At 49.9% G+C, this 57671-nt stretch carries 43 protein-coding genes (2 of these 43 cut by a window edge); 26 read left to right on the forward strand and 17 right to left on the reverse strand.

Going from position 1 to position 57671, the window contains the following annotated elements; genetic code table 11:
• A protein-coding gene (locus BM030_RS00245; RefSeq protein ID WP_170845578.1) for a UvrD-helicase domain-containing protein crosses the window boundary here: on the reverse strand, positions 1–2683 show its 5' portion. Its footprint begins 626 nt before the window's first position; only the first 2683 of its 3309 coding nucleotides appear in the window; the start codon lies at positions 2681–2683; the stop codon falls past the left edge of the window.
• A 200-nt stretch (positions 2684–2883) separates the two neighbouring features.
• Between BM030_RS00245 and BM030_RS00250 the strand changes: the two genes are divergently transcribed.
• The 7 genes from BM030_RS00250 to BM030_RS00280 all read left to right on the forward strand — a co-directional run bounded on the left by BM030_RS00250 (position 2884) and on the right by BM030_RS00280 (position 13524).
• Positions 2884–3441 (forward strand): RNA polymerase sigma-70 factor, encoded by a 558-nt coding sequence (locus BM030_RS00250; RefSeq protein ID WP_090969935.1) that lies wholly within the window; start codon positions 2884–2886, stop codon positions 3439–3441.
• A 59-nt stretch (positions 3442–3500) separates the two neighbouring features.
• Positions 3501–4655, forward strand: a complete 1155-nt coding sequence (locus BM030_RS00255) for a FecR domain-containing protein (protein ID WP_090969937.1) — start codon at positions 3501–3503, stop codon at positions 4653–4655.
• A gap of 189 nt (positions 4656–4844) precedes the next feature.
• A complete protein-coding gene (locus BM030_RS00260) occupies positions 4845–8381 on the forward strand; it encodes a SusC/RagA family TonB-linked outer membrane protein (protein WP_170845579.1) in 3537 nt (1178 codons plus the stop codon).
• Between the two features lie 13 nt (positions 8382–8394).
• Positions 8395–9810, forward strand: coding sequence for a RagB/SusD family nutrient uptake outer membrane protein (locus tag BM030_RS00265; protein WP_090969941.1), 1416 nt, complete (start codon positions 8395–8397; stop codon positions 9808–9810).
• Positions 9811–9858: 48 nt separating this feature from the next.
• Positions 9859–10710: a substrate import-associated zinc metallohydrolase lipoprotein gene (locus tag BM030_RS00270; protein WP_090969943.1), complete on the forward strand. Its 852-nt coding sequence runs from the start codon at positions 9859–9861 to the stop codon at positions 10708–10710.
• Positions 10711–10719: 9 nt separating this feature from the next.
• The gene (locus BM030_RS00275; RefSeq protein WP_090969946.1) at positions 10720–12159 is read left to right on the forward strand and encodes a hypothetical protein; all 1440 of its coding nucleotides are present in this window, start codon (positions 10720–10722) and stop codon (positions 12157–12159) included.
• 33 nt (positions 12160–12192) lie between these two features.
• Entirely contained in the window at positions 12193–13524 is a 1332-nt protein-coding gene (locus tag BM030_RS00280; RefSeq protein ID WP_090969948.1) for a DUF4302 domain-containing protein, read from the forward strand.
• A gap of 63 nt (positions 13525–13587) precedes the next feature.
• On the opposite strand, the gene BM030_RS19765 is transcribed toward BM030_RS00280, so the two are convergent.
• Complete coding sequence (locus tag BM030_RS19765) at positions 13588–13761, reverse strand: hypothetical protein (protein ID WP_170845580.1); 174 nt, start codon at positions 13759–13761, stop codon at positions 13588–13590.
• 297 nt (positions 13762–14058) lie between these two features.
• Here BM030_RS19765 and BM030_RS00285 point away from each other — a divergent pair, with 297 nt between their 5' ends.
• From BM030_RS00285 to BM030_RS00320, 8 genes are all read left to right on the forward strand, one after another.
• Positions 14059–15624 (forward strand): hypothetical protein, encoded by a 1566-nt coding sequence (locus BM030_RS00285; RefSeq protein ID WP_139215764.1) that lies wholly within the window; start codon positions 14059–14061, stop codon positions 15622–15624.
• A 6-nt stretch (positions 15625–15630) separates the two neighbouring features.
• A complete protein-coding gene (locus tag BM030_RS00290) occupies positions 15631–16545 on the forward strand; it encodes an alpha/beta fold hydrolase (RefSeq protein ID WP_170845581.1) in 915 nt (304 codons plus the stop codon).
• Between the two features lie 15 nt (positions 16546–16560).
• Complete coding sequence (locus BM030_RS00295; RefSeq protein WP_090969953.1) at positions 16561–17193, forward strand: RNA polymerase sigma factor; 633 nt, start codon at positions 16561–16563, stop codon at positions 17191–17193.
• A 47-nt stretch (positions 17194–17240) separates the two neighbouring features.
• Complete coding sequence (locus tag BM030_RS00300) at positions 17241–18242, forward strand: FecR family protein (RefSeq protein WP_170845582.1); 1002 nt, start codon at positions 17241–17243, stop codon at positions 18240–18242.
• Positions 18243–18249: 7 nt separating this feature from the next.
• Positions 18250–21900, forward strand: a complete 3651-nt coding sequence (locus BM030_RS00305; protein ID WP_090969958.1) for a SusC/RagA family TonB-linked outer membrane protein — start codon at positions 18250–18252, stop codon at positions 21898–21900.
• 8 nt (positions 21901–21908) lie between these two features.
• Positions 21909–23327 (forward strand): SusD/RagB family nutrient-binding outer membrane lipoprotein, encoded by a 1419-nt coding sequence (locus BM030_RS00310; RefSeq protein ID WP_170845583.1) that lies wholly within the window; start codon positions 21909–21911, stop codon positions 23325–23327.
• 25 nt (positions 23328–23352) lie between these two features.
• Complete coding sequence (locus tag BM030_RS00315; RefSeq protein WP_139215766.1) at positions 23353–24234, forward strand: hypothetical protein; 882 nt, start codon at positions 23353–23355, stop codon at positions 24232–24234.
• A gap of 280 nt (positions 24235–24514) precedes the next feature.
• Positions 24515–24979 carry a hypothetical protein gene (locus BM030_RS00320; RefSeq protein WP_090969964.1) on the forward strand — a complete coding sequence of 155 codons (465 nt, stop codon included), beginning with the start codon at positions 24515–24517 and terminating at the stop codon, positions 24977–24979.
• 98 nt (positions 24980–25077) lie between these two features.
• Here the strand turns inward: BM030_RS00320 and BM030_RS00325 are convergent, their stop codons facing one another.
• Positions 25078–25563, reverse strand: coding sequence for a methylated-DNA--[protein]-cysteine S-methyltransferase (locus tag BM030_RS00325; protein WP_090969966.1), 486 nt, complete (start codon positions 25561–25563; stop codon positions 25078–25080).
• A 28-nt stretch (positions 25564–25591) separates the two neighbouring features.
• Here BM030_RS00325 and BM030_RS00330 point away from each other — a divergent pair, with 28 nt between their 5' ends.
• Entirely contained in the window at positions 25592–26815 is a 1224-nt protein-coding gene (locus BM030_RS00330; RefSeq protein WP_244518572.1) for an MFS transporter, read from the forward strand.
• A gap of 50 nt (positions 26816–26865) precedes the next feature.
• Here BM030_RS00330 and lipA read toward each other — a convergent pair whose 3' ends face one another.
• From lipA to BM030_RS00360, 6 genes are all read right to left on the reverse strand, one after another.
• Positions 26866–27747, reverse strand: a complete 882-nt coding sequence (gene lipA, locus BM030_RS00335) for a lipoyl synthase (protein WP_090969968.1) — start codon at positions 27745–27747, stop codon at positions 26866–26868.
• 41 nt (positions 27748–27788) lie between these two features.
• Positions 27789–28646 carry a glycoside hydrolase family 16 protein gene (locus BM030_RS00340; protein ID WP_211657478.1) on the reverse strand — a complete coding sequence of 286 codons (858 nt, stop codon included), beginning with the start codon at positions 28644–28646 and terminating at the stop codon, positions 27789–27791.
• A gap of 38 nt (positions 28647–28684) precedes the next feature.
• Positions 28685–29614: a hypothetical protein gene (locus tag BM030_RS00345; RefSeq protein WP_139215767.1), complete on the reverse strand. Its 930-nt coding sequence runs from the start codon at positions 29612–29614 to the stop codon at positions 28685–28687.
• A 29-nt stretch (positions 29615–29643) separates the two neighbouring features.
• On the reverse strand, positions 29644–31167 hold the full coding sequence (locus BM030_RS00350) for a RagB/SusD family nutrient uptake outer membrane protein (RefSeq protein ID WP_090970874.1): 1524 nt from the start codon (positions 31165–31167) through the stop codon (positions 29644–29646).
• 13 nt (positions 31168–31180) lie between these two features.
• Positions 31181–34303, reverse strand: coding sequence for a SusC/RagA family TonB-linked outer membrane protein (locus BM030_RS00355; RefSeq protein WP_211657479.1), 3123 nt, complete (start codon positions 34301–34303; stop codon positions 31181–31183).
• A gap of 226 nt (positions 34304–34529) precedes the next feature.
• The gene (locus BM030_RS00360; protein ID WP_244518573.1) at positions 34530–37460 is read right to left on the reverse strand and encodes a helix-turn-helix and ligand-binding sensor domain-containing protein; all 2931 of its coding nucleotides are present in this window, start codon (positions 37458–37460) and stop codon (positions 34530–34532) included.
• Positions 37461–37547: 87 nt separating this feature from the next.
• On the opposite strand from BM030_RS00360, the gene BM030_RS00365 reads away from it, so the two are divergent.
• Positions 37548–39815, forward strand: a complete 2268-nt coding sequence (locus BM030_RS00365) for a glycoside hydrolase family 20 protein (protein WP_090969972.1) — start codon at positions 37548–37550, stop codon at positions 39813–39815.
• 17 nt (positions 39816–39832) lie between these two features.
• Here the strand turns inward: BM030_RS00365 and BM030_RS00370 are convergent, their stop codons facing one another.
• Both BM030_RS00370 and upp read right to left on the reverse strand, forming a co-directional pair.
• Entirely contained in the window at positions 39833–40306 is a 474-nt protein-coding gene (locus tag BM030_RS00370) for a ribonuclease H-like YkuK family protein (protein WP_090969975.1), read from the reverse strand.
• Between the two features lie 130 nt (positions 40307–40436).
• Positions 40437–41081, reverse strand: a complete 645-nt coding sequence (gene upp / locus BM030_RS00375; protein ID WP_090970882.1) for a uracil phosphoribosyltransferase — start codon at positions 41079–41081, stop codon at positions 40437–40439.
• 122 nt (positions 41082–41203) lie between these two features.
• Here upp and uvrB point away from each other — a divergent pair, with 122 nt between their 5' ends.
• From uvrB to BM030_RS00390, 3 genes are all read left to right on the forward strand, one after another.
• A complete protein-coding gene (gene uvrB / locus BM030_RS00380) occupies positions 41204–43255 on the forward strand; it encodes an excinuclease ABC subunit UvrB (protein WP_090969977.1) in 2052 nt (683 codons plus the stop codon).
• A 372-nt stretch (positions 43256–43627) separates the two neighbouring features.
• Entirely contained in the window at positions 43628–44506 is an 879-nt protein-coding gene (locus BM030_RS00385; RefSeq protein WP_139215768.1) for a WaaS/CpsH family glycosyltransferase, read from the forward strand.
• A 21-nt stretch (positions 44507–44527) separates the two neighbouring features.
• A complete protein-coding gene (locus tag BM030_RS00390) occupies positions 44528–46762 on the forward strand; it encodes a glycosyltransferase (RefSeq protein WP_090969981.1) in 2235 nt (744 codons plus the stop codon).
• Between the two features lie 8 nt (positions 46763–46770).
• On the opposite strand, the gene BM030_RS00395 is transcribed toward BM030_RS00390, so the two are convergent.
• Both BM030_RS00395 and BM030_RS00400 read right to left on the reverse strand, forming a co-directional pair.
• The gene (locus BM030_RS00395) at positions 46771–47604 is read right to left on the reverse strand and encodes a glycosyltransferase family 2 protein (protein WP_090969983.1); all 834 of its coding nucleotides are present in this window, start codon (positions 47602–47604) and stop codon (positions 46771–46773) included.
• 3 nt (positions 47605–47607) lie between these two features.
• Positions 47608–48621: a WaaS/CpsH family glycosyltransferase gene (locus BM030_RS00400; RefSeq protein ID WP_090969984.1), complete on the reverse strand. Its 1014-nt coding sequence runs from the start codon at positions 48619–48621 to the stop codon at positions 47608–47610.
• A 123-nt stretch (positions 48622–48744) separates the two neighbouring features.
• Between BM030_RS00400 and BM030_RS00405 the strand changes: the two genes are divergently transcribed.
• The gene (locus BM030_RS00405; RefSeq protein ID WP_090969986.1) at positions 48745–49677 is read left to right on the forward strand and encodes a glycosyltransferase; all 933 of its coding nucleotides are present in this window, start codon (positions 48745–48747) and stop codon (positions 49675–49677) included.
• A 1-nt stretch (position 49678) separates the two neighbouring features.
• Here BM030_RS00405 and BM030_RS00410 read toward each other — a convergent pair whose 3' ends face one another.
• From BM030_RS00410 to BM030_RS00420, 3 genes are all read right to left on the reverse strand, one after another.
• Entirely contained in the window at positions 49679–50671 is a 993-nt protein-coding gene (locus tag BM030_RS00410) for a Stealth CR1 domain-containing protein (RefSeq protein ID WP_090969988.1), read from the reverse strand.
• A gap of 1 nt (position 50672) precedes the next feature.
• A complete protein-coding gene (locus tag BM030_RS00415; protein WP_090969990.1) occupies positions 50673–51506 on the reverse strand; it encodes a glycosyltransferase family 2 protein in 834 nt (277 codons plus the stop codon).
• A 200-nt stretch (positions 51507–51706) separates the two neighbouring features.
• Positions 51707–52231 (reverse strand): hypothetical protein, encoded by a 525-nt coding sequence (locus BM030_RS00420; RefSeq protein WP_090969992.1) that lies wholly within the window; start codon positions 52229–52231, stop codon positions 51707–51709.
• Between the two features lie 364 nt (positions 52232–52595).
• Here BM030_RS00420 and BM030_RS00425 point away from each other — a divergent pair, with 364 nt between their 5' ends.
• Positions 52596–53705, forward strand: a complete 1110-nt coding sequence (locus tag BM030_RS00425) for a glycosyltransferase WbsX family protein (RefSeq protein WP_090970884.1) — start codon at positions 52596–52598, stop codon at positions 53703–53705.
• Positions 53702–54493 (forward strand): glycosyltransferase family 2 protein, encoded by a 792-nt coding sequence (locus tag BM030_RS00430; protein ID WP_090969994.1) that lies wholly within the window; start codon positions 53702–53704, stop codon positions 54491–54493. The genes BM030_RS00425 and BM030_RS00430 overlap by 4 nt, the downstream gene beginning before the upstream one ends.
• Here BM030_RS00430 and BM030_RS00435 read toward each other — a convergent pair.
• Positions 54483–55442, reverse strand: coding sequence for a glycosyltransferase family 2 protein (locus BM030_RS00435; protein WP_090969996.1), 960 nt, complete (start codon positions 55440–55442; stop codon positions 54483–54485). The two genes, BM030_RS00430 and BM030_RS00435, sit on opposite strands and share 11 nt — an antisense overlap.
• Before the next feature lie 188 nt (positions 55443–55630).
• Here BM030_RS00435 and BM030_RS00440 point away from each other — a divergent pair, with 188 nt between their 5' ends.
• The 3 genes in view from BM030_RS00440 to BM030_RS00450 are tightly spaced (at most 50 nt apart) and all read left to right on the forward strand, a layout consistent with a single transcriptional unit that may run on beyond the window.
• On the forward strand, positions 55631–56638 hold the full coding sequence (locus BM030_RS00440) for a glycosyltransferase family protein (protein WP_139215770.1): 1008 nt from the start codon (positions 55631–55633) through the stop codon (positions 56636–56638).
• Positions 56639–56688: 50 nt separating this feature from the next.
• Positions 56689–57192 (forward strand): SixA phosphatase family protein, encoded by a 504-nt coding sequence (locus tag BM030_RS00445; protein WP_090970000.1) that lies wholly within the window; start codon positions 56689–56691, stop codon positions 57190–57192.
• A gap of 20 nt (positions 57193–57212) precedes the next feature.
• Positions 57213–57671, forward strand: partial view of a thioredoxin domain-containing protein gene (locus BM030_RS00450; protein ID WP_090970002.1) — the 5' portion only. Its footprint extends 1560 nt past the window's final position; only the first 459 of its 2019 coding nucleotides appear in the window; it begins with the start codon at positions 57213–57215; the stop codon falls past the right edge of the window.

The following is a 57671-nucleotide window of genomic DNA, read 5'->3' on the forward strand; positions in this document are numbered from 1 at the left end:
ATACCTCAAGCAGCAGGTCACCGGCAAGCAGTGTATTGATTTCGCTATCGCCTTTCTTGCCGGGAGCGGTAACATAGAGGTGTTTGCGCGTGCGGGTAGTGGCCACGTAAAGTGTGTTGAGGGCATCCATGTAGTTGAAGAGCATCTCTTCGAAATATGCTTGGTATAGGCGCGACTTGCCAAGGTCGCTCTTGTACTTGACGGGGGTTTTGTGCAGCAACGCATAGGGCGTGTCTTCGGTACCTACCCAGAAATTGCCGTTGGTACGCCCGTCGATGGGCCAGCTGCAGAAGGGAATCATCACCACATCAAACGCCAGTCCCTTGGATTTATGGATGGTCAAGACCTCTACGGCGTCTGCCCCGCCCGCGGCAGGTAGTGCCCGGTCGATGCCATCCTCTTCCCAGTAAGTGAGGAATGCCGGTATTCCGCGCTCGCCAGTGGCCGTAAACGCGGCAATGAGGTCGCGGAAGGCAAAGAGGTAGGGAAGGCTTTCCTCGTTTTTCTGCAGCCCATATGCCACGATAAGCGACTCGATGAGTTCGGCCAGCGGCAACTGCGACCATGCCTCCCAATTGCTGCACAGCGGTTCGGGCAGCAGTCCCGCCAGTTCCGTGGGCTTGCAGGTGCTTATCCGCGCCCAGTCATCCGGCAATACTGCTTCGCCCGGGCGGAGCAGCTGACTGTACAGGTGCACACAGTTGGCCGTGTACAACGCCACGTCGGGCAGTTTACCTACCAACGCGCGCAGGGTGTCTACCAGCAGCCGGATGGCAGGGTGATTGGCCAGGGCCAGCGCATCGCCCGATATCACGTCAAATGTCAAGGACGCTTCCCGTTGTTTATCGAGCAGGTACTGGATGACTTCCCGGGCTTCGTTGTTGGTGCGTACGAGGATGCCGATTTGCCCCGGCCGGTAGGTGCCCGCGGACAGCCAGCCGATGAGCGTACCGGCCAACCGGGTGAGTGCTTCTTCCTTCACTGCGCTGGCGCGGTGGTTGTTGCTCGTTACATCGATGAATTCCACCTGTACGGTACCGCCTGGCTTCTTTGCGCTGGACGGTAGTTGCTGGTGGCTATCCCGGTAAGCCCGGATGATGGTATCGTGGTTGCCGGAGGGTTTCCACCAGCGTGCATATTGCTCTTCGCCCAGTTCGGTGAGGATACGGTCATTGAGGCGTTGCTGCAGCCACTGGGGGGCACGTTCGAAAATGCGGTTGTTGAAGGCCACAATGTTGGCATGGCTGCGGTAATTGACCTCCAGTGTTTCATTGCGGATGAGTGCAGCCGTATCCGTTACGTTGAATGCCGTGCCGATCTGCTGCTCCGCACGGTCCAGCAGGATGCGCCAGTCGCCATTGCGCCAGCGGTAGATACTTTGCTTGACATCCCCCACGATGAGGTGTTCGGCATGTCGGCCCGATGCATTTCCCATGGCGTTGATGAGCAGCGGGCGCAGGTTGTCCCATTGCTTGCGCGACGTGTCCTGAAATTCATCGAAGAGAAAATGGCGGAAGCGGTTGCCCGTCTTTTCCCAGATGAAGGTCGGGTCGCCCGACTCATTAACGCCGATGTTATTGAGCAGTATCTGCGCATCACTGATGAGCTGGGCGCCGTTATCCCGGCGCCATTCTGCGAGCAGGGTACTCATTTCTTTGAGGAGGCGCAGGTAATAGAGGTTCTCGTCGATGGCTTTGGCCAGGTAGTAATCCGGGCTTTGCTCCGTGTACAGGTTGTATAACTTTTCCAATACCGGGTTCAGCTCGTCGTACAGCGAAGCCATCTGCCCCGTCAACCCGCCTTTCTGCCATTCATCCGGGTTGTGGATGTATTTCTCCAGTTTTTTAACAGTATCGTGCGGGTTCTGCGCTGAGAGGCTGCCCAGCTTACCCAGGTGGTTGCGCGACTTCCCCGCCATATCCATCACATCCACACCCGAGGCGGCGAAGGTATCGGCGGCCATTTTGAGCAGCTGCTCAAAAGCATCCTCAAACTGCTTGATGGCCGCTTTGCAGTAGCTGTCCAAGCTGGCAAACAGCTCCTGTTCGGGGATGTCCGCTACCGCCTTGTCGAAGTCCTGGAAATCTTCCTTAAAGATTTCCGAAGCCAGATCGCTCAGCGCCCAGCGGTAGTTCCAGTTTTCATCCCGGTCTATCCGCACCTGTGCGTAGTCCATGATCCACTGCAGCAGGTCCGGGCGCTCGTCCAGCAGGCGGTTGAGGCGGAGCACGAGGTCGGCTTTGACCTTGCGGATGTTCATTTCCAGTTTATATCCCGCGTCGATACCCAGTTCGAACGTGAAGCCGCGGATAACCTTCTGCGTAAATCCATCGATGGTGCTCACGGCGAAGCGGCTGTAATCGTGCAGGATTTTGCGGTACACCGCCGCTGCACGTTGCTGCAACGTGGCCGCATCCCACTGCGGATAAGCTTCCAGCAGGATTTCGCGGTAGCCGGTGGCTTTATCCGTTTGCTTTCCGTCCCCGATGGCCAGTGCTTCCAGCACCTCAAGGATGCGGCCTTTCATTTCGGCTGTGGCCTTGTTGGTAAATGTGATGGCCAGTATCTCCCGATATTTGCTTTCGCCTGAAAACAGCAATGTGAGGTAATGCGCCGTAAGGCTGAAGGTCTTGCCGGACCCAGCGGAGGCTTTCAGTATTTTCAGTGGAGGTACGGTGGGCATTGTCCTGTATTTTTGGGATGAAGATAGGAAAATCAGAACCGGGAAACCAAGTACTACCATGAAATCTTTCCGCAAATTTGAACAATCACATTGGTAAAAATCAAAATCTAACTGTAGATTTGCGATAGATGTTATGAAAAGACACATCACATAAGCGTAGCCGCTCAACACTGACCATTACCATTGTCCATCCTCGAACTATGGCGGAAGATAATCAAGTGAACGTGAATACCCGGGTGCATTACCCGCGTGATAGCGATGAAATCAATGCATTCCGGGAAATGTATCTAAACTATTATAAGCGCCTTTTTGTAAGGGCATTTATGGTATTGAAAAATCGGGAGGTGGCTGAGGATGTCGTGCAAGACCTATTCTTGAAGTTATGGCAATCAAAAGGATATGACAAAGCCTTGCAACTGGATGCATATCTTTACCGAGCTGTGCAGAACGCATGCTTTGATTATATCAAAAGGAATAAACAGCTTGAATCGGTATTCTTCGAATCGTTTATTGATGACATGGCAGAAGCCCAACACCTGTTAGCGCAGGAAGATGTTGATGACAAGCTGAAGCAATTGCGGAACGCACTGGACGGACTCCCCGAACAATGCAAAAAAATATTTGATTTGGTATACCTGCAGCAGAAAAAATACCAAGAAGCGGCGGACATCACGGGAGTTAGCATTAATACGGTAAAAACCCAATTAAAACGCGGTTTAATAAAAATAAGAGAATATATGCAACAATTTAGGTGCTGATGTCACCCACTTTGGGCGGCAAATGCGTCTTATAATTTAATAGCGGGAAAACAAACCTTATGGCAAAACCTGTGGACGTAGAGCAGCTTATCGCAGATAAGCTAAGTGGTAACCTGTCAAGCAATGACGCAAAGATGCTGGATAGGTTAATCGCGTCAGATCCGGAAATACGTAATCGATGGGAGGAAGCATCGCAAACGCTATCGTTGTATCAGGCTGCTAATTTTGCAGATAACATACCGGTGGACCGGCGCTTTGACGACCTGTTGGTCCGTATGAAGAACACCGAGCCAGTAGGTGACGGCATGCAACGGCGACAGCCGATGCAATGGTTGGCGATTGCTGCCGCTGTACTGTTGCCGGTCATTGCCTTTTCGCTTTGGTTTGGCCTACGGACAGATCCAGACCTTCTTGTGAGGGATTCAACGACGCCGGATTCTGTCTATGTGACGTTCAACAACGGGCGCCACGTAGCACTGGACGACAGCCATCCCATTCAGGTGGGCGCGCTTACGCTCGCAGCCAGTGAGGGTAAACGTCATGCAGATGCTGCCCGGTTGGCCGTTGAGCCGGGCGATAGCAGGTTGACCGTGTGGGTACCTAAGGCGAAAACCTATCGGTTGGAGTTGCCGGACGGCTCACTTGTCCACCTTAATGCCGGCAGCCGACTGGAATTCCCGTCAGCATTCAGTGATAGCACACGGGTCGTCTTCTTGGAAGGGGAAGCGTTTTTTGATGTGCAGGAGGATGAAGACCGCCCGTTTTCGGTGGCTACTGGGGATATTACCGTGCAGGTGCTGGGCACGTCGTTTAACCTGCAGGCTTATGAAGCAGGTGCCGCTCAGGTAGCTTTGGTGAAAGGCAAGGTACGACTGGAGGTAGTCGCGAGCGGTGCACAAACCGAACTGTCACCCGGCATGGCGGCTCAGCTCCGTCCCGATGGCTCCCTCGAAAATACCCCATTCGACGCCGAGACGGTATTGGGTTGGCAGGAGGGCGTCTATTTTTTTCATAACGAGCCACTCGAACATATCATGACGATGGTCAACCGAGCTTCCGGTACCGAGTTTATCATCGCCAATCCCCAACTAACCAAACTGCGGTTCAGCGGTGCCTTTGAAACGGCCAAGCCTGTTTCCGTGTTGATGCACAACCTGGCCGGCAGTTCTACGCTGCGTTACCGCATTACAGGTAACAAGGTTGTGTTATTTTAGTTGTTAAAGACATGAAAAAGACCGTTAATAGTCGGTTGTAGCTTTTTTTTCAAAAAAAAGTGATTTCCTTGTCGCCCTTTTTTAGAAAAGGGAAGTCTATTTTATTGAACTAACAATTATTTCTTGTCCATGGGTTTAAAATTAATTACCAAATGCTTGGTGTGGCTGTTATTTTTTTGTTTTTATGCGATGGCCAGCGTAAGTGCAGGACAGCAGCGGCAATTTTCGATGACGGCCAAGCAAATTTCATTAAAAGCATTGTTTAATGAAATTAAAAAGCAAACGAATTTGGTCGTATTTTACAATAACGACCTGCTCGATGATGAGGAAAAAGTCGATGTTGCTTTCACGAGGGCTCCGCTTAAAGACGTGATGCAGACGGTGCTTCGCGGAAAGGCATTGTCCTTCCGATTCACCGACAGCTACATTATCCTGGCTCGGTCGGTCGCCGATTCCACGCGTACACCGCCAGTAAGTAACGGTACCCTGAGCCAGCAAGACAGTATCGTAACCTTATCCGGCAAAGTGGTCGAGGGTGAGGCTGAAAACCCGCTGGCGGGTGTGACCATCCAATTCGCAGACGGCACAGGCACTACCATCTCCGATGAAGAGGGACGTTTCCGCATCACAGGTAAGAAAGGTACCCGCATGACGTTCCAATACGTGGGATACGCTCCCTTGGAGCTTCGGCTGGGCGTGGATAACCTTTCCCCCGTGCGCCTGACACCCAGAATGGAAACCTTAGAAGATGTGGTGGTTACCGGTTATCAAGTGATTGACAAGCGTACCTTCACCGGATCAGTCGGCAAAGTAGACCCTGAAGGGTTGGCTACGGCCGGTATCTCCGATGTAGGCAAAGCACTGCAAGGAATGGTAGCCGGCGTGGCGGTAGAAAACACCAGTGGCACGTTCGGCACCAAATCAAAAATCCGTATCCGTGGCAACTCATCCATCAGTGGTAATCAGGAGCCGCTCTGGGTAGTGGATGGCGTGGTGCTGGATGATCCTGTTAACGTGAACCCCAATCAACTCTATTCCGGCGATGCCGCTACCATGCTCAGTTCGGCAATCAGTGGTATCAACCCGGATGACATAGAAGACATTCAGGTTTTGAAAGACGCGTCAGCTACAGCAATGTACGGTACACAGGCGGTCAATGGCGTGATTGTGGTAACGACGAAAAAGGGCAGGGCTGGGCAAACCAACGTGAGCTATAAGAATAACTTCAGCATGGCCTTAAAACCGTCTATCACCAGCTTTAACGTCATGAATTCAAAGCAACGGATGGAGTTCTCGGAAGAATTGTATGAGAAGAACATCATGGACTTCACCAACCTTAACAGTACATACGGAGCGTTCGGCAAGCTATTGCATCAGCTATCGCGCAAAGAAATCACTTGGGAACAATATTATGACGAGATTCAGCGGGCCAAAACATACAATACAGATTGGTTCGACGTGCTGTTCCGCAACTCGATCAATCAGGAGCATAGCGTCAGCCTAAGTACGGGCACAGAAAAAGCACAGTACTACATGTCCGGGAGCTATTTTCGGGACGATGGGCAGACGCGCAATCAATATGTCGACCGTTTCAGTGGAAACCTTAAAGGGAATTTCAACCTGTCGGACAAATTCTCCATCACCGGCACATTGTACGGTTCCGTCCGTAACCAACGTTCGTTCGGTGCATTTGATGAACACGTTTCGGGGGGGCTGCCTCAGCGCGACTATGACATCAATCCCTACACCTATGCCCGTACCACCAGCCGAGCCATGCGTCCTTATAACGACAGTGGAGAGCTGGAATTTTACCAAGCTCATTTCGCGCCCTTCAACATCCTCCACGAAATGGACAATAATTTCGTGGACATCAAGCTCAAGGAAATCCGCTTCCAGTTAGACGGGCTGTGGAAAATCACCAGTAACCTGAACTATTCATTCATCCTGTCAGCGCGCGGTACCTCGGCAATGTCGGAACACATCTCCACCGAGCTATCCAATGTGGCCCAAAGCTATCGTGCAATGCAGTCTGTTGCCATCCGTTCCGCAAACGACCGGTTGTATGACGATCCTTACGACGATAGCGAATATCGGATTTCCGTGCTGCCACGGGGCGGTATCGCCATGGTAGACAACAATCAGGGTGAATTTTACACTGTGAGAAACATGCTGAACTACAAACCGGTATTCAACAATGTGCATATACTGGATTTGATGGCGGGTACCGAAATCAAGCAACGCAAGTACAACAACTATCATTTTACCGCCTATGGACTGGAGTACTACCGTGGATTAACGGCAAGCCCCGATTATCGGGCCATCCAGCGCGACCAGTTGTCGGCCACCGGATCGCCGTATTACAACCTCGGGCTCAATACCTACCGGGAAGCCTCATTCTTTGCTAACCTCGCATACTCATACGATAACAAGTACAACGTCACCCTGTCTACCCGTGCCGATGGATCCAATCGGCTGGGCGCTTCAGAGCGGTTCCGATTTCTGCCGATATGGGTAGCCGGCGTCAGTTGGAACGTTGATAACGAAGCGTTTCTTCAGGATGTGCAATGGCTTGACTTCCTTAAAGTGAGAGGGTCGTATGGTACGCGCGGGAATATCAGCGGGCTGGGCAGTCCTGAGCTGCTGGCGTATTATGGTACCACCACGCGGTTCAACCCCAATGAAGTAGAAAACATTATTTCCATAGAAGCACCGGATAACCCTACCATGCAGTGGGAAAAAGAAAAAATGGCCAATGCCGCTATTGAATTCGGCCTCTTCTCCCGGGTTTCCGCTACGTTGGAATGGTACCACCGCGACAATTACGACCTGATTGGGGCAATCCAGGTATCGCGTGCTAGCGGCTTCACCCAGCGTACAATGAACTGGGCAGACATGAGAAACGAAGGGTTCGAAGTAACGCTGAGCATGCAGCAAATCAAGCGGCATAACTTTCAATGGAGCACCATCTTCACATATGGCTATAACAAAAACGAAGTGACTCGCCTGCAAACGTCAAACGGTGTTATCCGCCAGACGCATGACCGTGGCGCGCCCATGCTGGGGAGGCCTGTCGCCGGACTCTATTCCTTCCGTTTTGCCACATTGGATGAAAACGGACTGCCCCTGTTTTATACGGCGGATAGCCGCCTGTCCAACTCATTTTCCAGATATACTACCAATCTGGATATGCTAAAGTACGAAGGCAGTCGCGAGCCGCTCGGTTCAGGGGGGCTGACCAACCAATTCCAGTACAAAAACATCAGCCTATCGTTCCTATTTACTTTTTCCTATGGTAACAAGATTCGCTTGAACCCGCTGCTGAACCGGTATTTTTCAGACGTGGACGCACTTGATGCTGCCTTGGCCAACCGGTGGACCACCCCCGGCGATGAGCGGTATACCAATGTTCCCCGGATTATCGAGGAGGAAACACGGGCGCAGCTACTACAGGCCAATGCTGAACCGTTCATGGCCTACAACAGGAGCGACATCCGGGTGGCCGATGGGTCATTTATCCGGTTTAAAAACGTCATGATAGCTTATGATATTCCCCATGTGTTGGCCGACCGGTTGCGGGTAAAGAACTTGAAGATTACTGCGCAGGCACAAAACTTAGCTTTGTGGGCCGATCCCAGCCTGAACGGGCAAGACCCCGAAGCCATTGTGTCAGGTATTTTCATACCGGCAGCCACCAGCTATACATTGGGGCTTAATTTAAACTTTTAAAGGGCAAAGGGCTATGAAACAAACAAAACATATCATCATTCTTCTTTCAACCTTGGTGGCCGTATTGACCGGTTGCGAAAAATACCTGGCCGTGAATCCGGACAACCGCGTCCGTTTATCCACCGTAGAAGATTATCAAGCCGTCATTACCGGCGCTTACCCGCAGGCCTATCACCTCTTTACCGAACTGTATACGGAAAATGTACGTTACTACCATTATCCAGACTACAACCACGCGAACATCACGTCGTGGCTTAGGCCGCTTTATCTTTGGTCAGATAATTATATTCTGAATAACGCCATCACGCCGGAGGCGGCGTGGCGCAAATATTATAACAACATCTACGAAGCAAATGTTGTTCTGGAAGGAGTTGACCAAGCCAGTGGTGACGATGCCCTGCGGCGGTCTGTGAAAGGCGAAGCTTACATGAACCGCGCCTACTGCCACTTCATGTTGGTTAACATTTTCGCCAAACATTACCATTCGGCCACGGCAGCGACCGATTTGGGCATCCCTTATGTAGCCGAAACGGAAAAGGAGCCGGGACGGTCGTATAAGCGCGACAATGTGCAATTTGTGTATGATCACATTGAAGCGGATGCCAAAAAAGGTCTGGAACTGATCAATGAAGGTTTCATGAAGGCGCCCAAGTTCCATTGGTCACGAGCATCAATACACGCGTTTCTTTCCCGCTTTTACCTGTTCAAGGGCGACTGGGAGCAATCGCTCTTCCACAGTGAGGAGGTTTTCAAGCTCAACAATAGCATCAGGGATTTGTTCTCGGATTACGACCAATATTTTGCTGTAGGGGATTACACAACGTTCGCACGGCGTTACTTCGAAACGCATAACACCAACATTCTGTTGGTCAACTACACATTGGAGTGGAATTCCTATTTTAGGGGTAGCCTGTATGCCAATGCATTCAGGGAAACGTTTCACCCCAATGACGTGCGCGGAAAGATATATACCCGCTGGAATAATCAAACCCCCAATTACATGGCCCGGAAGTTCCGTGGTCAGCTGCCGTCGGACGGGCAATCGTATTCTGATGTGGCGCTTTTTGTGGTAGAAGAGGTGATGTACAATGCGGCAGAAGCCGCCGTTCGGAAAGAAAACCCCGACTTTCAATATGCGATAGACCTGTTAAACCAGATTCTCCAAAGGCGCTGGCGGCCATACGTTGCGTTGGACCTGGCCGATTATCCCACGGAACAAGCCTTACTGGATAAAATACTGGATGAGAAAAACTGGGAGCTTTGCTACGAGGGCCATCGTTGGTTTGATGTAAAGCGGTATGATATTCCGGTAACCCACTGGGACGGCACCCGGGAGATCCACCTTCCGCCGGGCGATCCACGGCGGGTGGTACAGATTCCTTTTGCCGAATTGGACGCCAATCCAGAAATGGAACCCAATCCGCGTTAGGGCAATTTAATATCTCCCGTTGTTGAAAACTCACAAAATGAAACAATTATGACAGCATATCAAGACTTCAGTAAGATTGCAGCCATTGTTTTGGCCAGCCTGCTCTTTTTCGCTGGGGGGTGCCAGCCCGAAGCCCCCATCCCTTATGAACCGTATGAAGAAACTCCACCGCCGGATGACCCTACTGATTTGGCCATCTATCAGTTACAGAAGGAGTACCAGACCAAAATCATTTATCGCTACGATCGGCGGTATAAATCGGCCGACGCGTTCGCCGTGCCCCCCCGGCAAGAGTTGGTGCTTCCCTATATCGAAAACGTAATCCGGAAACTGTTCATCGCTCCTTATGATCGGCAGCGAACCGATTTCATGCGGGAACATATGCCCATTGAAATGATAATGTTCGGAACCAGCATGGATTACGTGGAGGGCGGCGAACGAAACTTCAGCGCCTCGGGGCTGGCCTATGGCTTGAGTCGGGTCATCATTACCGGCGTGAATGATTATGATATGGCCAACGCGTCGTGGCTGCGCGGCCAATATGCCACCCTGCACCATGAATTTGCGCATGTGCTGGACAAGATTTACGGCCGTCCGATAGGCTTCGATGAAGTATCAAAAGGCTTGTATGCGGGTGGCACGGCATACGGCGCATTCAGCCAGGCGGAAGCCCGGTCTCGCGGATTCTGGCGCAATTACGGAATGACTAATGAGTCGGAAGACTTTGCCACTTGGGTAGACGGCCTGATGACCACCCCAAAAGAAGAAGTTATGGAAATCGTTGAAGCCAACGACTACCTGAAACAGAAATATCTACTGGTTTATAACTTCTATCTGGATAAGGGGATTGACATCCATGTGCTGCAGGAGTATTTGCAGGACATCTTAACTAATTTATAACGTATACTGATGAACAAGAAAATAATTCCGGCTATCGCCCTCTTGGCGTTTATGGTATTGGGCTGCGAGAAAAAAGCTACGGTACTGCCGCCCAGGCCTGTGTCCGAAGAAGTGAGCCAAATCGCGGCACGTTATACCGAGCTGCTGGCCTCGTCGTCCAACGGATGGATACTGGCTTACAAACCTGAGCAATACGACGATACCGTTTATATGCAATTACGTTTCCAGGGCGTGCAAACAATGAGCATTCTGTCTGGATACAGGGGCTTCCATACCGTTCAGGAAGCCGTAACATACGATTTTGAAGGTAACTATGTGCCCATTATCGTATTTCCGGGAGAAAGTGTATTCGGTGAGCTGGCCGCTCGGTTCAATGGATCGCAGAAATTCAAAATGACCTATGTAGAAAATGGCGGTTACTTTAACCTGGTCCGTTCAGACGGCTATGATAACGAGGCATTCCGTCTGGATCCGGCCGGTGCGGCCAACCAAGCCAAACTGGATGCCCAAGTGGACGCCGTACTTGCCCAAATAGCTCATGAGGAAGAGCAGGCCCGATTGGCAGAAGAAACCCGCTTGAAAGTCAAAGCCTTTGCCGAAATATCCACTGATTTCTATTTCTACAACCTGATTACGGAGCGCTTTTCAGCACGTATCGATGCGTTGGATACCCTTGCCAAAACCATCTCGCTGACCTATAAGGAGACCCCTGCGTCAGTCCCTACATCCGCCACGGTAACATATTCCATTTATCCGAAGGGCATAGTCATCAGTCCGGTAATTTCTTACGGTTCCGTGGTGGTAGATTCTATTGAGCTGGGCGAAGTGCAGGAGCCAACCCTGCAAATCGTTAAGGCCGGAAATGCGGGCACCGGAACCATGGGATATATGCATGAAGCGCCGTATGATTTTACCCTTACCACAGACCGGGGCACCAGTATCACCGATTGGGTGACGGCACCAGCGCAACAGGTCGGGCTTTTTGCTTATACACAAAATGCGGAAGACTATTACAGCGAGGTGGTCAACCAGCACCGGCAGGTGTTTGGCACCTACCTGGAACAACATGGTAGTGACGTCAAAACAGACACCCGGCTGGTGCACCAGCTTTACTTCCCGGCAACGTCACCGACCAACCTGCAAATATCCACACATCGGCAGTCGGCTTCCGGAAATCTTTTTTTCCTCTACCGCTTTGCAATGGAGAAGTCTGAGGCAGCCGCCAGCGCGCTGACGATCACCTTTACCGAGCCAGCGGGTGCTACAGTGCCCTTAAAAGCCGGTTTTGACGAATACTTCTCTCATGTGTTTCCTGAAGAGGGCGTTACGGTGGTTCCTGTCATCGTGGGCACCACGCTGCGGCTCAGGCTGGTCAGTGTAAAAGATAGCCGCATTTGGGTGGAGTATATCTTACAGACCGCGGCGCACCGATCGTTGCGGTTCGATTAAGGGAAACGTATCCGGTAGATTAATAAGACCAAGATGAAACATAATGTAATAATAGCCTTACTGGCACTGCTTCTCGCTTCCTGCGAAAAAACGACACAAGACAACCTGATACCACCTGATGCGGCCCGACTGTCCGAACTGCAACAGCAGTATGCGGACCTGTTGATCGCTTCAGAAGCAGGGTGGTACATGGAATACGCTGCCACAGAAGAGAATGGAGCAATATCGATATGGCTGCGCTTTTTTGAGGATGGCAAAGTGACCATGCAGTCCGATTTATACAATTTTACGGAGGAACGTACGTCCACTTTCCGGGTAGGCGGCATAAACCATCCAGAACTGGTTTTTGATACCTATTCTGTGCTGAGCGTGATGGCAGAGCGCATGGGGGGCGCCTTCGAGTTTTATCTGCAGCCCCGGGAAGACGGCACCATGGCCCTGAAGCCAATTGTTGCAAACGCAGAACACGAATATACACTGCGTCCGGCCCTGCCTACCGATAAGGAGTTAATAGCGGCTAAAACCCAGACGTCCCAGTTGCTGTCGGCCTTTAACGAAAACGCTTCAGCTTACTTTAAAAATCTGATTCTGGAGCAGATATCGGCATTCTGTGAAATCGATGTCGCCGCCCAAGTGATCACGTTTACTTGGGCAAATGATCAGCAAGAAGTCGTCACCCAAGCTTTTTCATACACCAACTTGGCCAATGGTATCAAGTTGGCTGGAACCTGGCGTGCGGGCAATGTTTCCATAAATGAGCTGCATTTCGGGACCGCCACGGCAAACGAGTTGGAAGTGGTGGACGCCGGAGAAGCCGGTAGCGGGCAGATAGCAGTGTCCCATGTACCGGCCTTTCCATATAACGGAGCGGCTGACCTGTTTATATGGGCGGGTAGTGATGTCACCGTTCGCTTCTTTGCCTATACCTCAGACGATGTTGAAAACCATTACAGCGCCTCGCTTATTGATGATTACGCGGTTCTTAAAGCAGCTTTGGGGGCTGAATTACTGCGTGTTCAGCTCTACAACAATAATCCGGCAGGCAGTGGCAGCAACTCCCTTCAACTGCTGACCCGTTTGCCGGGCAGTGACAGCAATGTATGGCTGCCTTATTATTATGCGTTGGAGAAATTGGACGAAAGCCACGTCATTGTTACGCCTACCGGCGTTACAAACACCAACGGGGCACCATATTTGGCCGACGCCCTGCGGTTTATGGAAAACCTGTTTCCGCCAGAAGGCGTCACGGTGGTTCCCTACGGCAGATCCGGCACTCAGCAACGGTTACGTCTGGTAAGCCGTAAGGACAGTCGTTACCATATTACAGTTAATGTAAGCACGCCGTCCGGAGTATATATCGATTAGTTTACAGCATGCTATGGCGCTTTTCCAGGTGTCCAGCCAACCGATAGCTGGGCACCCGGCCTGCTATTCATCACGCTCGCCGTGTCCTGGCTGTGAATAGGAAGGAGGATCGCTGGCCGGGAAGGTCTGCTCCACCTCTTCGTCCATCCGGCGATCCCGTTTTTCCTTGTCATCCTTTCTCTTTTTTTCAGCTTCCTCCTTATTTTCCGGAGGTGTCGGTTTCTTGTTGTTGTTCATGGCTATTACTTGTTTGCTTTGCGGGGTATTCCGCTATGTCAATAACAAACAGAAATCGGCGATGTTTGCCGGAAGCAAGGCGGGTGTGGAGCAATTTATAACTATTATTAAAAAAAATACATTTTCATGAGTATCAAACAGCATGTTTGCACTCTATAACGAATATAAGCCAATTTGTATCTGTATTATCTTGATGGGCGGATAATCCCTGCGCACCCTCTTGGTGAGCTGGGTAACACAGTTTTTCAAAAAAACATGTATATGAAGCGTTATTATACAAAACCAACCCGATGTTTTTTGGCAATCTTTTTTTGTTGGCTGATTTGCGGCTGCCAGAAGGAGACTTTTAATACCGTAAATGAAGAGCGGCCTGCTCCGTTTATTACCTTGCCGGCCACTGGAGACGGTATGGAGGCGTATGCGGGTATGACGGTAAATGCCGTGCTTCTGCTGGAAGCGCAGGCGGGTATTGCCCAGATCCGCGTAGCAAGAAATGGCGAGCTTATTGAAACCATCGAGGGAATATCCGGACAGGTCAGCAGGGAATACCGGATTGAACAGTCCATTGCTGAAGATGCCGAGGTAGGCAGCACCATTGTCTACCATTTGGTATTGGAAGACAGGCAGCACAGACTGGTAGAACAACACTTCACAATAAGCGTCATCGAGGCACCTCCCATTCCTGATTTTGAGTTCGAGGATGTTACGATTGGGGGGCACCCTTACAAGCTTATCCAGCAGGATATCAACGTTGACGTTACACTATCAAGTGATTATGATTACCTGTTGCGCGGCAGGGTTGCCCTCACTCAGGGTGCTACACTGACTATCGAGGCCGGCACACACATCTATGCCGAATCCGAAGCCGCTTTAATCGTGTCTACAGGGACCAAATTGATGGCAACGGGAACACCGCAGGAGCCGATCCGGTTTACCAGCTTGGCCGAACGTTTAGGAAGCCCTAACAGCGGTGATTGGGTTGGGATATTTATTCACGGTCTTGCTCCGGTCACGACTGTCAATCGTGTTGTTGCCGATAACATAGGCGCATACGGAGGAAGTAATAATGCGGATGATTCAGGTACGTTGAGTTATGTGGAAATATCTTATGCCGGAGCGCTTGCGGTATCAGGCGGTGGGCAAGAACTGAACGCAGCACTTAACTTGAACGGTGTAGGCAATGCAACGCGGCTCGAGTACATTTATGTTAACGAAGCGGGACTAAGCCGAACCGGTGTTTTGGCGGCCGGCGGAACGGTTGGTATCAAATACCTGTTTATCAATAATCCAAATGGAAGAGCGTTCGTATGGAAAAATGGGTATGCCGGCTTTATTCAGTTTCTGGTGGCAACGTATACCTCCAATCCTACCAATGCTTTTACAGCTATCGATGGGTTTGGCGAAACCGGTACGGCGTCAGGCCCTATCATCAGTAACGTGAGTATCCGAAGCCTGGGGGGAACAACATTTGGCAATACCCGGGGGATCCGCTTCAGGGAAAATGCCGTAGGTAAAATTTACAACTGTTGGATTACCAATGTGCGAGACGGTGTACGTGCCGATGCTGGAAATTTACCGTTGATTAATAGTGGGCGTATGGTGTTTGCTAACAGCAGGCAGTGGGGTAATAGCAACAATAATTATATTAATGATGCTAACCCCGCTTTTGCAGCGGCTTCTTTCCATAACAGTGAAGTGGCGCCGGCCGCTCCGTGGGCTGGCTATGTGGGGATATTTACCGCTACGGATAGCACACCGCTGGATCCAACGGCTTTGGATCCTTGGTTCAACAATGCCGCATATATCGGGGCTGTAGATCCGGACAATAACTGGACTGCCGGATGGATTAACGTAACTTTTTAAACCAAGATGATGTGTAAACGATTAGTTGTCGTATTAATGGTGGCCGGCACAATGATGACTGCCTGTCAAGAGGATCGGACTATTTTGCCAGATTTGGGCATGGTGGCGGTTAATGACCTGAATGTTGCAGGGGGCGGTGTTTTTGACTATGCAGACTATGCTCCTTTGGCAAACAGGCCATTGAAGGTTTGGTACTTTACGCCCCATGACAATCCCAAAGATGCGCCTATCCTTTTCGTGATGCATGGCGTAGATCGGAACGGGCAGACTTACCGAAATAATTGGGTGAATCTTGCTCGCCAGCATAATGTCTTGCTGATTGTGCCTGAATTTTCGACAGCCCATTACCCCGGAAGCCGGATGTACAATCAGGGAAATATGTTTACCAGCGGTGGTACACCGATACCGGAAGAAGAGTGGTCATTCTCGGTTATCGAGCCTTTGTTTGACCACGTTGTGTCGGAAATCGGAGGTAATCAAACGCAATACCATATTTTTGGGCATTCAGCAGGCTCGCAGTTTGTTTCCCGCTTTCTTACGTTCAAATCTGATTTGCGCGTGAACAGGGCTATTTGTGCGAATGCCGGAACATACACCCTGTTGGATAGGGAAATTGGATTTCCATACGGGCTAAGCAATACTGGCCTGACGGATGAACAGATAGACCGGGTGCTGTCGCGAGATGTGGTTATCCTGTTAGGCGAAGCGGATACGGTGGTTGATAGCAATCTGGATACTTCACCCCAAGCCAACGCACAGGGGCCACACCGTTTTGCCAGAGGGCAGTTCTTTTATAATCACCTCCAGGAAGTGGCCGCAGGCAGGAACTTGCCACTTGCTTGGCAATTGGCTACGGTGCCGGGCGTGGGGCATAGCAATCGGTTAATAGCTCCTGCGGCTATGGCATTGCTGACGCCATAAGAGAAACCCAGAAAAATGAAATTCTTGAATCGTATAGGGCAGAACCTGAATACCGAATTATCGGAAGAATCCCCCATGATGGATGCCGAGCTATGGGAGCTGTTCAAAAAGGGAGATGAAGCAGCATTCAAACGCATTTACTTCAGGAATTATCCAATGCTGCATCAATATGCTCGAAATATTTGCAAAGACGAACACGTAAGTGACGATGTTATCCAGGACATGTTTTCAGACCTGTGGCATTCCCGCAGGAATCTGGGGGTAGCTGTTTCCATCAAAGCCTATCTATTTAGCTCGCTCAGGCGACGTATTTTGCTGAAAATGAAACAAATTCGACGCAAACAGGTGCTCGCTTTGGAATTGTTTACGTTCAACCCCGATATCGAGTTTTCACCGGAGATGGTCCTGATTAGGGAAGAAGGGAACTATTTCAGGCGTTCAATCGTGAAGGAAGCATTAAACCAGTTAAGCAAACGGCAAAAGGAGGTAATCTATCTGAGATTTTATCAGGATATCCCTTATAAGGAAGTGGCAAAGATTATGGGAATCAACTATCAATCGGTCCTGAATTATTGCCAAAAAGCATTACAGATCTTACGTACGAACGACGCATTATTACGGGTAGTGTCGGAAGACGCCATACGGTAACGGCTTAAAATCTTTGAGCCGGTACATGGTATTAGTGATTTATGCTAATGAAAAAATTAGAGAAGTTATTGGCAAGTGAGTCTTTTGTCAATTATGTGCATCGCCGAAACCAAGCGGATATTACGTGGTGGGAACAATGGATAAAGGAAAACCCGCAACATGAAGAATTGGTGGAGCGGGCGACGCTTGTGGTATATAGCCTGCGTTTCAACCCCGGGGTATTGGATGAACGGGTTACTGCCGAGCAATGGTATAAACTGCAAGCCAGGATACGCAAAGAAGCGTATGCTGTCAACAATACGACCAATTCCGGCAGAAAACAGTTCTATCGCTTTGCGGCGGCTTGTATGGGGCTGTTGGCCTTGGTGGGAGCGTATTACCTTTTCTGGTATAACCCTAAGATAATTTATGAGACGGGCATCGCCCAAAAAGCTACGCTCAAACTTCCGGACGATTCTGAAGTGACCCTGAACCGGAATAGCGCCATCCAATTCCTGAAATCGTGGGAAAAAGATACCGTTAGACAAGTATGGCTGCAAGGCGAAGCGTATTTCAAGGTGAATAGGGAGAAAGGGGCAGACGGTGGATACAAACGATTTGAGGTTCATACCGATCAATTGATCATCGATGTGGTGGGTACCGCGTTCAGTGTTAACACGTTTGGAGGCGACTATGTATCATTGGAGTCTGGACGTGTCGATCTGCGATTAAAGGGGATGGACGACGTGTATACCTTGTTTCCCGGCCAAATGGCCAAAGTGAACGATGCAGGCCATATCGAAATGAGCGAGTTGAAAGTTGGGCCTCACATATCTTGGGTCGATGGGAAAATCACACTCAATGACAATTCGCTCGGCGAGGTTATCACATTTATCGAGCACAGCTATGGGTTGACGGTGCATTGCGATGAAAAAGACCTGTTAGGGCGGAAGCTGAGTGGCCAAATGAGGATTGATAATCTCGATGACCTGCTGGCAGTGCTTGAAAAGGTGCTCGATTTGGTCATCGTAAAGGATCACGGAAACGTTAAAATATTCGCAATTAAATAATAGTTTCATGGATAAATTTACACAATTTATAGGAATCAGCCTTTCGTTTAAGCAGATAGGGCTGGCCATCGTGCTAATCGGGTTCAGCGCGACCCAGGCCCAGCCCATGCCTACACGCGGAATTTTTGCCAGCCATCCCACCCAGAAGAAGAACGCAAGCAAATTCATTTCGTTGAAAGAAGGGTTGGAGCTGCTGATGAAAGAAACCGATATGGGGATTATTTATGAACCGGAAATTATTAAAGGTATCCGGGTAAATGAAGCAGCAATTGCCGCCCATAACTATTCGCTGCAAGAGGTCCTGCATGTATGGCTGAAAGATAGTCCATTGACGTTCAGTAAGCTGCCAAATAGTCAAAATTACATCATCATGCGTAAGGCTGAACAGCACGAAATACCTTCCGTTCTGGAGCAGGATGTGGAAACAGGTGAGGCCCGGGCAGGCCGCAGCCCTGATCTAAAGCCTGTGTCTCCGTTGCTTGTCTCTCAAGAAAGGGTGGTGACCGGCCGTGTCACTTCTTCCGAGGATGGCAAGGCAATTTCTGGTGTTTCGATAACGGTGCCGGGCAATGACGGTGGTGCAGTAACCGATGCCTCAGGAGGGTACAGAATAGCGATTCCCCACGGTGGCGATAGGTTGATGTTTAACGCAATGGGATTTGAACGGCAAGAAGAAGTTATCGGCAATCGCAGGGTTATCAATGTGGAGCTGGTGGCAGTGACGGCTCACTTGGAGGAAGTGGTTGTCAACGCGTTGGGATTCGAACGTAAAGCAGATGCACTGGGTTACAGCACTTCCCAGATAGGCGGCAATCAGTTGTCTAATGCTGTGGAAGGCGCTGTCATCAACGGCATGGCCGGCAAAGCATCGGGCGTCAGGATAACCCGGTCATCCGGAGACCCGGGAGCCGGATCGCATATCCAGATCCGGGGTGCCAGTACCATCGGCGGTATTCAGCCCCTGATTGTTCTGGATGGTATCCCGATAGACAACTCTTCGTCGGGAAATTCCAACGGTGGTGTATATCAGCAGTCGCGTTTGAACGATATTAATCCAGATGATATTGAATCCATGGACATTTTGAAAGGAGCTGCCGCCGCGGCATTGTGGGGTTCCAGGGCGTCAAACGGGGTGATTGTGGTCACGACAAAGAAAGGTAAAGCGAATGAGAAGCTCAACATATCGTTCAAATCATCTTATTCCTATGATCAGATTTTGAACAGGCATCCGCTGCAAAGCGCCTTTGGCCAGGGGGATAATGGCATTTATTCGCAGACCTCCCTGCGCTCTTGGGGCGACCTGATCGCCGATCGTTTTGGTGGGCCCGACGTCATCGATGATACGGGGCCTTTCTTCCGTGCGGTAAACGGTAATATTTATTATCCAATCTTAGAAAAACGCAACCAGACCATTTACCACGACTCCAATTTTGATCAAGTTATCCGTAACGGATATTTTTTGGATAATTCGCTAAGCTTGAGCGGCGGAGACAGCCGGTCTACCTATTTCGTGAGTTTGAGCGATTTTAAACAAGATGGCATTATCCAGAACAGCAGCGATTACAGACGGACCACATTCCGCGTAAACAGCAGCCGGAAATTCGGAGATAAGATTACCTTAAGTACGAATACAACCTATGCGCTTTCGAGCAATAACAGGATTCGCAAAGGAAATGCCAGTTCAGGTCTTTATTTAGGGCTGCTGCGGACACCACCGGATTTTAACATCCTGGATTACGAAGGTGAGTACTACAGCTCGGCCGGGGCGGCGCCTTTGCGCCATCGCCACCGTGTTTACCGGAATCCACTGGGTGCCAATGCGAATCCGGGTTTTAACAATCCGTTGTGGACAATTAACAATCAGGAAAACTTCAGTAAGGTGAACCGTTTCATCACCAGCATGCAGCTGAATGCCAAGCCCAGCGACTGGATGGAACTGGTGCTGCGTTCCGGAATAGACACGTATACGGATGAGCGGAATGCCTATTTTGCTACAGGGAGCGCCGGGGCCATACAGTCAACAGGCGTTTACGAAGACGCTAAGGAAACGGATTTCGAGTTCAATACGGACCTGATGTCTGTTTTCCGCCCCAAATTCCACGAGTTATTGAATGCTGAAATGCTGGTTGGTTTCAACTTCAACCAACGCAGTAATCAAGACGTTTGGGGACAGATACAGGGTTTTATCGATCCGGCGGCTGACATCCGTAATTTTATCAACGGTCCGCGCGGTAACTTCGACATGTCAAACAGCAGGACGTTACGCCGCAATGCGGCGCTATACGGTTCGGTCGATCTGTCTTACAACAACTACCTGTTCCTTGTGTTAACCGGACGCTTTGAAAGTGCCTCTACATTTGGCGAATTATCCAAGAGCAGTTTCTTTTTCCCCTCGGCCACGGTCGCTTGGCAGTTTCATCGTAATGTGGCACTGCCTGAAGCAATCAGTTTTGGTAAACTGAGGGCATCGTTCGCCATGGTCGGTGTGGAGCCGGCAATGTATCGTACGATTAGCCAATATGTCGCGGCCAGCTATTCGGACGCTAACGGCGGATCGCTCGATGGCTCCAGGTTTGGGAATGGGGCATTTGTACCGGCAAACCGCGTAGGGAACCCCTACTTGCGGCCTGAGATCAAAACCGAGTTTGAAACAGGTCTTGACATGCGGTTTCATTCGGATCGCCTGCGGACCTCATTTACTTATTATAACAATCAGACAACGGATGTGTTGTTCGATGTGCCGATTCCTTCGTCAACAGGATATACGAACATGCAGGATAATGCCGGTGAAATTAAGAATTGGGGGGTAGAGGTGGATGTAAATTACGACGTATTTGCCAAGCGCGATTTTACGTGGACAGTGGGCGTGCTGTGGGATCGTAACCGGAATGTCATCTCGAAGCTGCCTGATGCAGAGTCGTTGGACCTGGGAGGATTATCCGGTATTTCGGGACGCGCCGTGCAAGGGTACCAACTGGGCGCCCTGTGGGGAAGCCGATGGCTTCGCGACGCGGCAAATTCGCTGGTGTTGAACGAAAATGGGTTCCCGCAGTTGGATGAGAGCCAAGGGGTGATCGGAGACCCCAACCCAACGTGGCGGGGTAGTGCACTGACAACGTTGCGATACAAAAACATTGCACTGGATGTGGTGATAGAGACCATGCAAGGCAACCACATCTTCGCCGGTACTTATGCCTCGCTTTTAGACTATGGTTTGGCACCTGAGTCTGCGCATATTTCGGTAGCCCCCCGGGACTTGCTGACCTATAATGGACAAGTTATCCCGCAAGGCACGGAATTCAGGGGAAATATCGCAGATTTTGGAGCCGGAGATGTAGCCCTGGATCAGAGCTGGTACCGTACAGGAGGCGGATATGCCAGTGGTGCTGCCGAGAGCTTTATCCAGGACGGGTCATGGATACGTATCCAGCAGCTGACCTTTTCCTACGCGTTGAACTCCGAAAGGTTTAGAACCAAAACGAGGTTGCAAGGAATCGAACTTTCGCTCACTGGACGTAACCTTTTCGTTTGGGCCAAGGAATTCAGGGGAAATGACCCGAATACCAACCTGATGGGCGTTTCTTCGGTCAGAGGAATTGACTACTTCAATACGCCGGGAACTCGTTCATATGTGCTCACACTTAAGGTTAATTATTAATGAAAAGTATGAAAAGAATACTCTATGTTCCGCTATTGACGATAATCTTCGGTTATATGGCGGCATGCAGCAAAATTGTGGAAGGGCTCAACGAAAACCCTAATCTTCCCTCAAGCGCTTCTTCCGATTTGATCTTGACCGGTCTTCAGGTTGGTGCCATCACGCTACATTCTGGCGAATTGACGCGTGATGCCGGCTTATGGAGCGGCTATTTCACAGGCGTTGACAGGCAGTATTTCGGATTTTACAATTACCTGGTTTTGAACAGCGATTTCAATACACATTGGGCCAACGCGTTCAGGGTGATTCGCAATACGGTGGTACTGGAGGAAACGTTGCAGGAAGAAAACAGAGCGGGAATTATCCTCGGAATCGGTAAGGTAATGCGCGCACATACGTTTGGCATGGCGGCTTCACTGTGGGGCGACATTCCTTTTCGTGAAGCAGGTCGCTACGCGGTATACAATAATCCGAGCTACGAAAGTCAGCTCAACGTGTATGCAGGCGTCCAAACCTTACTGGATGAAGCCATTGCGGAGTTGGCAAGCCCGATAGGGCGGCCTGTAGCCGGAGCTGATATCTTTTTTAACGGCGATCCGGATGCCTGGACCAGGGTAGCACACGCATTGAAAGCAAGGTTTTACCTGCATACGAAGGAATATGATAAGGCTTACGACCATGCCTTGTTGGGCATCACTTCGCCCGCACATGCATGGGTGGCCAAGTTTATGGATGCCAACGGTGCGCAGAATCTCTACTTCCAGTTTTACAATGGTAATCGGGCAGACGATTTGCAGACCAACGGAAGCTATTTCTTCGATATCATGTCGCCAACCGGTGTATCGTACCGGGGCAATGCCAAAACCAATGAAACCGCCCGTTTCAACTACCTCGTTAGGCAACGGAATCCCGGACAGTTTGTAAACAACACGATGGCCAACGGCGCATTTAGCGTAACGGCGCCCTATCCGCTGATGTCTTATGAGGAAAATATGTTGATTCTGGCGGAGTCTGCGTTCCGCACCACCGGGTTTGCAGATGGCCTTGCCCACCTTAATGAATTGCGGACGTATTACCGAACCGGCGCCCACATCGGGGCCGCACATCATGCCGCTGGCTTCCAATATGACAATTATGTGGCCGCAGATTTCGAGTTAGGCGGTATGGCCAATGTCCAAGGACTCAATCGTGATGAATCGTTGTTGATGAACATCTTGGAAGAAAAATTTGTGGTGTTGTATTCGCAGCTTGAAAGCTACAACGATTACCGCCGTACATTTAATGAGACAGTTGCGCTGCCCATACCCCCTAATACAGGTAGCCGGGTGCCGCAACGTTTCATTTATCCGCAGACCGAATTGGATCGCAACCCCAACAAGCCCGAGCATATCCCCGGCATTTATGAGCAGACGCCAGTAAATCAATGATAAAAACGGCCGATAAGACAACGTTATGAATCGCAGTAAAAAAAGAAACGCATGTTTGAGTGCGCTGTTGCTGATATATACTTTTCCCGTTTGGGCGCAACTAACCGAAGGAAGCGGAATGTTTGAGTTTTCAGCGTATCCCGGTTTAGCGGGAAAAACCATGCGTATATTTTACCACAAACCCACAGGTGAGGTCGGAGACATGCCTATATTGTTTGTCATGCACGGTGTGCTACGCAACGCAGAAACCTATCGCGATAACTGGGTAGAACTATCTGATACGTATAAGGTGTTGGTTATTGTGCCGGAGTTTTCGAATGAGCTATTCCCGGGCAGTCGGTCTTATAATTACGGTAACTTACGGTCCTCATCCGGAACATTGAACGATGAGCAGCATTGGTCATTCTCACTGCTCGATCCGATTTTCGATGATGTGGTGAGCCGCAGCGGCAGTAAGCAACAGCGTTACGACTTGTTTGGACATTCGGCGGGATCCCAGTTCGTACACCGTTTCTTTCTGTTTAAAAGACACTCCAAAGCAAACCGTGTCGTCGCTGCCAATGCCGGTGGCTATACCATGCTCGATTTGGACGTCGATTTCCCATACGGGTTGAAAGGGATGGGATTTGATAAAGAGCGGCTGAGCCATGTGCTGGGTCGTGAGCTGATAATACAGCTTGGTGAGGAGGATATAGACCCGGCACACCGTCATTTAAATGTTTCTGCGGAAGCCATGCGCCAGGGAAGACACCGGCTGGAGCGGGGTATGACCTTTTTCTCAAGCGCTAAGGAATTAGCCAAACGACTCAACATAGATTTTAAGTGGAACGTGCGGCTGGTGCCAGGCGTAGCCCATGAAAATGAAAAGATGGCTGTCGACATCGCCCAGTACCTATATGCCCATTAGGTTTCCTTGTCCGTGAGTTAACGGACGAGGTTATACCACCCCCCCTACCCGGGCCCTTCGCTCACCTGACCCAAATTATTTTAAAAAAAGGCCAACTGGACGCAGAAGGGCCTTTATTTTTACGGCTATTAAATCAAGCTTAACTGAATGTAGCTTTTTCTTTAATTAATCTTTACGTTCTACACATGCAATTTCTGATCGACGCACTTGCTGCTTTGCGGTACCTTAAATCATTGATAAACCGTTCGAAAACATAGAAAAACATGCCCACTTCTTTGGTGTGCTATATTACCAATTTGTAAACCCGGAATTCAATCCTCCTAAATTTGACGAGCTCCTCGCCTCCAACTGTCGGAAAATCGCCCAACTTGAAAAAGCTAAGCAAGCCGCAACAGCCAAAATGCTTAAAGCAAAAGCTGAGCAAAAGGAAAAAGGATTACCGGGCAGGGCGGCTCAATTACATGCATTGATTAGTAACGGCCTTTTCAAGAAACCGAAAACAGCCAGGCAAGCCTTTGCTAGACTGAACCCAGGCATCCCCGAATCTGCTTTTGGGAACTACACCGAAGAGCTGACCAAAATCACCGGTACGCTTAGTAAGGGTAAGTTTGCCAAGTTGCTGGATAAGCTGGAACCGAAGGAGAAGAGTACCACCGTAAGGTTCGTGGTGAAGGCAGCAGATCAAACCGGTTATGGAAACCCGGACAGTAGTATTAATATCGCGGCAGAGAAGGAGAGGAAGTAGTGGAAAGCCATGCCGACAAAGGATCGGTAGTAAATCTGTTAGCTTTCGTCGTTATCCCGCCTACGCTACAACTTCTCCACTTCTTCAACGGATAGCTGCTAAAATAGCAGCTGCTGCTTATAGGGGTTTTCGTGTTCGAGCAGCCACTTTTTGCGCCAAAGGCCTCCGGCGTAGCCGGTGAGGGAACCGTCGCTGCCCACGATGCGGTGGCAGGGCACCACAATCCAAAACGGGTTTTGCCCATTGGCTGCGGCCACCGCCCGGATGGCCTTTACATCGCCCAGCTTCCTCGCCAGCTCCAGGTAAGAGCAGGTTTTTCCGAAGGGAATGTCAAGCAACGCCTGCCAGACCCGCTGCTGGAAAGCCGTGCCCCGGAAATCCAGTCGCAGTTGGAAGGTTGTGCGTTCACCGGCGAAATATTCCTGTAGTTGCTCCGCCGCCACAGCCAGCGCCGCTGGAATCGTTGCCGAAGGTGCCGCCGCAGCATCGGCATCAACGACGGTAATGGAAACCAAGCCACGGGCATGGCCTTTGATGGCGGCCGTGCCAAGGGGTGTTTGAAGGAAAGCTTCTTGGTAATCCATAGGCAATGATACGGATTTTTTAGCGCTTATGGAAGATTTCCGTACCTTTGCCGCCACCATGCAGCGCTCCCCGCACCCCATCTACAATGTCCCGTTTGCCTTGCTTTGCCTAAGCTCCCTGTTGTTTTCAGCCAGTTTTAACATGCTGATTCCGGAATTGTCGGCATATTTAAGCAGCCTGGGCGGTGGGGAATACAAGGGACTTATCATTGCACTGTTTACACTTACGGCCGGCATTTCCCGGCCGTTCAGTGGCAAACTGACGGACACGGTGGGCCGTGTGCCGGTGATGGCCGTGGGTTCCATCGTGTGCTTTGTGTGCGGGTTCCTGTATCCGGTGCTGGGCAGTGTAGCGGGATTTTTGCTCCTCCGGCTCATCCACGGTTTTTCTACCGGGTTCAAACCCACGGCTACGGCCGCCTACGTGGCAGATGTGGTGCCCCGCGAGCGGTGGGGCGAAGCGGCGGGCATACATGGGCTCAGCTTTAGTATGGGCATGGCGATTGGTCCGGCGGTGGGTAGTGCCATCAGCCAGCGGTATTCCATGGATGCGCTGTTTTACTGTTCTTCGGCGTTCGCGCTGCTTTCTATCGTCATTTTGATGAACATGAAGGAAACGTTGCCCCGTGAGCGGCGGCAAGGGCTGCGGTGGTCGTCGTTCCGCATTGCGCGCACCGACATCATTGATGGCCGGGTGATGCCGGCTGCCCTGGTGACACTGTTATCCTACATGGCATATGGGGTTATCCTGACGCTGATACCGGATTGGACGGGGCACCTGGGCGTATCGAACCGGGGACTGTTTTTCGTGGCTTTTACCGCAGCATCGCTGTTGGTCCGCTTTGTGGCGGGGCGATTATCTGACCGATATGGACGGGTGGTGGTAATCAAATGCGGTTTGGCGATGCTGGTCCTGTCGCTATGCCTGCTGGGCTGGGGAGATACCGTAGTTGGATTGATGGTGGGGGCGGTGGTTTACGGATTTGCCACGGGGATCTTGTCGCCGGCGGTTAATGCGTGGACGATAGATCTGAGCCATCCCCAGCACCGCGGCAAGGCCATGGCTACGATGTACATCGCGCTGGAGGCGGGTATTGGTCTCGGAGCACTGATGGGGGGTTGGATATACCACGATGTGATGACGCGCATACCGTTTATCTTGTACGGTACTGCGGGTATGGCTGTGATGGCGTGGTTATACGTTTGGCGATACCGGAAAGATAACAGCAGAACGGAAGTTATCACCCCGTGATTTCTGCCGGTTCGCTATGTTTGTTCCAGCCGGACGATCTGAAGTACGTACTACTGCATATCAAACAAATGCTTCTCGGCATGGTAGGACGAGCGGACGAGCGGACCACTCTCGACATATTTGAAGCCCATCCGTAACCCGATTTCTTGGTAATACTTGAACTGATCGGGGGTGATCCACTCCACCACGGGATGGTGCGCCTTGGTGGGCTGCAGGTATTGGCCGAGGGTGAGGATGTGCACGCCGGCTTCGTAAAGATCGGTCATTGCTTCAATGACATCAGCCTCGGTTTCGCCAAAGCCGAGCATGATGCCGGATTTTGTACGCAGTCCTGCTGCCGAGATACGGCGCAGGCATTCCAGGCTGCGGTCGTATTTAGCTTGTATCCGCACTTCGCGCGTGAGGCGGCGCACGGTTTCCAGATTGTGCGATACCACTTCAGGGCGTACGGCGAGCACGCGTTCCAGGTTTTCCCAGTTGCCTTTGAAGTCTGGAATCAGGGTTTCCAGCGTAGTGCCGGGGCTTTCGCGGCGGATAGCGTTGACCGTTTCGGCCCAGATGATGGAGCCTCCGTCTTTGAGGTCGTCGCGATCTACGGAAGTGATTACGCAATGCTTTACCTCCATGAGCTTGACCGACTGGGCCACCCGGTTGGGCTCGTCCCAGTCGACTGCCAAAGGTCGTCCCGTGGCTACCGCGCAGAAAGAACAGGAGCGCGTGCAGATGTTGCCCAGTATCATGAAGGTGGCCGTGCCGGCCCCCCAACACTCGCCCATGTTCGGGCAATTGCCGCTCTCGCAGATGGTATGAAGCTTGTGTTCATCAACCAATCCGCGCACGTGCCGATATTCTTTGCCTACGGGCAATTTTACGCGCAGCCAATCGGGCTTGCGCTGCAATTGATGTGCCGGGATGACGGGGAGTTCAATCATAGGCACAAAGTTAGCGATTAATATTGAATTTTGTGGCGTGACTAATTTTCAATGAGGTCATACACACGTACGTAGTCGATCTCCATGCTGGCCGGGAAGGCTTCTTCATCTACTCCTTGCTGACCACCCCAGTTACCACCCACAGCGATATTGATGAGCCAATGGAACCGTTTGTCAAAGGGCCAGGCCTGGAAGCCGGTGCGCTCGTTGGGAAAGTCAAATATTTTGACGTTATCTACAAACCCGCGGATATAGTCGGGCGTCCAATCCACCCGGTAAAGATGAAATTCGGTAGTAGCGTTTTCGATTTTCCTGGTACCGGTTTTGTGCGTATTGATGGCGTGGTTGTAGGCCTGCGTATGTACGCTGATGTGCACAACGTCTTGGTCATGCCCTACGTGTTCAAGGATATCTATTTCGCCGGAGGCGGGCCATCCACCATAAGCCCAGTCGGTGGGAAGCATCCATACGGCAGGCCATGTGCCCCGGCCGGGTGGCACTTTGGCCCTTACCTCGAACCGGCCGTAGAGAAAGTCGGCCTTGCCGCGGCTTACCAGGCGGGCAGAGGTGTAATCAAAGCCTTCGTATTCTTCCTTGATGGCCGTGACGGTCAGTACACCGTTAGCCACCTGCGCATTATTCAGTCGTTTTTCTGTGTAATATTGCAGCTCGTTATTGCCCCAGCCGTTGTTTTGCGACCCCACATCGTAGCCCCACTTCGACTCATCGGGAAGCCCATCGTAGTCAAATTCGTCTGCCCATGAAGGTGTGGCCGCAAACGTGTATTCTTTGGGCTGGGGCGGCTGGGGCATGGGGATGTTGGGTTTCTTGGGCTCTTTGCTGCAAGCAAGGAGCAGCAGGGGAATGAAGATGAAGTTCGACATGTGATTGATGTTCATGAGTATGTTTAATCGTTATTTTTTCAGCGTTGATTAACCTAATTGACGGAACGCAGCGTATACGTCCACCAGCCCGGGCCGCCGATGTTTACACCGATTTTCAGGATATCGTACCCTTGGCCATTGACGTTCTGTTCCATCGCTATGATATCATATGTGATGGTGTTGCCTACGGGGCCTGTGTTCGTTTCGCCGCCATTGTGCGCCTTTTTGACGCCGATATGGGCGCCCCGTCCGTTTAGCCGCAGCTGGCCGAGGCCATTGACACCCCCGCCTTCTATGACGGTGAAGCTGAACGTTCCGGAGTTCCACGCGGCTTGGTCGCCTGTGAGGTTACTTGCCGGCTCGCAGCCGCTGGAACCGTTGCCCAGGTAACCGTCTGCGTAGAAATCACCTTTGTTATCATAGATAAAAGTGCCTTCGGGGTTAAAGACAAAGGTGAATTCGTCATTGAATTCACAGGCGCGGAGCGTTAAATCGGCTGCGCCAAGCGACCACCAGTTGCCATTGTCAGGCCCTTCACCTACTTTAAATGCACCGGCTTCTGGGTTGATGCGCCATACTTTTTGCGTACATCCTGCAATAAAGCCCAATAGCCGATCAGGATTACAGGCGGTTGGATCGTTCTGGGCGATGGTGACCTGTTTAGTGACCGTAGCTGTGCCTCCTTTGGCCACCGCCAATAATGTGATATTGTAGGTGCCGGCAAAGGTGAGCCGAAGGGTGGCGGTGTTGCCTTCCAGTTTTTGCCCTGTGGTTTCCACTTCCCAATAGGCAATAGAGGGTTCTGATGTCCGGTTCACTAAAATTACCGTATTGGCATCATTGCCTTCTTGGATCTCAAAGTCAGCCGCAGGAAGCGCACCCAATGTAAGGTCGTTATCCGAAGTGGTGCAGGCATGGGTAGTTATCAGCAGGGCCAATAGCTTGATTCCATAATGGACGTTTTTCAATGTTATGGTTTTCATGTTGTTGAAAAGTTTGAAGCCAATGAATATCATTTTGTACCTCCCCATTCGCGGCTTTGCTCAAGCGCAGTGTTTTCCAATTCCAACAGCGGTATGGGTAAGATTTCGTGTTTGCCGTCCACAAATCCTTTCCATCCCAAAGCCGCGGGCGCGTCGCCCCAACGGATAAGGTCAAACCAGCGTTGCCCTTCGCCCACCAGCTCTATGCGACGCTCGCGCTTGATGTTGTCCATGGTTGCCGCCACGGGACCCAGGCCGACCCGATCGCGCACAGCATTCAGCAGATTCGCGGCGCGGGTGATGTTGCCGCCGCCGCGCACCAAGGCTTCTGCTTCCATCAAATAGGTGTCGGCGAGCCTTATCTCGTAGGTGTTCTGCGGAAAGTTCAATTCCGGGCTTCCGGCTCCGGTCCACCGGTCTTTTTCGCGCCCGGCATATTTTTCGATAAAATAGCCCGTATTCATGTGCCCGCTTTCGTAATTGGCGATGATGCCGTTTTCCAGCAGGCTGTTCATGTCGGCCACCGTGTGCGGATAGCGCGGGTCGTCACGCATAAGATCCACCAGGTTGGTTGTCAGTGGGAAAAAGCCCCAGCCTGAAACATAGTCGGGCGCACCGGGATTAGGGGTATATCCCCGTGGGCCCGACATGATGTTCAGGATGTTGCCCTCGGTACAGGGAATGCAGGCCCAATCGCCGATGGACGTGTTGGTATGTGAAATTTCAAAGATGGACTCGCTGTTGAATTTGTTGTCAACTTCAAAGAGGTCGCCGAAATTATCCAGCAGGCGGTATCCGTATTGACTGGTGCCGCCGGGTTCGCCGTTGACTTCGGCCAGTTGCTGCGCGGCCGGCTCAAACCGTTCCAGTTGGAGGTATACGCGGCCCAGCAATGCCCTTGCTGCACCCTGTGTGAGGCGCCCGCCTTCAGTTGCCACCGGAATGGTGGGAGGGAGGTCCGGAATGGCTTCGGTAAGGTCTTGCTCAATCCGGGCATAGACGTCTTCGGGTGGCGCTTGCAGCACGTTGTACATTTGATCGGCAGGCACGGGTTCGGTCAACAGCGGAATGTTTTTAAAGAAGCGCACCAAATCAAAGTAAAAATAGGCCCTCAATGCCTTTGCTTCTGCGGTATATCTCCTTTTCAGGCCCTCATCCATAGGGATGTCAGGCAATTTCTGCAACAGGATGTTAGCCCGGAAAATGCCGGAATAGCCTTTTCGCCATAACTCTTCCTGTGGCCCCAGGTCTGGTGTGAGTGTATAGTCCGAGACCACTTGAAGCTGTGGCTGGTCGGTTCCGCCGGGACCGCCACCGGCATAATGGTCGTCAGAAGCAGGCATCAGAAAGGTGAGTTTGGAGACATAGTTGGCGCTTTGCCAGCCGACCACGTCATAGATGGCTACTAACCCGTTAAAGGCCTCTTGCTGGTTCTGGTAGTAATTGGCTTCCAAATCCGTGCCCCGGGGTTTAATGTCCAGGAACGAATCGCTGCACGCACCGGCTGCCACGGTCACGGCGAGCAGAAAAAGATGATTGCTATATTTTTTCATGGTTGTTTTCAACTTAAAATCCAACATTCAGTCCGATCATAAAAGAACGCGCCTGCGGGTAGATTCCGCGGTCGATGCTCATCACACCTCCACCGATTTCGGGGTCGTATCCCGTATACCGGGTGAACGTCAGCAGGTTTTCGCTCATCAGGTAGATCCGGATTTTTTGGAGTCCGATCCGCTGGGTCATGTCATTGGGGAGGGAATAGCCTAACTGTACGGTTTTAAACCGGAAGTAGGATCCGTCTTCCAGATAGAAATTCGAAGGATTGCCGAAATTCCGGTTGGTATCGTCGTCGGTAAGCCGTGGGTAGGAATTGGTCGATCCCGGCCCGGTCCATCGGCCCAGCGCCGCCCGTTGGTAATTGGCTGCTGCGATTTCCAGCCGCCTCAATCCCTGGAATATTTTATTGCCTGCGACACCCTGGCCAAAAACGACCGCGTCAAAGCCATTCCAGGCAACATTCAGCGTGAAGCCGAACGACCAGCTTGGCGTAGGATTGCCGATGACCATCCGGTCGTTTTCCGTGATTTGCCCATCGTCGTCTATATCGGCCCATTTGAAATCTCCCGGCCGGGCGTTAGGCTGGATAATGGTTCCTTCGCTGTTGCGGTATTGGTTCACTTCTTCTTCCGTCTGGAACACGCCGAGTGTTCTGAAGCCGAAGAAGGAATTAAAGGGTTGCCCGATGGTGGTACGGGTGATGGGATAGGTAGACGCCTGGAATCCTTCACCTCCGGATAGGAAACCGATATTCGGCCCTAAGTTTGTAACCTCGTTCTGCATGTAAGACGCATTGCCCGCGAGGGAGAAATCTACCTGCCCCAGTTTGTTGGAATACCCGAGCTCCAGTTCCACCCCGCTGTTCTTCATGTCGGCGACGTTGGCTGCCGGATTGGAAATGGCGCCTACATAGCCGGGAATGCGCGGGTTTTGCAGAATCCCGGTGGTAATTTTCTGGTACCAGTCGAACGTGGCGGTGAAGTTACCGAGGAAAACAGCATCGAAACCGATATTGGTTTGGCTGGTTTCCTCCCAGCGGAGGTCGGGGTTCGCCGGCGCATTGGGACTGTACCCCACGAAGTAGCTGCCCGATGTGCCGATGGCGTAATTCCGGCCGCTGCCGATGGTAGACATGTAGGCGAAATCGCCGATGTTGTCATTCCCTACAACGCCGTACCCACCGCGGATTTTCAGCAGATTGACAATGTCGTTCTTCGGAAAAAAGGTCTCGTTAGTGACATTCCACCCCAGGGAGAACGAGGGGAAGACACCGTAGCGATTGTTCGTGCCAAACCGGGATGAACCGTCTCTTCTTACTAAAGCCTCTACAATATAACGTTCTTGGTAGTTGTAGTTTATACGCGCAAACAGTGAACTGACCGCATGGCCCGGTGCTTCAGAGCCGGACGCTATCCGTTGGTCGGGCGGCACATTGAAATTGAGCGATGCGTCTTCAAAGTTCGTGGCAGGAATGTTGTCATACCCCACGCTGAGGCCTCTGGCCCGGTTATCCAGATAAGCCCCTTGCCCCAACAGTACGGTAAAGTTGTGGTCGCTGAGGTTTTTCGTATAAGCGATGGTGTTTTCCAGGTTCCAGTCGAACCCACTGTTCATGCCGCGGGTAAAGTTGGTCTGCGTGCTGTTTTGGGCGGTGTTGGTGCTTACATAATAAATCGGGCGGAAGGTCTCCGAACCCCAATATGATAGTTTTGCGCCGAAGGTTGACCGGATGGTCAGCCCTTCAATGGGTTTGATTTCGGTATAGACGTTTCCGATGATGTTATCAGACCATCCGTGATTTCCGAGCCGGGTGGCGATATAGGCCAATGGGTTCACCATTTCTTGGGTGACGCGGCGCGATATGCCATAGGGACGGCCGTTGGCATCGCGGACCACAGGATTGTCGGTATAGAGGCCATCCGCGGCTGCTTCCGGATCGGTAACGATGGCGGGAGTTAGGGGATCGAGGTGAATCGCTGAGCTGAGCGGGCCACCGTATTCGCTGTTCGTGTTGCCGATACCCACTGACTTGTCCCTTGCGTATCCCAGGTTCTGTCCGATCGTGAGCCATTTGGCGATGCGATGCTCGGAGTTGAGCCGGATGTTCGTGCGGTTGTACCGCGAAATATCCGTGGCCACAATGCCTTCTTGATCCCAATAACCGAAAGAGGCGTAAAACGTTGAACGCTCATTGCCACCGCTGACGCTGAACTCATGGTTATGGCGCTGCGCATTGTTGTTAAACAGGTGCGACTGCCAGTCGGTTCCTTCACCCAGCGCTTGGGGGTCGTTGAATACGATGCCGTTTCCGGCGGCCAGGGACGCCTCGTTACGCAACGTGGCGTATTCGGTGGCGTTGAGCAGGCTCAGTTTTCTCGCTGGGGCAGATGTGCCGTAGAACGCGTTGTAGTTCATCCGTATTGCGCCTGCCTGGCCTTTTTTAGTGGTGATCAGAATAACGCCCGCGGCCGCGCGGGCGCCGTAGATGGCTTGCGAAGCGGCATCTTTGAGCACTTCAATGGATTCGATGTCCGACTGGTTGAGGTAGCCGATGCCACCTGCGTCAACCACCACACCGTCTACCACCCAGAGGGGGTTGTTGTTGCCGAACGTGGTGATGCCGCGGACGCGGACGGTGGCGGCTGATCCCGGCTGTCCTGAGTTAGAAGCAATGGTGAGGCCGGAAGTTCTGCCTTGTAGCGCCTGCTCAACCCGGTATACCGGCATGGTTTCCAGGTCGGCCGCCTTCACGCTGCTGATAGCACCGGTGACCACGCTTTTCTTTTGCGTGCCGTAACCCACAACGACGACTTCATCGAGTGTGCCTGTGTCTTCGTCCAACGCTACATTGATGGTGCCACTTTCATTGATCACCCGGTGTTGGGTAGCCATGCCCAACTGTGTAAAGACCAATACCGATCCGGCACCGGGTACCGTGATGGTGTAATGTCCTAAGTCGTTGGTGCTGGTCGCAATGGTTGTGCCCTCTACCGTCACCGTAACGCCCGGCAGACTACTGCCATCCTTTGCTGCGGTGACCTTTCCCGTTACCTGCAACGACTGGGCAGCAAGTGTAAACGGCGAGAGGTACATACACAGCATCACGAATGCATGTAAAGCTCCTTTTTTCATAATGGCAATTTATTAATAGGGTTAAAAAAATTGGTTCTACGCTTTTAACGCATCAAGACGCGATGAAGCATTGAACAAAGCTATAAGGATTGGTCGGAAAAACGTGTTTTCAGGCCATCTACATCTCCCCTACAAAACCAAAGGGATAATGGTAATGCACCTATAATACACCTACATGACCACTACACGTAAGTTATAACATATTGGTTTTAAATGGATAACGATTTTATTGTTTTTTGGTGAATTGCAATAGGAATTCATAGAGGTTTTGCTCGGGATTGAGCTTCAATTTTTTGCGAAGCCGATAGCGACCCACCTCTACCGCTTTGATGGTAATATTCATTAATTGCGCAATTTCTTTAGAAGATAGGTTCATGTGCAGGAAGGCACATAGTTTCAGTTCATTCGGCGTAAGCTCGGGATATTCTTCCTTAAGCGTGGTAAAGAAGCCCTCGTTGACGTGGTTAAAATGTTTGCTGAACTGCTCCCAGTCTTCATCGGCGCGCTCTGCAGATCGGATAAGCCGGATTAGCTGCCGGAAATTAATGGTGCTGTCGTTGAAATGGTGTTTCTTGATGACTGCCAATATGGTTTCTTTGATTTTAGCCAATGCTTCGCCTCGTTGAATGAGGTGCATGGTCATATTAGCCAATTCTTTATTTTTGAATGCTATTTCTGCCTCCAGTTTTTCATTCCGCAGCCGGACGACTTCCTTCTCGCTCCGGTCAAGTTCCAGTTGGCTCAGATACAACTGATGTTGATGCTTCCGTTGGAGCTTCTTTTTCTGCCACTTGAATAACAGGTAAATAAGCACTGCGGTTAGGATAACATAAACCGTATAACTCACCGGATTGGCGTACCAGGGCGGAGCGATGAAAAAAGGGTATTTGCGTACAGTAGACTCGTTGCCGTTACTGTTTCTGGATTTTACGTTGAAGACGTATTGGCCGGGAGGGAGGTTGGTATACTCTTTTTCGCTCCGGTTGCTCCAACCTGACCAAGCTTTATCTATCCCGTCCAACAAGTAACTGAATTCTACATTGCTTTGTTGATCGTATAACGTGCTGGAAAAAGAAAAATGGAACGAATTAGATTGATAATGGAGCCGTTGTGATTTAATTTCAGGAGGAAGATGGCCGCCGAACAGTATGTGCTCTTTTTTTTCACGGTCTATTACCTTAACGAGATTGAGCAATACATCGGGTTTGCTGATGTCTTCCTTATATCGCTTATAGTTGAGGTGTATAGCGCCTTTATTAGCCCCAATGAGAATGTTTTCGTCATTCAACGGATAGATGCTTTCGAACCCGCCGAGCAGTTTGCCGTTCAGTTCAGGAAAATATGTAACGGTAAACGGGGTTTTGGTATTTGATTGCCCGAAATCGATTACGCCCAATTTCTTATGGCTGGTAAACCATACATTGCCCTCCTGGTCTTCTTTGAGGTACTGGATGGGAACACCTTGGAGTTGCTGGTGGAACAAGGAAGAAGGCACAAAGCGGTTTGCTGCTGCATCGTATTCATAAATGCCGTCAATGGTGGCCACGCTGATTTTGTTTTTAATCAGGAATAGGTGGTTATATAGGGCCGAGGGCAAGCCGTCTTTATCCGTATATATTTTTTGGTCGGTTACGCTGCCCATGTCATCAGAAAGGAAAAGTTTGAACACACCGCGATAGGGATGGGATGCCCATATGGCGTGCTCATTATCATCGTAATGGATAAAACGCAGCGACTCATAGGGGCCGTCTGTTCGCCCACCGTCATAAAACGTTCCATTGCTGAACGTCAGGTGTTGCAAACCGAGGTAAGTGCCTGCAATGATTTTTTGCGAAGGAAACACGCGCGATACCGGCTGGAACATCCAGGTGCCCGGAACGGCGTAAATCCGGCGCGCGGTGGTGCCCGCTACGTCAAATGCACCGTCTTCATGCCCCATCAAGAGCCGCCCGTTGATTTCCGTGAGGTTCCAAACTTGGCCTTCGGTGTGGGGTACTTCTGAAAAAGCGGCGGTTGAAAGGCTCAAGTCGCGCCATTTCGCATCAATGGGCGTGGTGTATAGACCGTTAGATGTGCCGATATACAAGCGCCCGCCATGCAACTGGATGGCGTAGGTACTTACCGGATTGGTCTTGTTGGGCTGGATGTATTTGATGGCGCGGTTAATGCCGATGAAATCAATGCCGTCGTCCAGTGCTAACCACAGATTTTGATTCCGGTCGATGAAGACATTACGGATGTTGTTATTCTGAAGCCCTTCGCCATATACATATTGCTGCACCAGGTTGCCCTGTTTATCCACAATCAGTATGCCCGCTGAGGTGGTGCCGAATACGAACCAATCGGCATTCAAAGGCCGGCCGGCATAAATCCGATCGATGGCGAAAACTTCATCCAGTGGAGTACGCTTGGCGATGAGCCTGTGGTCCGTAAGGAAAAACAGGCCATGCTTCAGCGTAGCCACCAACAGGGTGTCCTTGCCGTAGGGCATTATGGCGGTTATCGTGGCATGGTCAAGGTCAGGATGCCGGGCTACAGGTTTCCAAAAGCCGTTTTCATATCGCAGGATGCCTTGTTGCTGTGCTTGGGCATACACGTATCCTTCAGCTGCACCCATGAATTTCCATTCAACAATAGGTTTGTCAACCTTGATTTGTCCATCTTTATAATGCAGTAATTTGGTGTTGGTTCTGAAAAAAATGTGGCTATCCATAATGGCGATATCCCAGACATCCGCAAACTGCCGCTCTTGTGGCGGAATTAAATGAACCAGCGAATGATAACGGAGTATGCCAATACTGTCCGTCTCAAAATATCCCAGTTCATCCTGCCCGCCGACATACACACGGTTATGTGCGTCTATGGCAATGGAGCGCACTACAGTGGCGTTTGGTAAGGGGTAAATATTCCAATACCGGCCATTGAAGGTAAGCAACCCTTCGTTGTTGCCGAAATACATGATACCGTGGGTATCTTGAGCGGCTTCCCAATTCTGCAACCCACCCCTGTACTGGTCGTTATTATAATTAATAATTTGGGGAATGGCCACCCGATGTTGAGCGAGGGACGTTGCCCCCAGCAGCATACAGCAATACAGCAGGAGTAAGGGGCGGGTAGGATTTTTATGCAGGATCATGAACTGGCGGCAATTGGTCATCTCACTGCAAGCAAATGTAACGATAATTGTATAATTTAAGCATTTTGAGTAGGTTTGTAACAGATACATCATAAAACAAACAGTGATATGGCTCAATATGCTCTCCGGCTCATGTTGGGTTTCTTGGTCATGCCGTCCGTCTGGGTAGTACCCGCTTTTGCCCAGGATGAGGTAGCCATCATTCCCCAACCCAACGTATTGGAGCTTCGCGAAGGGAAATATGTGTTTCCTGCAGCTACTCCCGTCTATGCATTCGAGCCGTTTGTGGAAGCGGCGTCACTCCTAACCGATCACCCATCGGCACACTTCCTGGAAGTACAGCGGATACGATCGCACAGGCGGCTACCGGAAACCGGAGTGCGCCTTGTACAGGCCCGTGACGCGGATAAATTACCGGCCGATGGCTACCGTCTGGTGGTTGACACCAGCGGCATTGTATTGACCGCCCATCATGCACCGGCGATGGTCAACGGGATATTAACCCTGTTGCAATTGGCCTACACGCTGCCAAACGATCGCGAATTGCCCGCCATGCATATAGAGGATAGACCCCGCTTCGGGTACCGGGGGCTGCACCTTGATGTGGCCCGGCACTATTATCCGCTGCCTTTCCTTAAGAAGTTTGTCGACCTCATGGCGCTGTATAAATTCAACAGGTTCCATTGGCACCTTACGGACGGACCAGGGTGGCGGCTGGAAATCAAACGTTATCCTGAACTCACGGAGAAGGCCGCCTGGCGTACCCACGCTAATTGGAAAGATTGGAACCAGTATGGCAGGCGTTACCTGCAAGCCGGCCACCCGAACGCCAGCGGCGGATATTATACGCAGGAAGAGGCGCGAGAGCTGGTTGCTTACGCTGCACGGAAAGGTGTCACTGTCATCCCTGAAATCGAAATGCCGGGGCACTCTGACGCCGTGTTGGCCGTTTATCCGCAGCTTTCCTGCACCGGACAGCCATACCGCCATGCTGAGTTTTGTGTGGGCAACGAGGAGACCTTTGCGTTTCTCACCCACGTATTGGACGAAGTATTGGATATCTTTCCCTCGGAATACATTCATATCGGCGGCGACGAAGTAAATAAAGCAGCCTGGGCAGCTTGCCCTAAATGCAAGGCATTAATGGAAAAAGAGGGATTGAAAGATGTGGATGAATTGCAACGCTACGCAGTTGAGCGTATCAATGGCTACCTAACATCGCGCGGGCGCAAACTTATCGGTTGGGATGAAATCATGGCGGGCGGATTGCCTAAAGGGGCCACCGTGATGAGCTGGCGCGGTGAAGAAGGCGGTATAAACGCCGCCAACGCGGGCCACGATATCATTATGACACCGAATACCCACCTTTATTTTGACTACTACCAGCAAGACCCGCGTTCGCAGCCGGAAGCTATAGGCGGATATATCCCGTTACAACAGGTGTATGCATACGAACCCGTTTCTGAGGGGATTGAAAAGGATAAAGCCAAACATGTGCTGGGTGCGCAGGGCAATGTTTGGACGGAATACATGCCTACGACGGAACACGTGGAATATATGACGTTTCCCCGGGCGTTGGCGTTGGCGGAAGTGGTGTGGTCCGATCCATCGCAGCGCGACTGGAAAAGTTTTTCGGAGCGGCTACGGCGCCATTACCGTTTGCTGCAACGCTGGAAGGTAAATTACTGCCGTCCGTCTTATGCTGTAAATATTGCTGTTGATTTCAATGCCGATACGCTTACCAACACCATTTCGATGACGACTGAACAGTTTGAGCCGGGCATCCGCTATACCACGGATGGGGAAGAGCCCAACGCACAGTCGGCACTGTATACCAAGCCCATTGAATTGGCGGTGCCGGCCACGGTCAAGGCGGCCTACTTTGTCGATTCGGGCCGTGCCGGCCCGGTGGCCATGGCTAAAGCCGACATCCATAAAGCCATAGGAAAGACCCTCACTTACCAAACCCCTTGGGATACCGCCTACGCGGCAACAAAGTCGGACGCGCTGGTTAATGGACGGAAGGGTAGCCAGTATCCGGATGATGGACAATGGCAAGGCTTTAAGGGTAATGTGGATGTTGTTTTGGATTTTGAACGTAGGGAGCCGGTGACCTCCATCGCCATCAATTTTTTGCATGCTCCGTCGGCGGAAGCCTGTCTGCCCGGCGAAGTGACGGTCTTGGTTTCAGATAATGGCAAGAATTTCCGGGAGGTGGGGGTAGTAAAAGGCGGAGCCCAGCCATCAACAGGCTACAGCGAAGTTAAGGCCTATGAGTTCCGCTTTGATAAGCCTCAAACGGCAAGATATATCCGCATTGTAGCCACCCGTGTTCACGGTGAACGGCTGCTTGCCGATGAGTTAGTGGTATATTAACAGGTTAGCAAAGCAATTTACTGTACCACTTTGTTGGCGCAGGCGGAACTGGCAAACGCTTCGGGTTTAGCCTTGAACACAAACCCCATGCTGAGAATGTAACCCATAGCATCGTGCAACGCTTGGTTGGATTTAAACATCGGGTTGGTGTTAATGTCCGCGTGCACCTCGAGGTCCACGTCATAGCGATCCAACAGGTCGCAGAGGGAGTAAGCTGTTTCAATGGAGCGCTGCACTTCTGCAAGCATGCGTTCCTTGATGCTCATCTTCTGGACGGTGCGGTCTTGATGGATATACATGAAGCCGCCTTTTTTCTCACGGACGAATACGATGACCGTGGCGAATTCGGTAACAGCGCCTTTCACCTGCGAGTCAGTGCCGATGCAGACTTTAAGTTTATTGCCCAAGGCGTCTTCACGGGCAATGGTGGAGGATACTTCGTCCAGAATGGGTTGGCGGATGGGCTCGCCACTGAATTTTTTCCAAGTCATAAGGATGGGATTAACAGATACGGAAAAGAACACAATTGAATGCGATATAAAGTTATCGATAAAAGCGGCTTATTACCAATAACTTATTGTGAAGTTTTTATTAACATTCACATCGTTTTCAACACGCGGGCTAATCCTTCGTTCCGTAAGCCAAATCCCCGGCATCGCCCAATCCGGGTACAATAAACGCTTTGCTGGTAAGTTCGCTGTCTATGGCGCCCGTCCATAACGTTGCCTGTGGAAGGAACGCCCGAACGTGTGCGATGCCTTCTTCACTGGCGATAGCAGACACAATATGCAAGTGTTTAATCTGGAAATCGTCCAGCAGTTCCTTGCAGGTGAGTACGACCGTACGTCCGGTGGCCAGCATCGGGTCAATCAGAATCACGGTCCGGCCGTCAAGGTTAACGGTGCTTACATATTCCTTGCGGATCTCAAACACCCCGCTTTTCTTGGTCTTGCGGTATGCACCGATGAATGCACATTCTGCCTGGTCAAACACATTGAGCATGCCCTGATGCATTGGGATACCGGCCCGGAGGACGACCGCCAATACGGGTTGCTCAGTGATAAGCTCGGTTTCGGCAATGCCCAAGGGCGTTTCAACTTCCAGGGGCTCGTAGGTTAACGTCTTACTGATTTCATAGGCGAAGATTTCGCCCAAACGCTCCATGTTGCGGCGGAAGCGCATGCGATCCTGCTGTACTTCCACGTTGCGCAATTCGGCAAGGAAGTGGTTGGCCACACTGTTTTGTTTGGTCAATACGTTCACCATCATTCAAACATAAGCAAATTCCGCGGGATATTCAACCATCCTTCCTGCCGTCCGGGGTTTTTCGTATCTTTGCCCTCTTGCGCTAAAACAATCGGGGTTTTCCTTGGTTTTAAAGTCATCTCATGAAGTTTAAACTCACGTCGGCATATACACCTACAGGCGATCAGCCGGAGGCTATCCGTCAATTGGTTGAGGGGGTTAATACAGGCGAAAAGTACCAGACCTTGTTGGGCGTTACCGGATCGGGAAAGACGTTTACCATCGCCAACGTCATTGAACAGACGCAGCGCCCCACCTTGGTCCTGAGCCATAATAAAACCTTGGCGGCCCAGCTTTACGGTGAGTTCAAGCAGTTTTTCCCCGAGAATGCGGTCAATTATTTTGTCTCGTATTACGACTATTACCAGCCGGAAGCCTATATCGCGACGACAAATACCTATATCGAGAAGGATTTGGCCATCAATGATGAAATCGAAAAGCTGCGTTTGCGGACAACTTCGGCATTGATGTCGGGCCGTCGCGATGTTATCGTGGTATCTTCGGTGTCGTGTATTTACGGTATGGGCAATCCGGAGGATTTTTCACGTTCGGTATTCCGCTTCGGGGTGGGCACGGTAATTAGCCGTAATGCTTTCCTGCACCGGTTGGTGGAAATTCTGTATGCTCGTACCACGGCAGATTTCAAACGCGGTACATTCCGCGTAAAAGGCGATACGGTGGATATATTCCCCGCATATATGGACGAAGCTTACCGTATTTCGTTCTTTGGTGATGAAATTGACGAGCTTAGTGTTATTGATCCGATTTCGGGGAAAACGCTGGAAAAGATGGAAACCCTGGCATTGTATCCGGCCAACCTGTTTGTGACTCCCCGTGAAAAATTCACGCAGTCGTTATGGGCCATCGGCGAAGAACTGGAACTCCGCAAAGAACAATTGCTCGGCGAAGGCAAGCCGCTGGAAGCGAAACGGCTGGAAGAGCGGGTAAACTATGATTTGGAAATGATGCGGGAGCTGGGGTATTGCAGCGGCATTGAAAACTATTCGCGGTTTTTTGACGGTCGCCAGCCCGGCATGCGTCCGTTCTGTTTGCTGGACTATTTTCCGGACGACTACCTGATGGTTATTGATGAAAGCCACGTGACCATCCCCCAGATACGGGCGATGTACGGGGGCGACCGATCGCGTAAACTGTCGTTGGTGGAGTATGGGTTCCGACTACCTGCGGCACTGGACAACCGCCCGTTGAATTTTCCTGAGTTTGAATCGCTGGTGGGACAAACCATCTATGTGAGTGCCACACCGGGCGATTATGAATTGCAGCAGACCGGTGGTGTGGTGGTGGAGCAGGTGATACGGCCCACCGGACTGCTGGATCCGATGATTGAAATACGCCCGGTAATCAACCAGGTGGACGACCTGTTGGATGAGGTGGATCGCGTAACCAAGGAAGGGGGCAGGGTGCTTGTGACCACGCTTACCAAACGGATGGCCGAGGAGCTGACGAAATACATGGCCAAATTGGGCATCCGCGTGCGGTATATCCATTCAGAAATCAAGACCTTGGAACGGGTAGAAATTCTCCGCGGCCTGCGCCTGGGCGAGTTTGATGTGCTGGTGGGCATCAACCTGCTTCGCGAGGGGCTGGACCTGCCGGAGGTGACGCTGGTTGCCATCCTCGATGCGGATAAAGAAGGATTCCTCCGCTCGGAGCGGTCACTTATCCAGACCATCGGCCGTGCTGCGCGGAACGACAGGGGGCGGGTGATTATGTATGCCGACACCATTACGGAAAGCATGCGGGTTACAATTGATGAAACCAACCGCCGCAGGGAAAAGCAAATCCGTTATAACGAGGAACATGGTATTGTGCCGCGTACGGTGGGCAAGTCGCGCGAGGCCATCCTGGAACAGACCTCCGTGGCTGATTTCCGCGGTGTGGACGGCAAACGTGGCGAGGCGAAGGTATATGTTGAACCTGAGCTGTCCAATAGCGTAGCGGCAGACCCCTTGTTGCCTTACATGAGCAAGCCGCAGTTGAAGCAGGCGATTGACAAGGTGCGCAAAGACATGGAGAAGGCGGCCAAGGAGATGGATTTCCTGCAGGCCGCCAAACTGCGCGACGAGATGTTTGCACTGGAGAAGGCTTATGCGGAACAGTTTGGCAATCCGTAGCCACAAGTTGTGTAACGAGTTGTGCAGATTCCCCACCGATAATAAACCAAAAAATGCCGGGCCGCGAAATATCAACCTGAATTCGTTACTTTTGTGCAGTGCACCTATGAAATTTTTCAGGAAGAGTAGCGTTGTCTCGGCGATTTTCGTTTCATGTTAAGAAAAAGTTAAAAAGCAGGCACGCGAATTGATGGGTGGTGCAGCAAGTAGTGACATAACATTAACTGAATGACTTTATTTAGCGGGAAAACTATTATTTTAGGAGCTCCCAAGCACTATAATTTAGATCGGGTAATTGAAACTGAATTGAGAAATTTAGGGTTAAATACGATCAATATATCGTTTCATAATAACCAATTTCGTTACAAGCACATGATCCAACGGATAGAATGTTTCTTGTGCAGGGATTTCTTAGGGATAAGAGATTATAAAACAAAGATAAATTTTGATGCGAGTAAGCAAGGCCTTGAGACGGCATTGGAACAAGTGCAGGCTGCTGATTACGCATTAATCATCAGGCCGGACGTTTACCCGATAAGTTTTATTAAGACATTACGGGGGAAGACCCGAAAATTAATTGCCTATCAATGGGACGGCTTAAGCCGTTTCCCAAGGGTGTATGATTACATTAGTTTGTTTGATCGCTTCTTTGTTTTCGACGGGAATGACCTTACCGTGCCATCGGTGCTGCCAATCACCAATTATTACCCATTGACACTGGGAGAAGATTTGTATGACGAAAAATTACAGTCCGATGTGTTTTATGCGGGTTCTTATTCAAAGTCCCGTATCGATAAATTAGGGCAGATTATCTTGGATTTCAGATCGTTTGGACTCGATACCAAGTATATGCTGTATCATAGAAAGGCACGCTACCTGCCGTCGTATGATTTACGCACTACAAATAGCCCGATAGACTACGGCTTAAACATCCGGTATACTTATAATACGAAAATTGTTTTGGATTTGGTCAATCCGGACCACGATGGCCTTTCGTTCCGTTTTTTTGAAGCGATGCGCTTTGATAAAAAGGTGGTAACGACCAATCCACGAGTTACAGGGTATGACTTTTATCACCCGGATAATATTTTTGTGTGGGACGAAAACCGAAACCCTAACGAGTTTTACGACTTTGTGCAACGGCCTCAGGTGCCGCTTTCATCAGAAATTAAGGAAAAATACAGTTTCCGGAACTGGCTTCAATATGCATTGGATGAAGGCGAGTATGCCCGGCTTTCTATACCATGTTAATCACCGCGGTACGTAAGTAAGATGGGTAATAAATTGACCCGATGGATTGACAATAAAAGTCATAGTGTCTGTCTTATTATTTCACGTATTTATTATAGCCACAAAGAACGAGGACAACCGGTTCCCATTTTTAAGATTTCGTTTCTTGTTGCGGCGAGACTTTTTCTGGTGATCCTTTGTCTGTTTCGCTTTAATAAAAGTTTCTACCTTAATTATCGGAACAGAACATTATATGAGTTTTGGATGCGATTAATAGGTGTCAACAAATTTGAGATACGCGAATTGCTTCCGTTGACTACTAACTACCGATCTTTTTCTCTTCCGGTATGGGATGATCCACACGTGAGTATTATTGTCTGTGCATATAATCACATCGCCTATACGTATAACTGTATACAAACGGTATATCATCATACTCAAAACGTAAGCTATGAAGTGTTGGTCGTTAACGATTGCTCGACCGATGACACTTCTGAAATATTAGCGTCCATCAAAAATTTGAGGGTTTTGAACAATGAAACTAATATAGGCTTTCTCAGATCATGCAATAAGGCGTTGCGTTATGCGAAGGGCGCATATGTTTGCTTTCTTAATAATGATGTGCAAGTGCGGCCCGGCTGGCTGTATAACTTGCTGGTTCCGTTTCGAACTGTGGAGGGAACGGGTTTAGTAGGGGCCAGATTAGTTTATCCTTATGGACTTCTGCAAGAGGCTGGGGGTATTGTGGATTACGAAGGGCAGCCGGCAAATTTCGGTAGGTTTAGCGACCCGAATCACCCTTACTATATTTATCTACGCGAAACGGACTATTGTTCCGGCGCCTGTATCGTCTTGCCCAGGGCGGATTTAGAAACTTTGCATGGTTTCGACGAGAAGTTCTCTCCGGCTTACTACGAAGATACTGATCTCGCGTTTCGTGTGCGATATCAACTGAACAAAAAAGTCGTGTATCAACCGTTGGCCGAAGTCATCCATTTTGAAGGGGTCAGTTCGGGCAAGACGCCTAACGGTAATAATGTAAAGCGTTATCAGTCTAGTAACGCGGCACTGTTTTTGGAAAAATGGGGCGCAGTTTTCAGGACGTTTCCGTCTTCCAACAACTTGTTGGTTAATGCCAGAAAATGGTTACGCAACCGGAAAACCATTCTCGTCATTGAGGAAACATTGCCTACCTATGATCAGGACTCGGGGTCAAGAAGGATGTTCGAATTAATCAAACTGTTCTTTCGCTTAAACTATGAAGTAATCTTTTTGGCTGACTCAAAATTCGAGCAAGAGCCTTACCGTACTGTATTAATAAATATGGGTGTCTGGGTGCTTCACAGGCCTGCGTTCAAAAAGTCATTTGACGACGAACTTCGTTTGCTGGCTCCGATGATAGATCTTGCATGGATATGCCGGCCGAGTATGAACAGAAAATACGGAAAATTAATCAAGCGTCTCGGTATTGCATGGATTAATGATACGATAGATTTACATTTTTTACGGGAGGAAAGGGCCTTACGTGTTGTTGGTGGAGGCAAAGCGGATGAGAAGAAAATGCTGCGTGCCAAACAGGAAGAGTTATCCTTAATCCGATCTGCGGACACTGCTATAGCGATTACGCCCACAGAAGCAGGATTGCTGAATGAATATGGGATTAAACATATTTCAGTAATTCCAAATATTCATCGTCTTTCCGAAACGGTGATCCCTGGCTTCCACGACAGGCGCGGTATTTGCTTTATAGGTGGGTATCGCCATATACCCAATATTGACGCAGCACGTTGGCTGGTCAACGATATCATGCCTTTGGTATGGCAGAAGCGGCCGGATATAAACGTGTATTTATTGGGAAGTGCACCGCCGCCCGAAATTCTAAAGTTGCAGTCCAAGAACGTATTTGTTCCTGGGTATTTGGATGACGTATCTCCTTACTTTCTGTCAAGCAAGGTGTTTGCGGCACCGTTACGTTTCGGAGCGGGGATGAAAGGGAAGATCGGTCAAAGTTTTGAATATCGGTTGCCCGTTGTGACAACTAATATTGGGGCTGAAGGAATGGGGCTCAAGGTCGGGAAAAACTACTTGCTTGCTGAGACAGCTCCCGATTTTGCCAATGCGATATTGGCGCTTTATGAAAATGAAGCGTTATGGGTTGAGCTCGCTAAAGGTGGAGCGGAAGCATTGGAGCCTTACTTGCCTGACACAGTCATGCATAAGCTTAGCGATGTATTGGATAGCGTACAACAAATGAACCGTAGGGCGCATTGTAGCTGAGATGATGGTTATCTTTGGTATTTTCTCTTGTATTTTGTCGGCTTGAATATCCGGTAAAATAGCTTTCTGTACCATTTTTGTTCGTAATCGTCTTTATATTTTTTTGCTTCAAACAAATCATAGATAGACCCCCGGCTTGCCTTATAAAGCGGGTAGTGCTTTTGATACATGTAGATAACAGCATCGTCCCACGCGTTGCTACTATACCGCAGGTCGGTAAGCGATTGCCCGGTGCCGCTTTTCCGGTAATAGTACAGCTCGCGATCTATCCGGTGCACTTTCGGGCCATATTTGTCTACAATCCTTATCCAAAGTTCCCAATCTTCCGCTAAACGCATATTTTCATCAAACATGCCAACTGCTTTAAAGGTGCTGGCACGAATCATGGCGAATATTGGGATGGCGTTCTTGAATAGTAATGTGTCTTGTTCGAACGGTTTAATTTTCCATTCTCCACGCGTGGAGCCGAAAAAGCGCGCCCGGGTGTAGACGATTTGAAGGTCAGGCGCGTTGATGTATGCCGCTAAACATTCTTGCACGAAATCCGGATGTAATTTGTCATCACCGTCCAGAAAAAGCAGAAACTGACCTTTCGCATGCATGAACCCTGTGTTGCGCGCTTTGGCCGGGCCGGAATTTTCCTGCTGGATAATTTTGATGTTTGCCTGCTCACTTACATACATGTTTATTGTATGGAAGGAACTGTCCGTTGACCCGTCATCTACCACAATGATCTCAATATATCCATAGCTTTGATTGCGTGCGGATTCAACGGCTTCGATGATGGTGCTCGCACAATTATAGCACGGGATGACGATTGAAACTAACGGTGTGGTAATCATAAATTAGATAGCGAACATGCGGTTAACCCATTGTGAGAAACTATACTTTGCCACTAATTCTTGGGGCAAATCTACATAGGGCTTGCGCAGAAACTCCGGTATACCCGCTGTGCCCTGGTCCAACAAATAGATATTATGGGGATGATAAAACTCCGCCCGAATGATGTGGGGGTTGGTAGTGATGAGCTTCTTTTTATATTTCAATGCTTCAAATACCCTGAATGAGTAGCCCCGGTGCGCCGATATACTGAAATCAAGGATGACGGACGAGTGTTTGATGCGTTCCAAATGTTGTTCAAACGGAATTTGGTCCCGATGGATAATCATATTCTCCTTAATGTAACGGGGGATTTTCTTCCGGTCTTTCCTGCTCACGACCATTTCGAACGTCACCAGATCAAAGACTTCTTTGGCGTATCGATGGAAGGCGACGACCTGCTCATTCCTGGATTCATGGAAAGAGGCAAGGTAATAGATTGTTGATTTGCCGTCTGGGGACGGAGCAGCGGCCGGCTCGGGATAATCAAAATAGAAATTTGTCGCATACCCCAGGTCATATTGACGGGCATCTGATGGGTCAAATACAAAAAAGCGGTCAAAAAAAGGAATCCGTTCAAACACTCCCGGGCTAACACCTAAGCCGTCGTAATGATAGGCCACCAATGTTTCAACGCTTTTACGGGCCTGTTGAAGTACGTCTGGGTCAAAAAAGTCGCACCGGAAAACCAACCCGTAGTCATACGGGGCATGGGCTTGTATTGCCGTAAGCTGCCTATCTTTATTGAAACGCCTCATTAAGTGCGCTTTGACCTCCCTGTCATTGAAGCATACCTTGCGGATAAAATGGTGGATGGGCTCCCAGAAATTCGCATACCTGAACCGGTCAAAAGGTGTCAGTACAAGTGTAACCTCATATCCCAGGTATTCCAGGTTTTTTACAACCAGGGTGTATAGCTGGTAATCCTTGGGCATGAGCAACAATATTCTTGCCTTATTTTTTTTTGCATTATCCGTCATAAGGCTACCTAAAGGTCGGCAACAGCGTTTTCAACATGAACGGGCGATTCATAGCTTCGCAAAGCTAATAGATATTTGTGTATTTCTTTTAGCTTGTGGTATTTTTGGCAAAAAGTAAATCGCATGGATAGACCACATCACGATAAAGTTGCCACGATAATCGCCACGTATAACGGCAGCCGTTGGATCAGAAAGTGTTTAACCCATCTGCTCAGCAGCGATTATCCGTCAACTGTAATCGTGGTAGACAATCAATCTACCGATAACACGCTGGAGGTGCTTCGCGCATTCACGGACAGCATTGTTCTTATCCAGAACAGCGATAATCTGGGGTTTGGGGCAGCAAACAATATCGGCATAAAGGCGGCTATCGAGCTTGGGGCGGATTACGTGTTTTTGCTTAACCAGGACGTGTATGTAGGAAGCCATTGTATCGGCGCCTTGCTTCAGGCTGCTAAGGCATTTCCCCGCTACGGCATACTCAGTCCGGTACAGGTCAATAGCTCCGGCAGCGAGTTGGATGCAGCATTCCGTAAGACGTTGCAGCGAACATTAAAAATGTTGCCGGAAGTTTCATTTGAGCCGACAGAGGCGCCCGGTCCGGTACGTTGTCCGGCTAACGTGAGATTTACCAATGCGGCGTCTTGGTTCATGCCGGTCGGCGTGGTGAAGCGGGTTGGTTTTTTTCATCCCGTTTTTTACCACTATGGCGAAGACAACCACTACGCCGCGAGGGTGCAGTATTTCGGTTATCAAATCGGGGTGCTCACGGATGTGGTGGTGATGCACGACCGGGAGCAGAGAGGGATGACCGAGAAAGACCTCGTGCGCGCGCTACGGGTGGTGCCGTTGTATACCTTGTTGGATGTCAGAAAGCCCTTTCCCATCGCCTATTTGTTAGGCCTGAATAAGCTGTATCGCTTTCGGAACAAACTACGTAAAAGAGCAGGTAACCGGTACGAACCGTTATATGCCGAACAACGGAAATGGTTTTTCAGTCGTATAGGCGAAGCGATACGGATTCGTAGGAATACCAAACAGGGAGCCGGTGTTTGATTTATTGCGCATCCAGGTTGACGTCCAGGATGGTTTTCAGCCAGTTTAATAATACCGAGCGGTCCGTTTCCGTAGCCAGATCCAGCGATCCAATGCAGCAGAACCGGATATCCGGGTTGGCCGTGTAGGTCGCAATTTTTCGTTTAACATACTGTTTGCCCCGTTTTACCGGTTTAAGGTATAAAAACTTGTCTTTGGGCGATTCCAGGATTGCTTTGCCCGCCCTGAACATCAGCAGGTAGTACATCTCCTGGGTGTTAAACTGTTTGGCGCTCCGGAATTTGTGCGAAATGTTCGAACGCAGAAATTCCGGATGGCTGGCAAAATGCCGCGCCAAAACGCTTCTATTTAAAGGATGCGGCATGTGTTCCAGGTGGAAATATCGCCATCGGTAACCCAGCCGGCGTGCGGCGGCGATCATCCCGTCCTTGAACCCGATTGGTTTATGTCCATTTTTGAGCGGTTTTATCAACCACAACAGTCTGTCCAACGGCATATTACGCCAGTGCCCGTATGCGACGATGTTGTCATCCCGGTACCAGTCGCTGTACTGAACCGGACGCACCAAGAAAAAATCGTCATTAAAATATACATAACGCTCACTTAGCCCTGGTATACGGTGGTGGCAGGTTTCGATCGCCCGGCTGTTGAATACCGGAAGGTAAGCCTCGTAACCGCTGAACAGCACACTATGATCCACGATTTCTAACTGGATGGGGCTGTCTGGGAAATTGTGGCGGATGAAGGCGTCTAAGTTCGGGTTTTGATTATCGGTAATGATGAATATTTTCCTCACGAACGGCGCGAACCTAAAGATAGAGGCCACGCAATAGAAAATTTCACCCGAGGAGCGGTAACGGGTAGGGCCGGCGATGTCATTGGATTGGCGGGCTCTCCTGCTCAGGTAAGGGGCAATTTTTTGCTGGTGCGCGGGGTCGTTCCCGTCTACCCAGGAGATAACGACGTCTATCGGTGCTTGTTCACTGCTTGGCATGTTAGACGATACTTTTGAAACGATCGGGGATTTTTACTACCAGTTTCCAGTCGGCCATAGCGGGTTTGTTCAACGCGTAAATGGGTCTTATCCAGGTTTGTATGAAGCGGGCCAAGGAGAGCCATTTGTCGCCGGTACGGGCTCTTTTATTTGTGATGATATCAATTGTTCTTGCGCGTTTTCTGATGTGCCTTTCACGGCCGGTAGCCATGCGGTCTTTGTCAAGGAAACGTGCTTGAATCATGTCGTAATCCACCGATCCGAAATGAAATAGAAATAAATTGGAATCGATGCGGAAATTGTGCCCCCTGATTCGGTGAAATCCGGAACCCCACCGTACTGGCCGCGATATCACGGATGGTTTAGTATACCTTGACGACAGCAGCGCATATTCCCGTTGCGAAAGGAAAGGCTGTGAACCATCGAGCTTAGCTTCCGTTTGTAGGTGCTGGCCTACATCCATCCCTAAACCAGAAACCGAGGGGCTGATAGTAATTTCGCTGAGGTAGGCTGCCAACGATTTGCCGCAACGGGGGTCGGCAACCAAAAATTCATCCGCGTCTACGCCAATTACGATATCATACCGCTGAAGTAGTTCGGCAGCTACGTCCGACAGAAAGCCTAATCGGCGTTTCTCCGCGGCGACGACGTGCTCCACCACGCGTTTCCGGTGCTGCACGTTAGCCTTCCCGGCGTTCTTGGGAATGGGTTGGTCCTCGCCGTCGAGAAATATAAAAAGGTTTTCTTCACCCAGTTGTTTGCCGTAATAATCAATCCAGCGGGTTAAGAAAAAATCATCATTGCGGGCCATTGTTAAGGCACAGATTTTTTTCATTAGCGCAATTGCTTTTAAGTGGCTATGAAGCTTGCATGAACTATTCACTTATTGTCTGCTTCTTCGGCGTTCAAGAGCCGGCTTCGCTCCGTTCATATCCTTGCGGATACGGCAATTCATGCAGGTTTATTTTCCGTAGCAAAAATATAATAATTATCAGTCTCTTGATGATTTTCTTTGTTTTGGCGAGTTTGGAAGGGCTAACCGGTTTGTTGGCTTTCTCGCATCATAAACTTTAATACCCCCCAAGTTCGTGCGATCTCGTCATCCACTAAATGTTTATTCCCTTCGTGATGGAAATATAATATAACGCTGAATCCCGTATAATCCTTGTGCATGACAACGGACTTGCAGTGAGTGTATTTTCCCTGGAAAGCGCGATCCTCATCTATTTTAACATGGAAAATGACAACGGTATCAGCATTTAATGCCTCGATTTGGCCATCGGTAACAGGCAGGTAAACCGGACTGGCCGTTGTATCCACCAGCGGCTTGGTCGAGTCTTTCCAAGAGTTGTTAGGAGAAAATTCCCCGGTAACCGTCGTATTCGGATCTGCCGCCTTGGCGAAGGCCAATAAAAAATCCTTTTCTTTCTTGCTATACTCGGACCCTTTAATCCGGAGGCTATACATACCGATCATGATGTCGTTCTCCGGATTGACAACGGTATAAGGATAGCTGTTAAGGTCTACCCCTTTGGAAGGCGAATACCGCTTATCATACAAGGTTTCAACTTCTTCTACCCTTCGGGCATCGAAAACTCGACGCCCGAGAGTTCATTAAGTTCGATAAAGAGTGGACGCGGATCGAATTGTTGCCCACATAGCGTTACCGTAAATCCAATGCAAAAAATAAAAAAGCTTATCGCATGGCAAAGTATACGTCGAAAATCCATTTACACTAATTATTAAAAGGTTTACCCATTTGATCATGGATAGCTACTTGGTTAGACCGTCACAATATAGCAATTTTCGATTTCCGTAAAAAATTTAAATATAGCTACAGGGCAATCGGGCCGCACTAAACATGATCTCGCTGGGCATATTGATGTTGTCGTCGTTTGAATCGGAAAATGTATCTTTGGAACGTATGCAATCAAATGTGAAGCCATTGGCGATTTATTTGCCACAATACCATCCTATTCCGGAGAACGACATGTGGTGGGGTAAAGGGTTTACGGAATGGACAAATGTGGCCAAAGCTAAACCGAAGTTTCCGGGACATTACCAACCTCATCTTCCTAAAGACCTCGGTTTCTATGATCTTCGCCTTTTGGAGGTGATGGAGGCTCAGGCCGATTTAGCCAAACGCTTCGGTGTTTATGGTTTTTGTTATTATCATTATTGGTTTGGGGGGCGGCTTCTGCTCGAACGTCCGTTACATCAAATGCTTGAATCGGGGCGTCCAGCGATGCCGTATTGCCTCTGCTGGGCAAATGAAAATTGGTCCAGAAGATGGGATGGATCGGAAATGGATATTTTGATGGAACAACGATACTCTCCAGAAGACGACTTAGCGCACATCCGTTATTTGATCCGGTTTTTCAAAGATGATCGGTATATCAAAATTGCTGGTAAGCCGGTGTTATTGATGTATCGCACGGAGTTACATCCGCGAATGAATGAAACATCAGAACGCTGGAGAGAGGAGGCTCGGAAGGAGGGATTCCCGGATTTATATTTGGTTCGGGTAGAGAATTTCCTGCGGGACGTGGACCCGGCGGTGTATGGATTTGACGCGGGAATGGAGTTCGCTCCTGACTTCAACTGTGCCGGCAGGAAATATCTTAAACAATACCCAGTAAAGTATGCGGCGACTAAGTGGATGCACAGGTTGAATATTCAAAAAAGTGGTTATTTTGATAATCAGGTGTTTCAGTACGATGAACTGGTCGAGAATATGCTGCGCAAACCTCCGGCTGGGTATAAACGATTCAGAACTGTATGCCCTTCATGGGACAATTCGGCAAGGAGGGCATCCAACGCTGTTGTTTTCCATAAATCAACACCTGAGAAATTCAAGAGCTGGGTAAGCGATATCGCGAAGTATACAGAAAGAAGCTTTGACGGGGACGAGCAGATATTCTTTATTAATGCATGGAATGAATGGGGAGAAGGGTGTCATTTGGAGCCTGATCAGCGCTTTGGGTTGGGATACCTTGAGGCGTTTAAGGCCGGATTGGGGGGGGATAGTGTATGAAAAGATATATACTCTCGATTATAACTGTCAACCTCAACAACCGGGAAGGGCTTGAACGGACGATAGCATCCGTTGTATCGCAGAATACCAATGTTGATTACGAATATATTGTTATTGACGGTCAATCTGATGACGGTAGTTTGGCCGTCATCAAGAAATATAGCGATCGGCTTACGTATTGGGTGAGTGAGTCGGATGAGGGGGTGTATGATGCTATGAATAAAGGTATTCGCGCAGCGTCGGGAGATTACTTGTTGTTTTTGAACAGCGGCGACATATTGACGGATACGACGGTGCTTGGAGATGTGTTCAAGAAACTTGATGGTACTGATGTCGTTTACGGTGATATTTATTTTAATTATGGAACATATCAAGAGCGCTATTATTATCCCCGCGAGCTTTCCTTTCAATTTTTTTGCGAAAAATCGTTAGGGCATCCAGCAACCTTTATCCGGCGGGAGCTGTTCTTCAAATATGGGTTGTACGACTTAAGTTACCCTATCGCTGCCGATTGGGTGTTTTTTAGTCGCGTCATTTGCAAGTACAATGTCACAACGAAGCATGTTCCGGTGGCGATTTCCATATTTGATATGAAGGGGATGAGCAATGATCCCTCAAATAAGCAGCGGATAGCTGACGAACGCAATCGGTTTTTGTCAGCTGAATTTTCAGTGTTTATGGTCGATTATCGGGCGTATAAACGGATTCAAGACGAACTATCCCGTATCAAGTCATCGAAAGCATACCGTTGGTTGCGTACTTTGGGCGTCAAGAAGTTCAAGGATTGAAGCTGAAAATCCGTTTGCGTGCCACGTTAAGTTCTTTTAGGTAAAGCCTCAGGGTGCGCCGCCATCCCAACAGTTTGGCTAATGATAGGGTTTTCTCAGCGTTGGATAGCCCGTGCCGTCTCAAAAAATGCCGCCCGTTGTAGTTGATTTGTTCGGTGGGTAAAGGACAAGGCAGGTTTCGTGAGCGTATACCACGTTCGATTTCAAGCATCATCTTCATATAATGGAAAGCCATTTCTTTGCCCTGATAGCTCATGCTATCTTTATGGATACGCACTTTTGCGTAAGCGTGGTTATCCCTAAAATAGGTGAAACGGGTGCCATGTAAAGCCGCCCGCGAGAAAAAGTGCCAGTCTTCTAATAGAGAAAATGATTCGTCAAATAAGCCAACAGCCTCAAACACATCTTTTCGTATCAACATGCTGTTGACCGGGGCTAGGTTCCGATGATACAGGTGTGCGAGAAGTTTACACCTGTCAGTCCAATCGACTTGCGGAATCCATTGCGTGTCGTTCAGTTTGAATTCGCCTACGTCTATGTACTCAAAATTTCTGATCTTTTCGTCTGGGTTACCGTGTCGGAAGTAAAAAGCTTCGGTATATGAAATGCCAATCTCCGGTCGGGATTCCATATAGGGTACCTGCCGCTCCAGCTTAAAAGGTGAAAGAAGGTCATCGGCATCTAATAACTGTATAAAAATTCCGTTAGCTATGCGGATGGCACTATTCCGCGCTGCCGATAACCCCTTATTCTCTTGCCTGTGATACCGGATACGCGGATCTTTTTTGATGAACTGATGGACGATATCGGCCGTGCTATCCGTCGAACCATCGTCCAACACAACGCATTCCCAGTTATGGAATGTTTGTTTCCGCACGTTCTCCAATGTGTCACCGATATAGCTTCCGTAATTGAAGGTAGGAATAATAATGGAAACAATCGGTCGCATAGTTTTACAAAGGTAATGATTTGAACGCTCCGTACAAAAATTGGAGGCATGCAAAGCCTCTTTTTGGTCACCATTGAGGGGTTTGTAAGCCGCTTGGTTTGCTCCTTAAGCCTGATATTCCTATATTTGGCCGAATTCACCAGATTGTTTTGTGAGGACGTATATTGAACGATGAAAAATCAATATTGGTGGGTATCTACTCATTAGACCGTGTTGGTGGTGCCGAGTTGTATACCTGTGATCTCATCAGGCAGCTAAAGCAGAAAGATAATATAGCCGTTGAGTTCTATGCCATGGTGCAGGGCAAGTTAGCTGACTATGTCAGCGAAGAACTTCAGGTGCGCTACATGAGCAAAGAACGTTATGATTTGATTTTGGTGACCCACAATGCTGCTGTGGAGGCACTATATGGAAAGGGGCCTATTATCCAAATCTGTCACGGTGCGATCCTTGATCTGGAGTTCCCATCGGTATATGCGGACTACCACGTAGGGATTTCAAAAGAAATATGTGACAGCTTGGACAGCAAGGGGTTTCCGAACTGCTTGGTACTTAACGGGCTTGACCTAAACCAAAAGTATCCCATCCGTCCTCCAAATGAAACATTGAAAAGGGTGCTTTCGCTATGCCAGAGCGAAGAAGCAAATGCCATGCTCCAAAACGCATGCAATCGGCTGGAAGTCGAATTCGTGTCGTTCAATAAACATGAAAATCCGGTTTTTAACATCGAACAGGAAATTAATAAGGCCGACTTGGTGGTTGGGATAGGCCGCTCTATTTATGACGCTATGGCGTGTGGGCGGCCGTGTGTGGTGTTTGATAGCCGGGGCTACAACGGCAATAAAGGGGATGGGTACTTGCATCCTGAATTATTTGACACATTCGTGCGGAATAATTGCTCCGGCCGATTCCGTAACCGTGCCTATACAGAAGAGGAGTTGGTACTGGAGATACAAAAATATAATGCTGCCGACGGAGCCCGGTTGCGACAAATTGCGGAAAAGCAGTTGAATGTAGTGAATACGGCGGAGGCATTGTTGGACACTGTTCGTTGCATTTCGCCTGAGACGCGGCGTAAAAAGCGATACCGTATTGTAAGAGACCGTCTAACACGGTTGCGTACATCCTTTAGGCACTTACGCAGATCTTTTAAACGGAAACTGAAGCAGATGATGGGGATTGAACGTGCTCATTGATACAGGCTAATCGTGCCGTTGGTAGGGCATGATTCTTGCTGCTCAACAATATGGCTAAGCATTTATTCATCATCAGACATGCCAAATCGGATTGGTCGTTTAACGTAGACGACATCGACAGACCGCTCAATACGCGCGGCTTGAGTAATGCGCCCGAAATGGCGCGACGCCTGGCTGCTTATGTTATACAGCCGGGGCAGCTTGTCAGTAGTCCGGCCAAACGCGCCTTTGCCACCGCTGAAATCTTCGCGCAGGGACTGGAAATGGCTAATCAAGCGATTGTGGTAGACGACCGGATTTACGAAGCGCATCCCGATGTGTTGCTGCAGGTGGTAAACGGTCTGGACGATCATTACCAAAGCATAGCTCTTTTTGGGCACAACCCCGGCATGGCGTTGTTTGCCAGCTACCTTACAGGCCAGCAGTGTGATCATTTCCCCACCTGTGCGATCATGCACATTGGGTTTGACGATACAGACCAATGGGCGGCCGTAAGCGGCGGATCCGGCGTAAACCGTTGGTTTGTTTATCCTAAGGGTGGGGATTGGGCATAATTTACTTATCTTTACGGCAGATGCCTAATAAGCTCCATAGCGAAACATCGCCCTACCTACGGCAGCACCAGCACAACCCGGTTGAATGGTACCCTTGGGGAGCGGAAGCGTTGAACAAAGCGCAGGCCGAAAATAAGCTCATCGTCGTCAGTATCGGTTATTCCGCATGCCATTGGTGCCACGTGATGGAACGCGAGAGTTTTGAGAATGAAGATGTGGCCGCCGTGATGAACCAGCATTTTATATCCATCAAGGTAGACCGTGAAGAGCGGCCTGACATCGACCAGATTTATATGATTGCTGTGCAGCTGATGACCGGGCAGGGGGGATGGCCGCTCAACTGCATCTGCCTGCCCGATGGCCGGCCCATATATGGGGGCACATATTTCCGGCCTGCCGACTGGAAAAATGTGCTGCTGCAACTGGCCGAGATGTGGAGCAATACGCCGGAGGTGGCGCTTGACTATGCCGAACGGCTT

The sequence above is a fragment of the Parapedobacter composti genome (assembly GCF_900112315.1).
Taxonomy (GTDB): domain Bacteria; phylum Bacteroidota; class Bacteroidia; order Sphingobacteriales; family Sphingobacteriaceae; genus Parapedobacter; species Parapedobacter composti.

Coding starts and splice junctions, on each gene's coding strand:
- BM030_RS00250 (WP_090969935.1), top strand. CDS start 2,884: ATGGCGGAAGATAATCAAGTGAACGTGAATACCCGGGTGCATTACCCG.
- BM030_RS00255 (WP_090969937.1), top strand. CDS start 3,501: ATGGCAAAACCTGTGGACGTAGAGCAGCTTATCGCAGATAAGCTAAGT.
- BM030_RS00260 (WP_170845579.1), top strand. CDS start 4,845: ATGGCCAGCGTAAGTGCAGGACAGCAGCGGCAATTTTCGATGACGGCC.
- BM030_RS00265 (WP_090969941.1), top strand. CDS start 8,395: ATGAAACAAACAAAACATATCATCATTCTTCTTTCAACCTTGGTGGCC.
- BM030_RS00270 (WP_090969943.1), top strand. CDS start 9,859: ATGACAGCATATCAAGACTTCAGTAAGATTGCAGCCATTGTTTTGGCC.
- BM030_RS00275 (WP_090969946.1), top strand. CDS start 10,720: ATGAACAAGAAAATAATTCCGGCTATCGCCCTCTTGGCGTTTATGGTA.
- BM030_RS00280 (WP_090969948.1), top strand. CDS start 12,193: ATGAAACATAATGTAATAATAGCCTTACTGGCACTGCTTCTCGCTTCC.
- BM030_RS19765 (WP_170845580.1), bottom strand. CDS start 13,761: ATGAACAACAACAAGAAACCGACACCTCCGGAAAATAAGGAGGAAGCT.
- BM030_RS00290 (WP_170845581.1), top strand. CDS start 15,631: ATGATGTGTAAACGATTAGTTGTCGTATTAATGGTGGCCGGCACAATG.
- BM030_RS00295 (WP_090969953.1), top strand. CDS start 16,561: ATGAAATTCTTGAATCGTATAGGGCAGAACCTGAATACCGAATTATCG.
- BM030_RS00300 (WP_170845582.1), top strand. CDS start 17,241: ATGAAAAAATTAGAGAAGTTATTGGCAAGTGAGTCTTTTGTCAATTAT.
- BM030_RS00305 (WP_090969958.1), top strand. CDS start 18,250: ATGGATAAATTTACACAATTTATAGGAATCAGCCTTTCGTTTAAGCAG.
- BM030_RS00310 (WP_170845583.1), top strand. CDS start 21,909: ATGAAAAGAATACTCTATGTTCCGCTATTGACGATAATCTTCGGTTAT.
- BM030_RS00315 (WP_139215766.1), top strand. CDS start 23,353: ATGAATCGCAGTAAAAAAAGAAACGCATGTTTGAGTGCGCTGTTGCTG.
- BM030_RS00325 (WP_090969966.1), bottom strand. CDS start 25,563: ATGGATTACCAAGAAGCTTTCCTTCAAACACCCCTTGGCACGGCCGCC.
- BM030_RS00330 (WP_244518572.1), top strand. CDS start 25,592: ATGGAAGATTTCCGTACCTTTGCCGCCACCATGCAGCGCTCCCCGCAC.
- lipA (WP_090969968.1), bottom strand. CDS start 27,747: ATGATTGAACTCCCCGTCATCCCGGCACATCAATTGCAGCGCAAGCCC.
- BM030_RS00340 (WP_211657478.1), bottom strand. CDS start 28,646: ATGAACATCAATCACATGTCGAACTTCATCTTCATTCCCCTGCTGCTC.
- BM030_RS00345 (WP_139215767.1), bottom strand. CDS start 29,614: ATGAAAACCATAACATTGAAAAACGTCCATTATGGAATCAAGCTATTG.
- BM030_RS00350 (WP_090970874.1), bottom strand. CDS start 31,167: ATGAAAAAATATAGCAATCATCTTTTTCTGCTCGCCGTGACCGTGGCA.
- BM030_RS00355 (WP_211657479.1), bottom strand. CDS start 34,303: ATGAAAAAAGGAGCTTTACATGCATTCGTGATGCTGTGTATGTACCTC.
- BM030_RS00360 (WP_244518573.1), bottom strand. CDS start 37,460: ATGACCAATTGCCGCCAGTTCATGATCCTGCATAAAAATCCTACCCGC.
- BM030_RS00365 (WP_090969972.1), top strand. CDS start 37,548: ATGGCTCAATATGCTCTCCGGCTCATGTTGGGTTTCTTGGTCATGCCG.
- BM030_RS00370 (WP_090969975.1), bottom strand. CDS start 40,306: ATGACTTGGAAAAAATTCAGTGGCGAGCCCATCCGCCAACCCATTCTG.
- upp (WP_090970882.1), bottom strand. CDS start 41,081: ATGGTGAACGTATTGACCAAACAAAACAGTGTGGCCAACCACTTCCTT.
- uvrB (WP_090969977.1), top strand. CDS start 41,204: ATGAAGTTTAAACTCACGTCGGCATATACACCTACAGGCGATCAGCCG.
- BM030_RS00385 (WP_139215768.1), top strand. CDS start 43,628: ATGATCCAACGGATAGAATGTTTCTTGTGCAGGGATTTCTTAGGGATA.
- BM030_RS00390 (WP_090969981.1), top strand. CDS start 44,528: ATGGGTAATAAATTGACCCGATGGATTGACAATAAAAGTCATAGTGTC.
- BM030_RS00395 (WP_090969983.1), bottom strand. CDS start 47,604: ATGATTACCACACCGTTAGTTTCAATCGTCATCCCGTGCTATAATTGT.
- BM030_RS00400 (WP_090969984.1), bottom strand. CDS start 48,621: ATGACGGATAATGCAAAAAAAAATAAGGCAAGAATATTGTTGCTCATG.
- BM030_RS00405 (WP_090969986.1), top strand. CDS start 48,745: ATGGATAGACCACATCACGATAAAGTTGCCACGATAATCGCCACGTAT.
- BM030_RS00410 (WP_090969988.1), bottom strand. CDS start 50,671: ATGCCAAGCAGTGAACAAGCACCGATAGACGTCGTTATCTCCTGGGTA.
- BM030_RS00415 (WP_090969990.1), bottom strand. CDS start 51,506: ATGAAAAAAATCTGTGCCTTAACAATGGCCCGCAATGATGATTTTTTC.
- BM030_RS00425 (WP_090970884.1), top strand. CDS start 52,596: ATGCAATCAAATGTGAAGCCATTGGCGATTTATTTGCCACAATACCAT.
- BM030_RS00430 (WP_090969994.1), top strand. CDS start 53,702: ATGAAAAGATATATACTCTCGATTATAACTGTCAACCTCAACAACCGG.
- BM030_RS00435 (WP_090969996.1), bottom strand. CDS start 55,442: ATGCGACCGATTGTTTCCATTATTATTCCTACCTTCAATTACGGAAGC.
- BM030_RS00445 (WP_090970000.1), top strand. CDS start 56,689: ATGGCTAAGCATTTATTCATCATCAGACATGCCAAATCGGATTGGTCG.